40 protein-coding genes (1 of these 40 only partly in view) are annotated in these 48005 nt (G+C 61.7%); 20 read left to right on the top strand and 20 right to left on the bottom strand.

Features of this window, described 5'->3' with window-relative positions; translation table 11 throughout:
* Positions 1–392 precede the first annotated feature (392 nt).
* The 7 genes from QWI20_RS10440 to QWI20_RS10410 all read left to right on the top strand — a co-directional run bounded on the left by QWI20_RS10440 (position 393) and on the right by QWI20_RS10410 (position 7325).
* The gene (locus QWI20_RS10440; RefSeq protein WP_369305402.1) at positions 393–1412 is read left to right on the top strand and encodes a LacI family DNA-binding transcriptional regulator; all 1020 of its coding nucleotides are present in this window, start codon (positions 393–395) and stop codon (positions 1410–1412) included.
* A complete protein-coding gene (locus QWI20_RS10435; RefSeq protein ID WP_369305401.1) occupies positions 1396–2400 on the top strand; it encodes an ABC transporter substrate-binding protein in 1005 nt (334 codons plus the stop codon). Before QWI20_RS10440 ends, QWI20_RS10435 begins: the two co-directional genes overlap by 17 nt.
* A 48-nt stretch (positions 2401–2448) precedes the next feature.
* The gene (locus QWI20_RS10430) at positions 2449–3270 is read left to right on the top strand and encodes an ABC transporter permease (RefSeq protein WP_369305417.1); all 822 of its coding nucleotides are present in this window, start codon (positions 2449–2451) and stop codon (positions 3268–3270) included.
* Entirely contained in the window at positions 3267–4061 is a 795-nt protein-coding gene (locus QWI20_RS10425) for an ABC transporter permease (protein WP_369305400.1), read from the top strand. The genes QWI20_RS10430 and QWI20_RS10425 overlap by 4 nt, the downstream gene beginning before the upstream one ends.
* Entirely contained in the window at positions 4058–5104 is a 1047-nt protein-coding gene (locus tag QWI20_RS10420) for an ABC transporter ATP-binding protein (RefSeq protein WP_369305399.1), read from the top strand. The genes QWI20_RS10425 and QWI20_RS10420 overlap by 4 nt, the downstream gene beginning before the upstream one ends.
* A 7-nt stretch (positions 5105–5111) precedes the next feature.
* Complete coding sequence (locus tag QWI20_RS10415) at positions 5112–5945, top strand: phosphodiesterase (RefSeq protein WP_369305398.1); 834 nt, start codon at positions 5112–5114, stop codon at positions 5943–5945.
* 225 nt (positions 5946–6170) lie between these two features.
* Positions 6171–7325 (top strand): ATP-binding protein, encoded by a 1155-nt coding sequence (locus QWI20_RS10410; RefSeq protein WP_369305397.1) that lies wholly within the window; start codon positions 6171–6173, stop codon positions 7323–7325.
* A 21-nt stretch (positions 7326–7346) separates the two neighbouring features.
* On the opposite strand, the gene QWI20_RS10405 is transcribed toward QWI20_RS10410, so the two are convergent.
* The 3 genes from QWI20_RS10405 to QWI20_RS10395 all read right to left on the bottom strand — a co-directional run bounded on the left by QWI20_RS10405 (position 7347) and on the right by QWI20_RS10395 (position 11584).
* Positions 7347–7586, bottom strand: a complete 240-nt coding sequence (locus QWI20_RS10405; protein WP_065988840.1) for a hypothetical protein — start codon at positions 7584–7586, stop codon at positions 7347–7349.
* A gap of 199 nt (positions 7587–7785) precedes the next feature.
* A complete protein-coding gene (locus QWI20_RS10400; protein ID WP_369305396.1) occupies positions 7786–10704 on the bottom strand; it encodes an EAL domain-containing protein in 2919 nt (972 codons plus the stop codon).
* Positions 10705–10735: 31 nt separating this feature from the next.
* Positions 10736–11584, bottom strand: coding sequence for a phosphate/phosphite/phosphonate ABC transporter substrate-binding protein (locus QWI20_RS10395; RefSeq protein WP_369305395.1), 849 nt, complete (start codon positions 11582–11584; stop codon positions 10736–10738).
* A gap of 694 nt (positions 11585–12278) precedes the next feature.
* On the opposite strand from QWI20_RS10395, the gene QWI20_RS10390 reads away from it, so the two are divergent.
* A complete protein-coding gene (locus QWI20_RS10390; RefSeq protein ID WP_192172554.1) occupies positions 12279–12959 on the top strand; it encodes a GntR family transcriptional regulator in 681 nt (226 codons plus the stop codon).
* Positions 12960–13178: 219 nt separating this feature from the next.
* Here QWI20_RS10390 and QWI20_RS10385 read toward each other — a convergent pair whose 3' ends face one another.
* Positions 13179–13505: an NIPSNAP family protein gene (locus tag QWI20_RS10385; RefSeq protein ID WP_369305394.1), complete on the bottom strand. Its 327-nt coding sequence runs from the start codon at positions 13503–13505 to the stop codon at positions 13179–13181.
* A 193-nt stretch (positions 13506–13698) separates the two neighbouring features.
* Between QWI20_RS10385 and QWI20_RS10380 the strand changes: the two genes are divergently transcribed.
* From QWI20_RS10380 to QWI20_RS10330, 11 genes are all read left to right on the top strand, one after another.
* On the top strand, positions 13699–14580 hold the full coding sequence (locus tag QWI20_RS10380; RefSeq protein WP_369305393.1) for an NAD(P)-dependent oxidoreductase: 882 nt from the start codon (positions 13699–13701) through the stop codon (positions 14578–14580).
* A gap of 14 nt (positions 14581–14594) precedes the next feature.
* On the top strand, positions 14595–16022 hold the full coding sequence (locus QWI20_RS10375; RefSeq protein WP_369305392.1) for an aldehyde dehydrogenase family protein: 1428 nt from the start codon (positions 14595–14597) through the stop codon (positions 16020–16022).
* Between the two features lie 92 nt (positions 16023–16114).
* The gene (locus QWI20_RS10370) at positions 16115–16519 is read left to right on the top strand and encodes a carboxymuconolactone decarboxylase family protein (protein WP_369305391.1); all 405 of its coding nucleotides are present in this window, start codon (positions 16115–16117) and stop codon (positions 16517–16519) included.
* 49 nt (positions 16520–16568) lie between these two features.
* The gene (locus tag QWI20_RS10365; protein ID WP_369305390.1) at positions 16569–17909 is read left to right on the top strand and encodes an MFS transporter; all 1341 of its coding nucleotides are present in this window, start codon (positions 16569–16571) and stop codon (positions 17907–17909) included.
* Between the two features lie 11 nt (positions 17910–17920).
* A complete protein-coding gene (locus QWI20_RS10360; RefSeq protein WP_369305389.1) occupies positions 17921–18859 on the top strand; it encodes an NAD(P)-dependent oxidoreductase in 939 nt (312 codons plus the stop codon).
* On the top strand, positions 18856–19245 hold the full coding sequence (locus QWI20_RS10355; protein ID WP_369305388.1) for a cupin domain-containing protein: 390 nt from the start codon (positions 18856–18858) through the stop codon (positions 19243–19245). Before QWI20_RS10360 ends, QWI20_RS10355 begins: the two co-directional genes overlap by 4 nt.
* A gap of 146 nt (positions 19246–19391) precedes the next feature.
* Positions 19392–20156 carry a carboxymuconolactone decarboxylase family protein gene (locus QWI20_RS10350; RefSeq protein WP_369305387.1) on the top strand — a complete coding sequence of 255 codons (765 nt, stop codon included), beginning with the start codon at positions 19392–19394 and terminating at the stop codon, positions 20154–20156.
* Positions 20157–20236: 80 nt separating this feature from the next.
* Positions 20237–21076, top strand: a complete 840-nt coding sequence (locus QWI20_RS10345; RefSeq protein ID WP_369305386.1) for an N-acyl homoserine lactonase family protein — start codon at positions 20237–20239, stop codon at positions 21074–21076.
* The gene (locus QWI20_RS10340; protein ID WP_369305385.1) at positions 21073–21840 is read left to right on the top strand and encodes an SDR family NAD(P)-dependent oxidoreductase; all 768 of its coding nucleotides are present in this window, start codon (positions 21073–21075) and stop codon (positions 21838–21840) included. The genes QWI20_RS10345 and QWI20_RS10340 overlap by 4 nt, the downstream gene beginning before the upstream one ends.
* Before the next feature lie 61 nt (positions 21841–21901).
* Positions 21902–23242, top strand: a complete 1341-nt coding sequence (locus QWI20_RS10335) for an MmgE/PrpD family protein (RefSeq protein WP_369305384.1) — start codon at positions 21902–21904, stop codon at positions 23240–23242.
* 17 nt (positions 23243–23259) lie between these two features.
* Positions 23260–24141, top strand: coding sequence for an NAD(P)-dependent oxidoreductase (locus QWI20_RS10330; RefSeq protein WP_369305383.1), 882 nt, complete (start codon positions 23260–23262; stop codon positions 24139–24141).
* Positions 24142–24359: 218 nt separating this feature from the next.
* On the opposite strand, the gene QWI20_RS10325 is transcribed toward QWI20_RS10330, so the two are convergent.
* The 16 genes from QWI20_RS10325 to QWI20_RS10250 form a co-directional block, all read right to left on the bottom strand.
* Entirely contained in the window at positions 24360–24530 is a 171-nt protein-coding gene (locus QWI20_RS10325; RefSeq protein WP_369305382.1) for a DUF1289 domain-containing protein, read from the bottom strand.
* A 2-nt stretch (positions 24531–24532) separates the two neighbouring features.
* Positions 24533–24889 carry a hypothetical protein gene (locus tag QWI20_RS10320; RefSeq protein WP_369305381.1) on the bottom strand — a complete coding sequence of 119 codons (357 nt, stop codon included), beginning with the start codon at positions 24887–24889 and terminating at the stop codon, positions 24533–24535.
* A gap of 35 nt (positions 24890–24924) precedes the next feature.
* Positions 24925–25872, bottom strand: a complete 948-nt coding sequence (dmeF, locus tag QWI20_RS10315; protein WP_369305380.1) for a CDF family Co(II)/Ni(II) efflux transporter DmeF — start codon at positions 25870–25872, stop codon at positions 24925–24927.
* Positions 25873–25892: 20 nt separating this feature from the next.
* Positions 25893–26168: a metal/formaldehyde-sensitive transcriptional repressor gene (locus tag QWI20_RS10310; RefSeq protein WP_369305379.1), complete on the bottom strand. Its 276-nt coding sequence runs from the start codon at positions 26166–26168 to the stop codon at positions 25893–25895.
* Between the two features lie 88 nt (positions 26169–26256).
* Complete coding sequence (locus tag QWI20_RS10305) at positions 26257–27018, bottom strand: YoaK family protein (RefSeq protein ID WP_369305378.1); 762 nt, start codon at positions 27016–27018, stop codon at positions 26257–26259.
* A gap of 39 nt (positions 27019–27057) precedes the next feature.
* A complete protein-coding gene (locus QWI20_RS10300; RefSeq protein ID WP_369305377.1) occupies positions 27058–27756 on the bottom strand; it encodes a PRC-barrel domain-containing protein in 699 nt (232 codons plus the stop codon).
* A gap of 169 nt (positions 27757–27925) precedes the next feature.
* A complete protein-coding gene (locus QWI20_RS10295) occupies positions 27926–28648 on the bottom strand; it encodes a Crp/Fnr family transcriptional regulator (protein ID WP_369305376.1) in 723 nt (240 codons plus the stop codon).
* A 65-nt stretch (positions 28649–28713) separates the two neighbouring features.
* Positions 28714–37362 carry a glucoamylase family protein gene (locus tag QWI20_RS10290; protein WP_369305375.1) on the bottom strand — a complete coding sequence of 2883 codons (8649 nt, stop codon included), beginning with the start codon at positions 37360–37362 and terminating at the stop codon, positions 28714–28716.
* A 192-nt stretch (positions 37363–37554) separates the two neighbouring features.
* A complete protein-coding gene (locus QWI20_RS10285) occupies positions 37555–39297 on the bottom strand; it encodes an ABC transporter ATP-binding protein (protein WP_369305374.1) in 1743 nt (580 codons plus the stop codon).
* A complete protein-coding gene (locus QWI20_RS10280) occupies positions 39294–40241 on the bottom strand; it encodes an acetamidase/formamidase family protein (RefSeq protein ID WP_369305373.1) in 948 nt (315 codons plus the stop codon). Before QWI20_RS10280 ends, QWI20_RS10285 begins: the two co-directional genes overlap by 4 nt.
* 78 nt (positions 40242–40319) lie before the next feature.
* The gene (locus tag QWI20_RS10275; protein WP_369305372.1) at positions 40320–41927 is read right to left on the bottom strand and encodes an ABC transporter substrate-binding protein; all 1608 of its coding nucleotides are present in this window, start codon (positions 41925–41927) and stop codon (positions 40320–40322) included.
* Positions 41928–41953: 26 nt separating this feature from the next.
* Positions 41954–42880 carry an ABC transporter permease gene (locus tag QWI20_RS10270; RefSeq protein ID WP_369305371.1) on the bottom strand — a complete coding sequence of 309 codons (927 nt, stop codon included), beginning with the start codon at positions 42878–42880 and terminating at the stop codon, positions 41954–41956.
* Positions 42880–43728: an ABC transporter permease gene (locus QWI20_RS10265; RefSeq protein WP_369305370.1), complete on the bottom strand. Its 849-nt coding sequence runs from the start codon at positions 43726–43728 to the stop codon at positions 42880–42882. Before QWI20_RS10265 ends, QWI20_RS10270 begins: the two co-directional genes overlap by 1 nt.
* Positions 43725–44309 carry an ANTAR domain-containing response regulator gene (locus QWI20_RS10260; RefSeq protein WP_369305369.1) on the bottom strand — a complete coding sequence of 195 codons (585 nt, stop codon included), beginning with the start codon at positions 44307–44309 and terminating at the stop codon, positions 43725–43727. Before QWI20_RS10260 ends, QWI20_RS10265 begins: the two co-directional genes overlap by 4 nt.
* Positions 44306–45466, bottom strand: coding sequence for a transporter substrate-binding protein (locus QWI20_RS10255; RefSeq protein WP_369305368.1), 1161 nt, complete (start codon positions 45464–45466; stop codon positions 44306–44308). Before QWI20_RS10255 ends, QWI20_RS10260 begins: the two co-directional genes overlap by 4 nt.
* Before the next feature lie 477 nt (positions 45467–45943).
* A complete protein-coding gene (locus QWI20_RS10250; RefSeq protein WP_369305367.1) occupies positions 45944–47110 on the bottom strand; it encodes a DUF2314 domain-containing protein in 1167 nt (388 codons plus the stop codon).
* A gap of 98 nt (positions 47111–47208) precedes the next feature.
* Here QWI20_RS10250 and gcvA point away from each other — a divergent pair, with 98 nt between their 5' ends.
* Positions 47209–48005: the 5' portion of a transcriptional regulator GcvA gene (gcvA, locus tag QWI20_RS10245; protein ID WP_369305366.1), read on the top strand. The gene runs 109 nt beyond the window's last position; 797 of the gene's 906 nt are visible here — the first part of the coding sequence; it begins with the start codon at positions 47209–47211; its stop codon lies beyond the right edge, outside the window.

The raw sequence follows: 48005 nt of genomic DNA, 5'->3' as shown, positions 1-48005 counted from the left end.
AGTTACTGGCCTGAGGAGGGCTTTTTTTCTCTTTGCATAAATAAAGAATACCCCGAGTTGATCGGGGCATTTTTTGATTAGCTGCTGGTTATTTCGTTTTCACACGGTCTGCACAATTGGTTCGTCGCCAGTGCCACTGGATGCACCCGGCTTATTAGTGGGACCGGCTTCAGCCGGGAAGAGGCCAGCCCAGACACCGTCAGATTTGGGGTGTCACGCCGGAAGCATTCCCGGCTAAAGCCGGTCCTACAGTGGGTTGAGCCAGTCCGACTTCTGCCTGGCAGTCGGCCCTGCCTCACCCAATGACTCCAATCTGTCACATCCCAGCCCCTGAATTGCCACATTGACGCCGTAAGGTCCTCGCCAATGAGATCGATCTCAAGCGAGTGAACATGAGTGACCTGAAAGAAGTCGCACGGGTGGCAGGGGTTTCCAGAGCGACCGCCGCCCGCTGTTTCGCCTCTCCCGAAGTGGTGCGTCCGACGACCCGTGACCAAGTGTTCGCCGCCGCGCGAGAACTGGGTTTTCGCCCCAATCTGCTGGGGCGCCAGTTGCGCCTGCAAACCACCCAGCTCATTGGTGTGGTCGTACCGAGCCTGCTCAACCCGGTGTTCGCCGAACAGTTTCAAGCCATGGAGCGCGCCGCGCGGTTGCGGGGCTACAACCTGCTGCTGGCGACCACCGATTACAGCGCCGAACGGGAAAGCGCGGTGGTTGAAGAACTGCTGCGCCAACGGGTCGATGGACTTGTCCTCACCGTCACTGACGCCCACAGCAATCGCGTCCTGCAAAGCCTCAGCACCGAAGACACGCCCTTTGTCCTCGCCTATCACCAGCCCAATAGCACCGAATACAGCGCCGTCTCGGTGGACAACCGCGCCGGCATGGCCCTCGCCACGCGCTATCTGCTGGACGCCGGTCACCGACGCATCGGCATGGTCGCCGGGCCGACACTGCAGTCCGACCGGGCGCGCCAGCGGTACGCCGGTTATTGCGACGCAATGGCTGAACACCGCTTGAATGCCATGGCCATCATCGAAATGCCCAGCCACACCGAGGCCGATTTCACCGCGCTCGCGCCGTTGCTTCGAGGCCCTCACGCGCCCACCGCGCTGGTCTGCTCCAACGATTTGCTGGCGATCAGCCTGATCGCCGAACTGCGTCGCCACGGTTGGGCGGTGCCGCAGCAGCTGTCGATCATCGGTTTCGACGGCATCGACATCGGCACCCAGATGCACCCGACCCTCTGCAGCGTGGTTCAGCCGATTGCCGCCTTGGCCACCACCGTCATCGATCAATTGCTGGCGCAAATCGCCGGCGCCGCCCCCACTTCCCACTGCCTGCCGTGCCACATCCGGCCGGGCGAAAGTACTCAGCCCTACGAGGAGACGCTCCATGATCCGCTTCAGTAAAACCCTGGCGGCCCTGCTGCTGTGTGGCGTGGCCAGCCTGACCCACGCCGCCGAAACCGCGATTTGCTACAACTGCCCGCCGGAATGGGCGGACTGGGGCACCCAGCTCAAGGCCATCGCCGACAGCACTGGCGTGCAAGTGCCGCTGGACAACAAAAACTCCGGCCAGTCCCTGGCGCAACTGGTGGCCGAAAAAGCCGCCCCGGTGGCGGACGTGGTGTATTACGGCGTGACCTTCGGCTTGCAGGCGCAAAAGGCTGGCGTGGTCGGCACCTACAAACCCAAAGGCTGGGAGCAAATTCCCGCAGGCCTGAAAGACCCGGAAGGTCACTGGTTCGCGATCCACTCCGGCACCCTCGGCATCATGGTCAACGTCGATGCACTGGGCGGCCTGCCGGTCCCGCAAAGCTGGGCTGATCTGCTCAAGCCGGAATACAAAGGCATGGTCGGTTACCTCGATCCGTCCAGTGCCTTCGTCGGCTACGTCTCCGCCGTGGCGATCAACCAGGCCATGGGCGGCACCCTGGATAACTTCGCGCCGGCCATCGACTACTTCCAGAAACTGGCGAAGAACGCGCCGATCGTGCCCAAGCAGACGGCCTATGCGCGGGTGCTGTCCGGCGAATTGCCGATCCTCGTGGACTACGATTTCAACGCCTACCGCGCCCGCTACAAGGACAAGGCCAACGTCGCCTTCGTCATCCCGAAGGAGGGCAGCATCAGCGTCCCTTACGTGATGAGCGTGGTCGCCAACGCGCCGCATCAAGCCAACGCCGAGAAGGTGCTGGATTTCGTCCTCTCGGAGCAGGGTCAGGCGCTGTGGGCCAAGGCGTATCTGCGCCCGGTTCGCACGATGAAGATGCCGGCGGACGTCGCCGCGCAGTTTTTGCCGGACAGCGATTACGCCCGCGCCGGCGTGGTGGATTACCAGCACATGGCCGACGTGCAGGAAGCCTTCGCCGCGCGTTACCTGAGCGAGGTCAAGTAAGTGAGCAGCACGGTGTTGAAGGCGCAGGATGCCGGCGCGCGCGGATCTCTGATCGGGTGTCTGCGTCCGACGGCCGCTTGGGCGCTGGCGCCCGCGGCGGCAGTGTTGGCGGCGTTCTGGCTATTGCCATTGGCGCATCTGATAGTGCTCGGCGCACAGCAGCGGGACGGTGCCGGCAGCGGTTATTGGCAGGTGCTCAGCAGCCCGCAGTATCTGGGCAGCTTGGCGCAAACCTGTGTGCTCGCCGTGGTGGTGACGCTGGCGGCGCTGCTGGTCGGCGGCATCACCGGGGTGTTTCTCGCCCGTCAGCGCTTTTTCGGACGCACCACTCTGGTGGCGCTGCTGACTTTTCCGCTGGCGTTTCCTGGCGTGGTGGTGGGCTTTCTGGTGATTCTGCTGGCAGGGCGGCAGGGGTTGTTTGCCATGCTCGGCCTGAAACTGGCGGGTGAGCGCTGGGTGTTCGCTTATTCCCTGGCGGGCCTGTTCCTTGGCTATCTGTATTTTTCGATTCCTCGCGTGATCCTCACGATCATGGCCGCCTGCGAAAGCTTGGACCGCAGCCTGGAAGAGGCCGCCCATTCCCTCGGCGCCGGGCACTGGCGGGTGGTGTGTGACGTGATCATTCCAGGGCTGGCGCCGGCGCTGGTGTCCTGCGGCGCGATCTGTTTTGCCACGTCCATGGGCGCGTTCGGCACGGCGTTCACCCTCGGCACCCAGCTGAACGTCACCCCCGTGGCGATCTATAACGTGTTCACCAATTACGCCAACTTTACCGTCGCGGCTGCGCTGTCGGTGGTTTTGGGCGCGCTGACCTGGGCGGTGTTGCTGCTCGCGCGGCGCATGGTCAAGCAATCGAGGACCGTCCTGTGAAGCGTTCTTCGCTGTTCATCGCGCAACTGCTGTTCACGCTGCTGGTCTGCGCCTTCATGCTGGTGCCGGTGCTGATGTCGCTGCTGGCCGGCCTGACGCGCAATTACTTTCAGGGCGTGTCCAGCGGCTTGACCTTCGATTGGATCGCCCAAGTCTGGCAGGCCTACTCGCCAACCGTCTGGTTGTCCCTGCAACTGGCCCTGGCCTGCGCGGTGTACGTCTGCGTGATCGGCGTCCCGGCGGCATACGCGCTGGTGCGGATGAACAACCGCTTCAGTCGCGCCTTCGAGGAATTGATGGTCTTGCCCGTGGCCATGCCGGGCCTCGCCAGCGCCCTGGCCCTGCTGCTGACCTACGGCCAGTTCGGCAGTTTCCGCAGCAGTTGGCTGTTCATCCTCGTCGGCCATGTGCTGTTCACCCTGCCGTTTCTGGTGCGGCCGGTGATGGCGGTGATGCAGCGTCAACAGCTGCCCGTGCTGGAAGAGGCCGCCGCGAGTCTTGGCGCCGGGCCGTTGCGGCGGTTCTTCAGCGTCGTGGTGCCCAACTGCCGGGCGGGGATTCTCGCCGGCGTGCTGATGGTGGTCACGCTGTCCCTGGGCGAATTCAACCTCACCTGGATGCTGCACACGCCCATGACCAAAACCCTGCCGGTGGGTCTGGCGGACAGTTACGCGTCGGCGCGGCTGGAAGTCGCCAGCGCCTACACCCTGATATTTCTGTTGATGATCGTGCCGCTGCTGGTGGCGTTGCAGGCCATCAGCGCACGCCTTTCCCGTGGAGAGCAAAGATGACTGGAACCCCGCTGCGGCTGATCGGTTGCCGCAAGGCTTTCGCCGACGGCACCGTTGCCGTTCACGACCTCAACCTGACCATCGAGGCAGGGGAGACCCTGGCCATCCTCGGCCCGTCCGGCTGCGGCAAGACCACCACGCTGCGGATGATCGCCGGGTTGGAACGGCCGGACGTCGGCCAGGTATTTTTCGGCGATCAGGACGTCACCCGTCTGCCCATCGAGCGCCGCGACGTCGGCATGGTCTTTCAGAATTACGCGCTGTTTCCCAACCTCTCGGTGGAAGGCAACATCGTGTATGGCCTGAAGGTGCGCGGCATGGCCGTCGCCGAGCGCAACAAACGCTGCGCCGAATTGCTGGAACTGGTCGGCCTGCAGGAACACGCCAAGCGCGGCATTCATGAGTTGTCGGGCGGCCAGCGTCAGCGGGTGGCACTGGCCCGCGCCCTGGCGCCACGGCCGAAAGTCCTGCTGCTGGATGAGCCGCTGGCGGCATTGGATGCGCAGCTGCGTGAGCGGTTGCGCAGCGAGCTCGATCAGCTGTTGCGTGGACTGGGCATCACCTCGGTGTTCGTCACCCACGATCAGGGCGAAGCCATGGCCCTGGGCGACCGGATTCTGGTCATGCAGCAAGGGCGCATCGCCCAGCTCGGCACCCCGCGTGAAATCTATCAGCAGCCGGCCAACCCGTTCGTGGCCGGTTTCGTCGGCAATCTCAACGCTTTCTCGGTGGCAGGCCGCACCGTCAACGGACTGAAAGTCAGCGGCGGCGAACTGCCGTGGAGTGGGGCGGGTGAGCCGGCGACGGTGTACTGCCGGCCCGAGCACCTGCGGGTGGTGAACAGCGAAGGGCACCTGCACGGGCGTTTGTTGGGACAGTTTTTTCAGGGCGCCCAGAGCCGGTTGCTGATTGAGGTCGGCGCGGCGCAACCCTTGCTGGTCGACAGCGCCGACAGCGTCATTCATGCCCCGGGTGACCTGATCGCCCTCGCCGTCGAGCCGCAGGCGCTGTTCGCCCTGCACCCGTCATCATTGTGTAAGTGAGTTGAATGTGAACGCCCCGTTTCTCATCGCGCAGATCAGCGATCTGCACCTCAAAGCCGGCAACAAGCTAACCTACGGCGTGGTCGACACCCTCGGCGCATTGCGTCGCGCGGTTGACCATCTGAACGCCAGCACGCCGCGCCCGGACATCGTGGTGATCAGCGGCGATCTGGTGGATTTCGGTCGGCCGGATGAATACGCCGTCCTGCACCCCGAGCTGGCGCGCTTGAGCATGCCGTATTACCTGGTGCCCGGTAATCACGACGTCCGCGAGCACCTGCTGGCCGAATTTGCCGATCACGTTTACCTGCCGCTCTGTCCCAAGTCACCCCTGGATTGGGTTGTCGAGGAGCACCCGGTGCGCCTGATCGGACTGGATTCGACGATTCCCGGCGCCCACGGCGGGCAAGTGCTGGACAGTCAGATGGCCTGGCTCGATGACGTGCTTGGTCGACGTCCCGAGGTGCCCACCCTGTTGATCATGCACCACCCGCCGTTTGTCACCGGTATCGGCCACATGGAGCGCGAAGGGTTCATCAACGGCGCGGCGCTTGAGCAGGTGATCGCCCGTCACCCGCACGTCGAACGTGTTCTGTGCGGCCATCTGCATCGGCCGATGCAACGGCGCTTTGCCGGGAGCATCAGCTGCACCTGCCCGGGCACTTCGCACCAGATCGTGCTCGACCTGCGCGAAGATGCCCCGGCGCATTTCAACCTTGAGCCGGCGGGCTACCTGCTGCATCGCTGGGATGCGGAGCAGGGGCTTGTTACCCACAACGGCGTGTTCGGTGATTACCCGGGGCCGTATCCGTTTTATGACGCGCAGGGGTTGATCGATTAGGACATCCCCATCTTCGAAGATTGTGCTGACGCGTTGGCCCGGCGGCACCCGAATGTTCTGCGGGCGCCAATGGATGTCGCCTGGCTAAAATCACGTTTTTATAATCGTTCTATAGTCGTTCTATAGTCGTTCTATAATCACCTATAAACGTATATTTCACCCATAGCCATAATTGGTCTATAGTCACTCTATAATTGCCTATAGAGCTGTGCTTGAGGACTACAGATGCCCGAAATCTTCTACCACCGCCCCGAGTTGGCCGCCCGGCTCTCGAAGCTGATCATGCAGATATCCGTGGGCAGCTCGGCCAGCTCGGGTGTTTTCCTGGCGGCGCCACGGCGTACGGGTAAATCCACGTTTGCCCGTGAAGACTTGCGTCCTGCGCTGGAGAAAGCGGGGGCGATTGTGCTGTATGCCGACCTCTGGCAAGACCTGACCAAAGACCCCGGCCTTGTCATCGTGGAAGCCATCCGCGAAGCGGTTGGCCGAAACGACGGCTTCATCACACGGCTGGCCAAGGCTTCCGGGATAGACAAGGTTGCTGTTGGCGGCTTGAATTTCAGTCTGGATAAAATCGGCCTCGGCAAGGACATCGACCTCACCACGGCGCTGGTGGCGCTCTCCGACGAATCGCAGAAGCTCATCGTTCTGATGATCGATGAAGCGCAGCACGCGATCACCACCGAGGCGGGAGTGGCGGCGCTGTTCGCGCTCAAGGCGGCAAGGGACGAACTCAACAGCTCCAGGCACCACGGCCTGCGCATCGTTTGCACCGGCTCGAACCGGGACAAGCTGGCCATGCTGCGCAACAGCAAGGACCAGGCGTTCTTTGGGGCGTCGATGGTGCCGTTTCCGACGCTCGATCAGAACTACATCGACTGGCTGTGCGCCAATATCGATCTGCCATCCCCGCTCGATCCGGCAGAGGTGTTCCAGCTGTTCAAAGAAAGCGGCTATCGGCCCGAATTGCTCGGCGCAGCGGCCGATGCCATTCGCTTCGACTTTTTCATCGACCCTGAAAACGTCCGTGAGCGGTTTGCCGAGCTTGTTCGGGCACAGGCGGATGAATTGAATGCGAACCTCAAGAAGGTGATCCACAGCCTCACCCCGATCCAGTCGGCCGTGATTCGCGTCATGGGCAGCATGGGCGACAACTTCGCCCCGTTCGAGGCGCCCACCATGGCGTTGTACGCCACAGCGATGAAGCAGGCGGGCATCCCGGAAAGCGACATCAAGGTTGAGGTCCCGGGCGTGCAACAAGCGCTCATCGCGTTGCAGGAAAAGAACCTGGTCTGGAAGGCTTCGCGGGGTGTGTATGCGGTGGATGAGCACGTGATCGTTGATCTGCTGCGCGCCGACGGGCTGCTTGAAGGCTTGTAGTCTCGCTGCAGCCCGGAATCGTTACCTCTTAAGGGCAATGGCCTCCTGGACAAGGCACTCAAGGGCGAACTGCTCGGTGTAGGTCATCTGAATGGGCGTTGTTTCGCCCTTGACGGTTCTTTCGCCGTCCAGGATGTAGCGGATGCGCTTGTCGGTGACACCGATACGCTTGGCGATCCACGAAGGTGTTTGTCCGATCCGCGAAATCAGCTTGTCGGCGTATTCGGTGGAAGGGTTATAAAGTTCTGCGTTGGGTGTCATGTGACGTCCGGATAGAGGTTAGGCGCTGTGTGTTCAGGCGAATGCTGCACAGTGTGCCCATAACCGGGCTGCGTCGCGACCCCAATGGCGTTCGCCGGAGCTGCAACGGTTCTGAGGGGGAGGCCCTGGGGTGGATTCACCCTCGGTGCAAGCACCGATGCCCGTCCTGACTGGTCGTGCAAATGCTGCAGATACTGATTCAGGCAAAATCAGGTTCAGAAAATCTTATAGCCAACGTGCGTGAAGATTTAATCATGGCGGCACACTCATCACTTGTGACGGGTTTACTGAAAAGATAACCCTGAATTTGATCGCAGCCATGTTTGACAAGCAACTCGAGTTGGTCAGATGTTTCGACGCCTTCCGCAATGACGTTTAGATCCAGTTCGTGCGCCAATACGATGACCGCGCGGGTGATCGCCGCGTCTTCATGATTGCTTGTTATATCTTTTATGAACATTCTATCGATTTTGAGCGTGTCGATAGGGAATCGCTTCAAGTAGGCCAGGCTGGAATAACCCGTTCCGAAATCATCGACCGAAAGACCTATGCCATATGACTTTATCTCTCGCAGTATTTCAACCGCCGACTCGGGTTCAATCATCAGCACGGATTCAGTGAGCTCGAACTCTAAAAGCGCAGGGTGGATACCGTATTCTTCCAGGATATGCCTGACGGTTTTAGCCAGTCCTTTTACCTGAAGCTGCCTGGCTGAAAGGTTGATGGCGATCGGTACCACCCCGAGATTGGCATCTTCCCAATTTTTTAGCGTTTCACAGACCTTCCGGATAACCCATTCGCCCACAGGAATGATCAGACCGGTGTCTTCAAGCATAGGGATAAAATCAGCGGGAGACACCAGGCCGAGCTCTGGATGATTCCACCTCAGTAATGCCTCCAGACCACTGATGCTGCCGTCTGTGAGGTTGACCTTGGGCTGGAAGTGCAGAATGAATTCGTCGCGATCAAGCGCGCCCCGCAATAGCGTTTCAGTTTGCAAACGCTTGACGGCACTTTCATTCATCTCGGCAGCGTAAAACTTAAAGGTATTACGACCGCTCTTTTTTGCATGGTACATGGCGGTATCAGCGTGCTTGAGGATGACGCCAGCGTCATCCCCGTCAAAGGGATAATTAGCAATGCCAACACTCGCTGAAACGAATATATCCTGACCGCGAAGATTAAAGGGTTTTGCCAAAGCGTCGACAATACGGGTCGCGAGCGATTTTATGGAGCTCTCCGAATAAGCAGCCTGTGTGACAACAATCGAAAATTCATCGCCCCCCAGCCGTGCAACCAGACTGTCGTCATCGATATATTCTTCCAGGCGCCGACTCGCCTGGATGAGCAATTCATCCCCTACGGAATGCCCCATGGTGTCGTTCACGGTTTTGAATCTGTCCAGATCGATGAACATGACGCTTATTGCAGAGGGCGCGGATGAAGAGCGGCTGATTTCAGCGTGCAGATAATTATTGAGAAACCAGCGATTAGGCAGATGTGTAAGCGAATCATTTTCGGCCAGATAGGTAAGCCTTTTCTTCGCGTTATCCCGTTCAAGCGCGGCGGCCAACAGGTTTGCCAACGTTTGGAGGTAGCTAACATCTTCACGGGTAAAGGGCTGCCCCGCGGTGGCATAGACCCCAAGCACACCCTTAAAGGCATCCCCGCACGGTATATCGACCTCTACACGGCTTCCAATGCGCTCAGCGTCCACTGTGTCAACCGACAGCAATTTGTACGTCGCATCAGGCGTATCGGAAATAATCTCAAGCCCGCCAGAAAAACCCATACCGCTCAAGAATTCATTCGTATAGCCACTCCGGGTATCAACGCTGGCAAAGCCGGTCCTGGCGTTGAGGATGATGCGGTGACTCACTCGCTCAACGACCAATAAAGCGGCCTTACTCATGTTCAAACCTTGCGCCGCCGTCAGTGCGGCCAGTTCACCCAGGGCGCTGACGCTTTCCTCTGTCAATGCCTGCTGGCCAAACAGGGCGATCAGGTTTTGCCTTCTGGCGTTATCGAGAATCGCATCCTCAAACTCTTTTCGATCCGTAATATCGATGTCGATGCAGATATATTTTTCAACGCCGCCCTTGTCATCGAGAATAGGGATGATGGTGCGTTGGTGCCATTTATCCTTACCGGCAAGACCGGTAAGCCTGACTTCACCGTTCCATACTTCGCATTCAGGTGCCCACTGCCACGGCTGAGTGGTTGAAGACATGCCGTTCCAGACTTGATCGATCGTCAACTCTAAAAGCTCGGCGCGGGAACGCTGTGAGCTTGTCACGAATCGTTCGTTGACATAGGTGATGCGACCGGAGGGCGAACATTCGCAAACGATTGAAACCTCATCCAGGGCGTTTTTATGCTGCACCAGGGTGTTCATCAACGATTCGATGCGCTGACCAAAGTGATTACGCATGTTCGCCGCAGTACGGTTTACCGCCTTGATTGCCTCCTGTATTTCAACGGGAGCATCCGCGACCAACATAGCTTCTGCTGCCACTGCGCCGGAAGCGATTTCCGCCTCATAGGAGTGAAGCTTGTCCAGGTGGGCAAGCGAACGCTTGATCACCCACCCCATCAGCAACAAGCTGGTGAGCAAGAAAAGCACTGCCAGTACCGTAGCTTGCACCACCAGATTACAAAGTTCGGTCGCTATTTTCTCGGCGTTGAATGACAGGCGCATCACGCCATAATCTTTCCCACCGATCGTTATCGGACGGTTGACATCGAACAGTCGTGCAGCGACCTCGGACTCTATCCATGCGGGGGCTCTGCCAACCGGCGCACTGGGCGCCTGCAGGCGAATGACGCCACCCGACAGATCAATAAACATGGCGGATTGAAATGGCGAGCGGGCCAGGGTCTTTTCGAGGGTTCTTTTGATGGTGTCGTAATCGCCGATGACTACGCTTTCCTCCACGGCTTGCGCGGCAACCTCGATCAGCATATTGGCGGTGTCTTGGATTTCCTCGATATGTTGAAGCAGCTGATTTTTATAGAAAAGACCCAGGCCGGCCGTCAGGAAGACCACGATCAGAATAGACAGCATCCCCAGTATTTGTGAGGTCAGTGATTTGGGCAGCAGGCTTTTAAAGAAAGTCATTAATAGCCTCTCCAGCTAAAGGTCAGTTTATTTACTTAAGGTTTGCCGGCAAGCTGCTGTAAAAATCACGATAGGAAGCGTAATCCGCTGCCGTCGCAGGAATAAAGGTAATCGGTGCAGGTGCATGAACTAACTCGGTCGCTTCATGAAGAATCTTGCTGCCGTCTTTATCGTACTGCATGTTGAAAAACGCGTTGGCTACCGCATCAAGTTCTTTTTGTGAAATACGAGGGGAGGCCATGAGGGCTAAATCGTTGAACGAGGACGAACTCCACAATACGCGGAACGACTGACCTTCTCTCTCCGTGTAGCCGCTGGCAAGCTGTGAGTTGACCCCCATCGCTTGAGCCTTGCCGCTGAGCAGCTGGCTGAAGGCGCCGTCCATGTTTCCTGCAAATACCGTAGACGTATGTATCCCTTTTTTTACCAGTTCCGAGCTGGTGACTTTGTAAGCAATAAACGCTTCGGGGCCGGGGTACACGACCTCTTTGCCTTCCAGTTCGGAAAGGCTGTGGATGGGCGAATCGGCGGGGACCACGATTTGTCCTTCGAGGGGAGGGGCGTCGCGGCGACCAAATACCTTCCAGCCCATTTTGTCGCGCTCCGGGCTAAACAAATGGTTGGTAAAAGCGAAATCGACTTCTTGTGCGAGCACATAACTGGTTGTGTCTGAGGATGTTCGCCCTAATTTAAGCGTGAGATTCACACCGCTTTTTTCGGACACATACCGTATGATCGGGTTCCAGAAACTGGCCGAGAGATTAAGGTTGTACTGGTTTACAGGTGAAAAGTTGTAGACTTTAAGATCTTCAGAAGCGGCGATATTTGAAAGGCCAAAAGACAGCGCAATAAGAATGGCTTTGCAGGTTAGGCGTAACATTACTTGTTAGCTCCAGATTTATACGAGTTTCTGACTCAAAGGTGTGAGCGTTAAATTAAACTCAGCAATCCAATAGAATCGGCCGAAGAGGGGAGATCTTAAGCAGCGTTTTCTTAAATAATTAGTTAACTGCATTGGATCCACCGATCCGCATCTCATCCCTGATCCCATTAACGAAGGCCGTTATCCTGTCCTCGTTTTGGAGGGGCGTGCGAAGGTTGGCTCTCAAGGGCTTCAGCGCTGGCTTGGACCCAGTGTTCGGAGGCGTGTTTGACCCTTTCGCTGGGTGAGGGGGGCCGTTGACGCTGACCGTCGGCGGATGCTTGCCAGGTTCTGTCCAGTGCAACTTACGGCGTAGGTAATCCCAGCCGGTGTGCTTCAGCGCGCACATTCATCGGTTTGCCTTTCAGCATTGGCTTATGCCCGAGGAGGGCAATGGCTGGCTCAAGGCTGTCGTCCGAAGGAACCCATCGAACCAAAGCGCGAGCGACCTGAATGCCTGGCCAGGCTGCCGCCCCGGCGCATGCCGAACCACCACCGGATCACCTGCTGATTTAAATTCCCCATAAATTCCTGTAATACAATACGATTGCTTTCGACGGGTCGCATCATGAGGATCGGCCCGCAGGTTCAAAGTGACCCTCGTTCGAGGAGGGTCTCCATCACGGCATTTACGGGTCATCAGGGATACAGCATGAAAGTACTACGTCAGGCATCGTCCTTGCGGCATCAAGTGCAGGATGCACTGCGCAACGAAATCATCTCGGGGCGTTTCAAGCCCGGCGATCGTCTGGTCGAGCAACAGCTGTACACCGCGCTGGACGTCAGCCGCACGTCGTTGCGCGAAGCGTTGCGGCAGCTCGAAGCCGAAGGCCTGGTGGAGCAGGTGCCCCATCGCGGCGCGTATGTCGCTTCGGTGGATGCCAAAGATGCGGTGCAAATCTATGACGTGCGCGGTGCGCTGGAAGTCCTGGCCGTGCGCAACTTCGTTCGTTACGCCACCGACGAAGACGTGGGCGAATTGAGCGAAGTTTTCGACGAGTTCGCCGAACAGTCGCGCACCACCAGCGTCGATGGCACAGCCTTGCTGGACATCAAACGACGCTTCTACCACGTCCTTCTCGACATCGAACAAAGTCGCGTCGTCGGCAGCATGCTCGAACAGCTCAACAACCGCGTCAGCCTTCTGCGCGCCTTGTCATTGGGCCGGGAAGGGCGCATGCCTCACACCCTCGCCGAACTCAAGGAAATCGTCCGCAACATCCAGCTGCGCGATGAAGAAAGTGCCTGCGCTGCGGCATTGCTCCACGTCGAGAACGCTTCGAAAAACGTCCTTGAACTGCTGGCAGCGACAGGGGCGCATGCCGTCGAGTAACGGTTCGCCGCGGTATGTCGACAGCACGCGATGGGGTGATGTCACGAGTCGCGACGACCGCACAGTAGCGTGTCAGGCACCTCATCTGGCAGACCTTCACCATTCGCTGCCGTCTTGCTTCCAGCGCGCCGACAGGTGTCGCGTCAATCCTGACTGGAGTCCACTCTCGCAGCCGCTAACGCAGCACCGCATATTCAAACGGCCTTCAGCGCTCTCCTTTCATCGCAACGCCGAATACCCCGTCGGCGCCATGAACTGCACCTCGATCCGCTCCACGATAATCGCCTGGGCTTCAGTCGCCGCGCGCTTGGCGATCCACTCGGCGTCCGCCTGAAACGCATTCCACTTCGTCTCGCGCTCGGCCAGGCTCTCCCACTCCAACAGATACGTCAGCGACTGATTGGTCGTCCCCGTCAGGTTGGTCCAGAAGCCGACCTGCCTGATCCCGTACTTCTCGAAAAATCCCAGCGTTGTGCTGGTAAACCGGTCATGCAATGCAGGCAGGCGGCCGGGAGCACAGTGATAGATGCGCAATTCAACGATCATTTTTCTTCTCCTGTTAAGGGCTGCTGACAAAGGTTGCAAGCAGGTGCCGCTGGTAAGAAAACGTAAATTATCCTATTGACCGATTGTATGACAGCCCTATAGTTTTGTTTCACCTGCAGATGAACGTCGCGCAGGAGAGGCTGACGCCGCCTCGACGCCATTGACAAGAACATAAAAATCAAAGGGCACGGACATGACGCAAGCGCAACGTATCGGCTTCATTGGATTGGGCATGATGGGCACTCCCATGACGGCCTGCCTGGCCAAAGCCGGCTTTGAACTGTTCCTCGCTGACGCCGACGCCGGCCGTCTGCGTGATGTGCAGGCGAACCTGAACGCCAGCGCGCTCACCGCCGAGAACGCTAAATCCCTCGACATCCTCATCACCATGCTGCCGAACTCGGACATCGTCGAGCATGTGTTGCTGGGCGAAAACGGCTGGGCCGCATCCCTGGCGCCGCAAGCGGTGGTGATTGAAATGAGTTCTTCGGAACCGGCGCGTTCCCGTGAACTGGGGCAGCGTCTCAAGACACTCAACCTGCACTACCTTGACGCGCCCGTTTCGGGTGGAGTGAAGCGCGCCGTGGACGGCAGCCTGGCGATCCTGGTGGGCGGCGATGCCGAGGTCCTGCAGCGTTGCCGTCCGGTGCTCGACGCCATGGGCAAGAACATCCTGCACATCGGCGACGCCGGTTCGGGTCATGCGGCCAAGGCGCTGAACAATTTCGTGTCGGCAGCGGGCTTGATGGCCACGGTCGAGGCGCTGCATGTCGCCAAACGCTTCGGCATTGACCCCGGCGTCATGGTCGATGTGCTCAATGCCTCGAGCGGCGGCAGTAACACCTCGCTGAACAAAGCCAGGCAATTCATGCTCAGCGGCACCTTCGGCTCAGGCTTTTCGATGCAGCTGATGAACAAGGACCTGAAAATCGCCAAGGGGCTTTCGGACGCGCTGGATTACCCGATGCTCTTCGGCCAGAGCGCGATCAAGGTCTGGAACGACGTGGCGCAGGATGCCACGCCTGCCACGGACCACACCGAGATGTACCGCATGCTGGCCAGGGAAGGCGAGTGAAGGAGCCCGATGCCATGTCAAACGCTGACAGGTTTTACATTGACGGGCGCTGGGTCGAACCGGCGTCGCCCTCGTGGTTCGACGTCATTGACCCGGCCACCGAAACCGTGGTCGAGCGTCTGGCGTTGGGTGATGCCACCGACGTTGGCCGGGCCGTGGCTGCCGCTCGCAAAGCGCTGCCGGATTACGCCCGGACGTCCGTCGCCGAGCGCATCGCGCTGCTGCAACGCATCGTTTCGATCTACGAGCGTCGTCAAGAAGAGTTCGCTCAGGCGATGCGCGTCGAGATGGGCGCACCCATCACGTTTTCCCGCAAATTTCAGGTGCCGCGCGGTTGGCTGCACCTCAATCAACTGATCGACGTGCTGCAACGCTTTCAGTTCGAAGAAACTCGGGGTACTACCTTGATCCGGCATGAACCCGTGGGCGTTTGCGGCCTGATCACCCCGTGGAACTGGCCGATCAACCAGATCGTGGTCAAGGTCGGGCCTGCCCTTGCGGCGGGTTGCACCATGGTCCTCAAGCCCAGCGAATATTCACCGCTGAGCAGCCTGCTGTTTGCGCAAGTGCTGGACGAGGCGGGCGTGCCACCCGGTGTGTTCAATCTGGTCAACGGCGACGGGCCGGGAGTGGGCGCAGCATTGTCGGCACACCCGGACATCGACATGCTGTCGTTCACCGGTTCGACCCGCGCGGGCGTGCTGGTGGCCAGATCGGCCGCCGATACAGTCAAGCGCGTGGCACAAGAACTGGGCGGCAAGTCGGCGAACATCCTGCTGGACGACGTTGACCTGCAGGATGCCGTGACCCGTGGTGTCGCCGCCTGTTTCACCAACAGCGGTCAGTCGTGCTCGATCCCGACGCGCATGCTGATCCCGCGCCACCTGATGGACGACGCCATCCAGATTGCCAAGGCTGCTGCCGAAGGCTACAGCGTCGGGCCCACGACGGATGAAAATACCCAGCTGGGCCCGCTGGTCAATCGGGCGCAATGGCGCCGGGTGCAGGGGCTTATTCAAAGCGGTATCGACGAAGGTGCGCAATTGGTGACGGGTGGGGTTGGGCTGCCACCGGGCATCGAGAAGGGCTACTACGCCAGACCGACCGTGTTTGCCAACGTCGCGCCGGACATGACCATTGCTCAGGAAGAAATCTTCGGCCCCGTGCTGTCGATGATTGCCTACGACAGCGAAGCGCAGGCGCTCGCCATCGCCAATGGCACCCACTACGGCCTGGCGGCATACGTGCAATCTGCCGATCAACAGCGTGCGCGTCAGGTTGCCCGCCAATTACAGGCCGGCAGTGTGCATGTGAATTACCCGCCAGCCGATTTCGCCGCGCCGTTCGGGGGCGTGAAGCGCTCCGGTAATGGCCGCGAGTGGGGCGAGTACGGCTTGCGCGAGTACCTGGAAGTCAAGTCTGTGGTGGGCTACGGCAGCTGAGCCGGCCAACCGCTTCACGGCACGGCTGAAAAAAAATTTGCCCGTTTCAAGTGTATGACAATCAGTCGATCGTACGAAAAGGTGAGAAGAACATGAGTGACAACGCGAATAGCAACGAACGCTTCGACCAGGGCTTCAACAATCGCAAGGAAGTGCTCGGCGACCGCCATGTCGAGAAATCCTGGGCGGCGGCCGACGACTTCAACCGGCCCATGCAGAAGATGGTCACGGAGGTCTGCTGGGGCGAGATCTGGGGCGACCCGACCCTCTCGTTCAAGACCCGCAGCATCATCAACATCGCGATGCTGACTGCCATGAGCCAGCACCATGAACTGGGCGTTCACGTACGCGGCGCCTTGCGCAACGGTGTGACCCGGGAAGAAATCCGCGCCGTGCTGATGCAGGCGGCGGTGTACTGCGGCGCGCCACTGGGCCTGGCGGCCTTCCGTGTGGCGTCCGAGGCGATCAAGGCCTACGAGGCCGAAACCGCCAGCTGATCGTTCCACCTCCATGCTTGCGTCCGACAATAACTATAAGGAAAACGTCATGAGCACCTACGCCCCAGCCAGATCGGCGGCTGAAATCGAACAGTCGATCGAGCATAAGAGGAGGAACGCCATCAAGGGCGCGTTTTTCTCCGAGTACATCGACATGTTCGACATCTACTTGCCGGTGGTGGTGTTGTCCCCGGTGTTGTTCTATTTCCAGCCCGCGCAGCTGTCACCTAGCATGGCGGCGATTCTGGCCTCGCTGGTGTTCATCACCACGCTGCTGGGCCGCCCCATCGGCGCCTTGCTGTTCGGCATGATCGCTGACAAGACCGGGCGGCGCATGGCGTCGATCTACTCGGTGTCCGGCTTCGGCGTGGTCACGCTTCTGATCGCGCTGCTGCCCGGTTATGAAAGCATCGGCATCGCGTCGTACTGGCTGCTGGTGCTGCTGCGTTTCGTCGACGGGATTTTTCTCGGCGGCGGTTACACCGGGGCGATGCCGTTGGCGATCGAGTATTCGAAAAAGCACCAACGCGGGTTCGTGGGCGGCTTGATTATCGCCGGCTTCCCGTTGGCCTACGTCACCATCAACCTGGTGGCGATGCTGATGTTCATGCTGTTCCCCCTCGATGGCCCCGGCTCGCCTTACGTGCAATGGGGCTGGCGCATTCCGTTCGTGATCGGTGCCGTGCTGGCGGGCATGTTGGCGCTGTATTACGTCTACGCGGTGTCGGAATCGGAAATCTGGGAAAGCGAAGCGGGCAATAAACCCCGCGAAAAGCTGCCGCTCACTGATCTGCTGCGGGGCAAAAGCGGGCGCAACCTGCTGCAAGTGTTGCTGATGATGACCGGCTTCTGGCTGACCCAGAACATCATCACCATCTTTCTGCCCACCGGCTTGCTGCGCAACACCTTGCACCTCTCGGGCATGGAGGTCACCGGGACGCTGCTGATCGCGTATTCGGTGCTGTTCTTCAGTTATATCGCGTCCGGCATGATCGGGCAGAAGATCGGCCGTCGGCGCTTCTTCATCATTCTCGGGCCGATCATCGCCACGCTGGGCGCCGCGATCATGTACGTCCTGGCCAACGTACAGGGGCTCACGTTGCCGGTGATCATCACGCTGGTCTGCGTGCTCTCGGTGCTGGTGACCGCGCCATGGGGCGTGATCGTGACCTATATCAACGAGCGTTTCGTGACCGACGTGCGCGCCACCGGCTTCGGTGTCGGTTTCAGCCTGTCAGTGATCATCCCGTCGTTCTACGCCTTCTACATGGCCTGGCTGGGCGAATTCATGCCGTTCACCGTAACCCCGGCCGTGCTGCTGGTGATTGGCGGTGTGATCGCGACCATCGGTGCCTACATGGGGCCGGAAACCAAAGACGTGGATTTCTAGAATCTCTGCACGTGAGGAGAGCTGTCGTGAATAGCAAAACCGTGGGTTTCATCGGTCTGGGCAACATGGGCGGGCGCATGACACGCTGCCTGGTGAATGCCGGGCTGAGCGTGCTCGGGTATGACACCGACGGCGAGCGGGTCAAGGCCGCAGGCGCGCAGGTGGCCGGATCGGTCGCCGACGTGGCGGCCGAGGCCGGCGTTGTGCTGCTGTCGCTGCCTGACAGCAAGGTGGTCGAGGCCGTCGTCGAAGGGCCGAAGGGCCTGCTGGAGCATTGTCGCGAGGGGCAGGTGGTCGTTGATTTGAGCACTGCGGCGGCGAGTTCGACGATGCGTTTGCACGGGCTGTTTGCCGAGCGCGGCGTGCAGTACGTCGACGCGGGGATTTCCGGTGGCGCGGCGGCGGCGGAGAAGGGCGCGCTGACCTTGATGGTCGGTGGCGACAGCGCGACCGTGGACACCCTGGCGTGGGTGTTCAAGCCGATCGCCAGCAAGGTGTTCTTGATGGGCGAAAGCGGTGCCGGCCACACCACCAAACTGCTGAACAACTTCCTCAATGCCGTCAGCCTGGCGGCCACGGCGGAGGTGATGGTCGCCGGCAAGAAGGCGGGCCTCGACCTGCATCGTTTGCTCGACGTGTTGAACAGCAGCAGTGGCGTGAATTTCGCCACGCTCAACCGCTTTCCGCACATCGTCGACGGCAATTACCTTGAAGGCGGCCTGACCGGCAAATTGATGACCAAGGACGTGGTGCTGTACCTCGATCGCGTCCGCGAACTGGGGGTCGCCTCGCTCAATGCATCGGGTCCGCTGGCGAGCTTCGGCCTGCAAACGGCGCTCGGCTACGGCGACCTGATCAGCAACCGCGTGGTGGACGCCATCGGCGACCTGTCCGGTGGGGTACGCCTGCACGAATCGGCCATAGAGAACAAGAAAGGAGACAAGGCATGAAAGTTTTTCACGGCGCGGTCGAAGGGGCGATTTCCGAACAGCGGGGCGCGACGTTTACCGGCGTGGTCTGGGCCGACCCGGTCATGCCCACCACGGATGGGGTGACCATCAACAACGTTTCGTTCAACCCCGGCGCGCGCACCTACTGGCATTACCACGAACAGGGGCAGGTGCTGTACGTGACGTCGGGCAGCGGCTGGATCTGTCTGGAAGGCAGCGCGCCACAGCCCATCCGCCAGGGCGACACCGTGTGGATCGGCCCCAATGAGCGGCACTGGCACGGCGCCAATACCACGAACTTCATGGTCCACACCGCCACGTCCATCGGCAAGACCGTGTGGCAGGAATCGGTGGCAGATGTGGATTATCTGCGTGGCGCGGATTGAGCCTGAATGCCGCCATCCCCTGTCGGAGCGAAGGCATGTGCGGTGATGGTTCAGGCGCCACGGCTCTATCGATCATGCCGGCCAATCTTGAATGAATTGGCTCCCGCAGGTCATGCAACGCTCTTCAATGTTCAGCGAGGAACACCATGAGCCTCACCGAAAAACAACAACAGGCCAAAGCCGCGTTTGAACGTCACGGGACCTGGAATGCCGGCTGGGACAGCCTGCTGCGTCTGGACCCCGGTTTTGTCGAAGCCTACGCCGGTTTCGCCTCAGTGCCGTGGCAGAAGAATCACCTGCCGCCCAAGGTCAAGTCGTTCGTCGCCCTCGTCGCCAGTGCCAATGCCACACACCTGTTCCAACCCGGCATTCAGGAACACCTTCATGCGGCCATCCAGCACGGCGCGACCCGCGAGGAACTGACCGAGGTGCTGGAACTGATCAGCACGGTCGGCATTCACGCCTCCAACGTCGGGGTGCCGGTGTTGCTGGAAGTGCTGGAAGAAGAGGGCATGCGCAATGGCCCGGAACCCCTGGATGCGCGCCGCGAAGCCCTCAAGGCGAGCTTCATCGAAAACCGGGGCTATTGGCATCCGTCCTGGGAGGGCCTGCTGGAACTGGACCCGGAGATGTTCGAGACCTACGTCGAATTTTCCTCGGTCCCTTGGCGCACCGGCGTGCTGGAGCCCAAGGTCAAGGAGCTGATGTATTGCGCGTTCGACGCTGCCGCCACGCACCTGTATGTGCCGGGCCTCAAGCTGCACATGCGCAACGCGCTGCGCTACGGCGCGACCAGGGAAGAGATCATGGAAATGCTGGAGATCGTCAGTGTCATCGGCATCCATGGCGCGCAGGTGGCAGCGCCGTTGCTGGAGCAGGCTCTGCAGGCGGCGCGCAATAATCCTCGATAACGCCGCGTCCCGATTCTTCTAACAATAACGAAGCCGCAAGCCATCAGGCCCTGAACACAGACCTTACCTGGAGTTTCCCCATGAACACGCCATCGACCGTCAGACCGGACTGGACCGACCCCGAAGTGATCGTGGTGCGGTACGGCACCCGGCAGACCACCAAAAGCGAGTGCTATTACAACTTCCGCGCTTACCGCGAACCGGACGCGGAGATGACCATGGACTATTTTTTCTGGATCTTCCGCAGCGCCGAGCAGACCATCGTCATCGACACCGGTTTCAGCCCGGAAGCAGCAATCGCCCGTAAACGGCAACCCGTGGTCGCGCCTGCAGATGCATTGGCTCGCCTGGGCATCGACCCCAAAGAAGTCAAATTGCTGGTGCTGACTCACGCCCATTACGACCACGCCGGGAACCTGGGCCTGTACCCCAACGCGAAAATCGTCATGTCGCGCAGAGAGTTCGAATTCTGGGGCACCGACATGGGCAAGCGCCCGCAATACGGCCACCACATCGACCCGCTGGACATCGAACGCATTCAGGCGCTGCACCGCGAAGGCCGCATCACACTGCTCGACACGCCGCAGAACACGCTGATTCCGGGCATTGAGCTGTACGAACTCGGCGGCCATACGCCGGGGCAGATGGCCGTGGTGGTGGAAATGCCTGAAGGCCCGGTGATCCTCGCCTCGGACGCTATTCACTATTACGACGAACTGGAGCAGGACCGGCCGTTCGCGGTGCTCGACAGCCTGGCGGACATGTACCGGGGCTACGAGCGCATTCGCGAATGGTTGCAGCGCCCCGGTGCGCTGATGATTCCTGGCCATGACCCTGACGTGATGAATCGCTTCGCCCCCGTTGACGCGAGCGATCCCTCGTTCGCAGTGCGTATCGACGCCCACGGAGCCGGGGTATGAATGGGCGCACGGCACTGGTGACCGGGTCGTCCGACGGACTCGGGCTGGCGATGGGCAAAGGCCTGGCCGCAGCGGGGTATGACGTGGTCCTGCACGGTCTGGCCGCGCCTGACGCGGTGCGCCAGGCCCGTGAGGATCTGATGCGCGCCCACGATGTGCAGATGCGTTATGTGCAGGCGGACCTGTCCACGCCAGCGGGCGTCGAGGCGTTGATCGCATCGGCGGGGCGGGTTGACGTGCTGGTGAACAATGCAGTGATCCGGCATTTCGCCCCCCTGGATGAGTTTCCCCTCGCGCGTTGGGATCAGGCCCTGGCGGTGAATGTCACGGCGGCGTTTCTGGCGATTCAGCGGGTGTTGCCGGGAATGCGCGAACGGCGGTGGGGGCGGATTTTCAATCTGTCGTCGGCCTACGGATCGCGGGCCATCGCCAACCGCATCGATTACGTGACCACCAAAACCGCGCTGTTGGGCCTGACCCGCGCCGTGGCGGTGGAAACCCAGGGGCAGGGCATTACGTGCAACGCAGTGTGCCCCGGCTCGGTGCTGACACCCAACATCGAAAGCCGACTGACCGCGCTGATGGCCGAAAAGCAGCTCAACCGGCAGGCCGCGACCGTGGAGTTCCTGCAAGGCAAGCAGGCCACCGGGCGCTTCATCGAGGCCAGTCATGTGGCCGATCTGATCGTCTACCTCTGCAGCGAATCGGCCAGCTCGATCACCGGCGCGACGTTGCCGGTGGATGATGGGTGGATGGCGGGGTGAGCCATGCACCAAAGGCGCCCGCAGTGGTGACAGCGTCAGACCTTAAGAAAATGGATACCCCATGACTCAAACCCTAAGCCATCAACTCGCGCAGTTCATCGAACGCGCGACCTGGTCGGACATTCCCGCCCATGTACGACACGAAGCCCATCGCGCGCTGGTCAACTATTTCGCGGTGTCCCTCGCAGGCTGCAGCGACCCGGACGTCGCCAGGGCCGCGACGCTGTTTTCGCGCTTCAACGCAGGTGGCGAAGCTCACGTGATTGGCCGCGCTGAGGTCATGGACATGCTCAGCGCGGCGTCGCTGAACGCCATGAGCGCCAACGTCTTCGACTACGACGACACGCACATTCCGACGATCCTGCACCCCACGGCGCCAGTGGCTGCGGCGCTGTTCGCCCTGGCGGAAACCCGCGTGATCAGCGGCGAGCAACTGCTGCTGGCGTTCGTGCTGGGCGTCGACGTCGAGTGCCGCATCGCCTTGGCCATTTCCCCCGAACACTACCGGCGCGGTTGGCATATCACCGCGACCTGCGGCGTCTTTGGCGCGGCCGCCGCTGTCGGCAAGGTCCTGGGCCTCGATGCCCGGCAACTGGTGTGGGCGTTCGGCAATGCCAGCGCACAGGCCAGCGGGCTGGTGGAAACCCTCGGCAGCGCGGCGAAGAGCATCGGCGTCGGCAATGCCGCGCGCAATGGCTTGCTCTCGGCCTTGCTGGCAAAAGAGGGGTTCGCCGGGCCAGACCAGCCGCTGGAGGGGGAGCGGGGGTTTCTGAACGTCTTCGGCGAGCAGCCACGGCTCGACGAAATCAGCGCAGGGCTGGGCGAGCGCTGGGCCTTGTCGGCCAACACCTACAAGCCTTATCCATGTGGCGTGGTGCTCAACCCGGTGATTCAGGCCTGCCTCGAACTGGGGCGGGACCGCAGCTGGGCGCTCGAGGACATTCAGCGCATCGAACTCACGGGGCATCCTTTATTGCGCCAACGCACGGATCGGCCCGACATACGCCTTGGCCGGGAATCCCAGGTCAGCGCGCAACATGCCGTGGCCGTCAGCCTGGCGACGGGCAGGGCGGGGCTGGCCGAATTCAGCGACGCAGCGGTCAGCGATCAACGGCTGCGCGCGCTGTACGGGCGATTGCAGTTCGTGGATGACGCCGATTATCCGGTGGAGTCGGCACAGGTGCGGATCGTCTTCCACTCAGGCTCGGTCCTCACCCGAAACCTCGACGTTTCCCTCGGCAGCCTCGATGCGCCGCTCAGTGATCATTTTCTCGAAGACAAACTGCGCGTTCTCACAGCCTATGGCCGTTCGGGGTGCGAACCGCAACCGTTGATCGACGCGTTGTGGAAACTCGAACACTCAAACGATGCCGGTGCGCTGATGCGTCTGGCGAGTCTCTAACAGGCAGGAAAACCATCATGAGCAATCAACTACTGGGCTTCATCGGCGTCGGCGTCATGGGGCGGCCGATGGCGCGCCGGCTTCTGGAGCAGGGCCATTCGCTGGTGATCTACGACAAGGATCAAGGCGCGCTGGATGAACTCGGCGCGTTGGGTGCGCGAGTCGCGGGCAGCGTACGAGAAGTAGCCGACAGCGCCGAAATCGTCTTCACCAGCCTGCCGAGCCCGGCCATTCTCAAGGCCGTGGCGCTGGGCGCGGACGGGATCGTCGAGGGCAACACGGTGCGCATTCTGGTGGACCTTTCCACCGTCGGTTCCCGGGCCGAGCAGGAAGTCGCCCAAGGGCTGTCGGCGAAAGGCATCGACACCGTTGACGCGCCTGTCAGCGGCGGCGCAGCGGGCGCGAAAAAGGGCACGTTGGCGCTGATGGTCGCGGGCAAACCGGCGGCAGTCGAGCGAGTGCGTGCGTTGTTCGACGTGTTCGGCAAGGTGTTCATCGTCGGCGAACAGCCGGGCCAGGGGCAGTTGCTCAAGCTGCTCAACAACATGCTCTCGACCACCGCGTTCGCCATCACCAGCGAAGCCTTCGTCGCAGGCGTGAAAGGCGGGCTGGACCCCGCAGTCATGATGGCGGTGATCAACGCGGGCAGCGGCAAGAACGGCGCGACGATGGACAAATTTCCCAAACACGTCCTGCCCGGCACGTTCGACTTTGGATTCCCGATTTCAAGCGTGTGCAAGGACATCGGATTGGCCGTCGAGGAATGCCAGGCGCTGGGCGTGCCGATGTGGCTGGGCACCGCGGCGCGTCAACTGTGGAACGTGGCCGCACAACAGGACGGCGGCGGACGTGACCTCACCGAGCTGGTGCGCACCGTGGAGGGCTGGTCGAATCGCTGAGACCTCAGCAACCGGTTTGGAGCGCCTCGGTCTGGGCCCATCAGGGTCATCGATCCCAGGCATCGCCCGTGGCGGAGAAGGGCGCTGACCTGATTCTGCAGGACGCCTGATTTCGTTGCCTTACTCCAGGGTAAAACCTCTTGATGGCCCGTTCATGGCCCAGCTACTTGCACGCTGGAGCCACGGCGGCCATTCAGGAGGAACAACCCTCCCCATGCCTATTTCAACGCTTTCAAGCGCACGCTCGCCCTTTGCACGGCCGCCATTTTCTCAGGGCGCTTCATGCGTTTCCACTTTCTGATGTCTTCCTTGGTCCGGCCACAACTCACACACAGATCACCCCTGAGCTGGCACACAGCGATGCACGGATTTTCGATTTCCTTCGCCATCGTCAGTGACCCTTGGCCAGTCGCTGCTGCCAGTTGCCACGGTGAGTGCGCTGGCATTCTTCCTCAGAATCAAAGCGGACGTTGCGATCTGACAGCTTCAGATCGATGCCGGCTTCATTCAACGCAACGGCCGTCAGCTCAAAGACGCGAGCCTTCGCTTCAGCCTGGGCGAACTGTCTGTCCGCCAGCGTTTCGAACACCCAGATCACCGTCAGGGTTTCAGCCAACGCCTCCAGGTCAGCAAGGTGGGTCAGCCAGGTGAAGCCTTTGATTTCACCTTTTGCGGTTTCGCACGCGTCGGTCAGCGTGGCGATTAACCGGCGTTCGATTCGCGCCCGTTCACGTTTGCCGAGTGGCATCGCAATTTCCTTTTGGTTAGGGCAGGGGTGCTCAGTCAGGCCGGTCGAAATTCGACCGTCAGATGCCTGACCTCATGGACCGGCTGGAGACGTTCACGAATGGTGTCGGCGTTCGCAGTGGCTGCGCCAAGGACGCTGACGATGGCCGCATGGGCTTGGGGGCCAACCCGCCAGACGTGCAGGTCGGTGATGGTGGCATCCCCCGGTTCTTCAACCAACTGGCGGATCTCCTCGGCCACGTGTGCGTCAGTCTGATCGAGCAATACGCCTGCGGTGACGCTCATCAAGGTCCATGCCCACCGCGCGATAACGATGGCGCCGACGATGCCCATCGCCGGGTCCAGCCACACCCAGCCCAGGTAGCGACCGGCGAGCAGTGCAGCGATGGCCAGCACCGACGTCAGCGCGTCTGCGATGACGTGGACATAGGCTGATTTCAGATTGTTGTCGTTGCCATGATGGGCATGGTTATGGCCGTGATCATCATGATGGTGTTCATGGTCGTGTTCATGGTCATGCCCATGACTGTGCCCGTGGCCCAGCAACAGTGCGCTGACGATATTGACGATCAAGCCGGCAATCGCGATGAGCGTAGCGGTGCCGAACTGAACGGCCGTTGGCTGCAAGAGGCGCATGACGGACTCAACGCCGATTCCCAGGGAAACCATACCGAGGATCAGCGCCGACGCGAACCCGCCCAGATCTCCTACCTTTCCTGTGCCGAAACTGTAACGCTGGCTGGAAGCGTTGCGTTTGGCGTATCCATAGGCGGCCGCGGCGATGCCCAATGCACCGGCATGAGTGGCCATGTGAAAACCATCGGCCAGTAACGCCATCGAGCCGGTGACATACCCGGCGGTGATTTCACCCACCATCATCACAACGGTTAGCGCCACGACCCACAGTGTGCGCCTGGCATTCTCATCGTGGGCTGAGCCCAGGAACACGTGGTCGTGCCCGTAGTTGACGTTCGTGCTTTGCATAAGCGAGTGCCGGGATGTGTTCATTTGGAATAACGACGAATGGCTTCAAGAAGCTCTTCGACACCTTTGTTGCGCTCAGCGTCGCTGAGATCAGGATTCGCCACATGCGCGCGGGCGTGGTCTTCAATGATCTCCTCCATCAAGCCGTTGATGGCCCCGCGAGTGGCGGCAACAAGGTGCAGGGTCCTGGCGCAGTCGAGATCAGACTCCAATGCCCGTTCGACGGCCTGGAGTTGTCCGGCGATGCGCTTAACACGCTTGATAAGATCGTTTTTGTTTGCTGCGATATGACCCATCGGATGCACCCCTGCCTAGACGGAATGCAGCATAGGGGTACCCCCTATACCTATGCAAGGGTTGCCCTACGAACGGCTCAACGACGGATCACCCACGCACTGCACGGCGAATATACCGCCGCACATCGTCCAGCGCGGGCACAACAGCCAGCACGCCAAGCACCAGCGAGAGCGGCACAGTGGCGATGTACCCGACGTGTTTGAACCCGTACGCACCCACGACCCCACCGGCGAAGAAGCTCAACGCCAGTACGGTCAATATTTTCAGGCGCGCACGATTGGCCAGCACTCGCGGTTGCCCGGGCGGGGTGGCGCCATTCCAGTAAAAGAATTTGCCAAGCTCAATGCCGATGTCCGTGACGATGCCGGTGATGTGCGTGGTTCTGATTTCGGCTTTTGAGACTTTGGTGATGAGGGCGTTCTGCAGGCCCATGATGAAGCACAGCAGCATCACGGTCAGCGACACGATCCGGCCGTCCAGCGCCGACAGCGTGGCGCCCAGAAAGCCGAAGCAAATCAGCAAGAAAGCTTCTAGCAGAAGCGGTAGCGCAAACGCGCTGTGCAGGCGTTTGCGACGGGAATAGTTGACCATGATGGCTGAACAGGCCGCGCCTGCCATGAAGGACAGCAGGGCGCTGCCGCCGCGCACCACCAGTTCGTACGCACCCAGCACCGCATTGTCGGCCATTGACGAGACGATGCCGGTCATGTGCGACGTGTATTGCTGCACCGCCAGAAAGCCCCCGGCGTTGATGGCGCCGGCCACAAACGCCAGGGCGAAACCAAGGTGCCGGTTAGCGGCGGCGGTGCGTCTTCTGCCGGTCAGGCTGCGGATGTATCTGATCGCCATCAATGGGTCCCGTGCCTGCTGGTTTATCTGACGCCGTGTTCATCCGACCTGCGCAATCACCGCCTCGACCCGCCAGTACACAACGCGCCCATAATGCCCGTAAAGTGCCTCTTCGCGCTCGCGATACAACTGTTGCGTAGACTCGTAATGGGGGGATTCCCTGACGGCGGCTTGTTCGAGGTCCACCGCGACAATCCTGTCCTCCCACGACACGTCAACGATCCACTCTGGCGCGATCAGCACCTTGTGCCCATGCCACCAGTTGCTGGTGTTGACGACAAAGTACTGAATTGCCCAGGTGTCTTCGTCGATCAGCACATCTTCGACGTGGCCGATTCCACCGTCTGTGGCGTTAATGTGAAAACCGAGCAGAGCACGGCCGCTGCGCAAGCTCTGATCGTCAGTGTCTTGCTGGGTCGGTGGCCCGATCGCCCAACTTTCGGCCGCCGGTTGATTCAGCGCCGTGGCAACAGCGCGCCGCTCGGGTTCGGAGTCGATAATATTCCTCACTTCCTGCTTGTCGACATGGATGGGCAGTCGGCGTGAGGCCCAGTCTGGCAGTTCGGTGGAAAAGGGTGAGATCAGCACCTGACCGCCGAACAGCCAGGATCCGGTTTCCACGACCAGGTACCTGATCACCCAGGCTTCGTTGTCGAAGTAGAAGTCGTTGACGTCGCCGATATTGCCGTCGATCGCGGCGAGGGTGAAACCTTCAAGGTCTCGCATGCTACGTAACATAGGGGTGTCCTTTTTGTACCGGTCGAGTGCTCGGCACAGGAGAAGGGTGCAAGCCAGCCAGTCGAAATGGCCACGCACACTCTGCGCGGTACTTCGGGTCGCGTCTGTTCGTCATCGCACGTTGCGGCTCAGGCCGCTGCGCAGCATTCAGAGGCGTGTCGATGAATGCTCATTCATGGCGGCGGGTGTAGCTCAGCAAGCGGTCGGACTCGGCCTTCACCACTGAATAGCATTCGCAGCTCAACTGTTCCAGTCGCGAGCGGTCAAGGACCTTGATCTGGCCCCGGCTGTATTCGATGACGCCCTGGCGCTGCAGCTTGCCCGCCGCCTCGGTCACGCCTTCTCTGCGAACACCCAGCATGTTGGCCATGAGTTCCTGGGTCATGGTCAGCTGATTGCCTGCCAGCCGATCCAGCGACAACAGCAACCAGCGGCACAACTGCTGATCGATCGAATGGTGACGGTTGCACAAGCCGGTCTGTGACATTTGCGCAATCAAGGCCTGGGTGTAGCGCAGCATGAGCAGCAACAGGTCGCCGTGACGATCAAACTCTTCCTTGAGTTTATGGCCGGCCAGGCGGAAGGCACCCCCGGCGCTCTGCACGACCGCGCGGCTGGACGTGCTCTCGCCGCCCATGAACACCGCGATCCCGACAAGCCCCTCGTTGCCGACCACGGCGATCTCTGCCGAGGCGCCGCTTTCAGTGACCTGCAGCAGGGACACGATCGAGTCGGTGGGAAAGTACACATGGCGCAAGGTGTCCCCGGGCTCATACAGCACCTCGCCCAATACCAGATCCACCCATTCCATGTGCGGCGCCAGCCGACTGAGTTCTTCATCGGCCAGCGCAGCCAGCAAGTGATTATCGATCGGCTGCGGCGCGCTACACATGACGGGAACTCCGGAAGAGGGGACGACGAACAGAGAGTACTCCAGCGCAGCGCCGACACTGGCGGTCAATCATCGGCCGCTTTCGCGTATTCCACTGCCGCTGACGCTGCTGGCCGCGAGCCGCCGCACTCAATGCGCACCCGGCGCTCCACGCCATCATTCACCAGCGTCAGCGTGTCTCCCTCGACCGGCTCGCCATCCAGAGTCATTGAGCTGCCCTGCGCCTCGCCGCGGACCACCTCGAAGTGATACTGCGTCTCAGCGAATCGGTAACTCAGGGTAAACCCGGGCCAGTCCGCCGGCATCAGAGGGTTCAGCTGCAGCAGATTGCCGGTGCGTTGAAGACCCAGCAGCGACTCGACGCCCAACCGGTACATCCAGCCAGCGGAGCCGGTGTACCACGTCCAGCCGCCCCGTCCTGCATGGGGCGCAATGCCGTAGACATCGGCTGCCATCACATAGGGCTCGACTTTGTAGGTGTCGATCCTGGCGCTGTTGAGGGGGTCGGCCGGATTGATCATGTGCAACAGCTCCCAGGCCTTGGTCGTGTCGCCCAGCTGCGCAAAGGCCATCGCCGCCCAGACAGCCGCGTGGGTGTACTGCCCACCGTTCTCGCGCACGCCCGGCACATAACCCTTGATGTAGCCCGGGTCTTGCAGGCCTTTGTCGAACGGGGGATCAAGCAGCAGGACCGCGCGGATGTCCGGTTTGACCAGGTACTGATCCACCGCCTGCATGGCCTGATGCTGTCGGGCGGGTGATCCGGCACCGGACAACACCGACCAGCTCTGGGCGATGGAATCCAGCCGACACTCGTCGTTGACGGATGAGCCCAGCGGCTGCCCGTCGTCAAACCAGCCGCGGCGATACCACGCGCCATCCCAGGCAGAGGCTTCCAGGTGGTCACGCAGCTGTTTCGCCTGTTTGCCGCAGCGCGCCGAGAATTCACTGTCGCCGTGGCGCTCGGCCACCCGTGCGAAGCGTTCAAGCACCTGACAACCGAAAAAGCCCAGCCAGACGCTTTCACCCCGGCCGAGGTAACCCACGCGATTCATGCCGTCGTTCCAGTCGCCACTGCCCATCAACGGCAGGCCGTGTTCGCCACGGCTCAGGCTGTGCTCGATGGCGCGAACACAGTGCCGATACAGCGGCTCCTGCAAGGGCGACGCACCGGGCAGGTCGTAATAGGATTCTTCACCCGGACCCAGCGCGCGCCCATCAAGGTAGCCGGCGAGTTCGTCCAGCACCGACAGATCATCGGTGACCTCGACGTAGCGGCTGGTGGCGGCCACCAGCCACAGGAAATCGTCGGAACAGGCCGTGCGTACCCCTCGATTGAGGGGAGGGTGCCACCAGTGCTGAACATCGCCCTCGGCGTATTGATGATTCGCGCACAGCAACAGATGCGCCCGCGCCGCCGCCGGGTCGGCATGAATCATCGCCATGCTGTCTTGCAACTGATCGCGAAAGCCGATGGCGCCACCCGACTGGTAATAGCCGCTGCGGGCAAGAAACCGGCAGGCGATCACTTGATACATCAACCAGCCGTTGAGCATCACATCCAGCGCCGGCACGGGCGTCTTCACCTGAACCACGGAAAGCACCGAGTGCCAGTGGTCCTTCACCTTCTGCAACTCGGCCGCCGCCAACTGCACGCCTTTGTAGCGTTGCGCCAACGCGGTGGCGGCCTGGGGATTTTTCTCCGCACCCAGACGCAAGATCACTTCCGTGCCCTGGCCGTGTGCGAGCGCCACGGTCACCTGTATCGCCGCGCAGGGGTCCAGACCGCCACCGGTTTTTCCGGACAGCCCCTTATGCCGCATCGCGGCGGGAGACTGCAGACTGCCGCAACGTCCGATGAACTCGGTGCGGTCCGCCGTCACACTGTGATCGACGGTGTCGGTATCGAAAAACGCCACACGCTCGCTGAACTCCACCGACCAGGCGTTGCGCGCAAACAGTGCGCCGCTGGCAGGATCCGAATGGGTGACCACGTGCATGGCTGATTTGCTGCGCAGATCGCCCAGCACCCACTCCACATAGCCCGTCACCGTCAGAGTGCGGTCACGCCCCGACACATTGCGCAGCACCAGCCTGGAGAACTTGATCGGTGCGTCCAGCGCCACGTAAACCCAGAGCTCGCTGTGGATGCCGTCTTCCTCATGCTCGAACACCGTGTAACCAAAGCCGTGGCGCGTTCGGTAAGCGCCACTACCCGAGGCGGGGCTGGGGGTGGCGGACCAGAAGTGGCCGGTGTCTTCATCCCGCAGGTAAATGACCTCGCCGACGGGGTCGCTCACCGGGTCGTTGTGCCAGGGCGTCAGGCGGTATTCGTGGGCATTTTCGGCCCAGGTGTAGGCGCTGCCGGACTCCGAGACCACCGTGCCCATCTGGGCATTGGCAATCACGTTGACCCAAGGCGCTGGCGTGGGATGGGAGGCCGGTGCGTTGATGATGTACTCACGCCCATCCTCGCTGAATGCGCCGTAAGCATTGCTCAATGGCAGCGACACGGGCAACGGCGCAAGGGCCGGCTGCGATGGCGCTGCTACATGAACGCGGTTGGCCACAAAAGGGGCATGCACCCGGACCACGCGGCGGCGGTGAACCTGTTCGGCAAGCGTCCCCAGTCCTTCGGAAAACACCAGACGCGCGGCCGACAGGATCAGCGTGCGGTCCTCGTTCGACATCTGCTGCGCCATACGCACGAATATGCCGCCCGGCCGATCCACCAGCGTGGCTTCGCTGCCGGAAGTGACCAGTCCCATGATCGCGTCCTGCAGCTGCTGGCGATAACCCACCTGGTCTTCGTTCCAGATCAGCAGGTCCGTCAGCAGACCTTTCTGGCGCCAGTAGGCGTGGGCCTGAATCATCTTCTGGACCAGTTCGATATTCTCGAGGCTTCTGACCTGCAACAGCACGATGGGAAGGTCGCCAGAAATCGACTGCCCCCACAGGCCTTGCTGGTTGCGCAGGTTGGCCGCCAGCACGGTGCTGTCGGCGCGCAAGCCTGCGTTGGCGTAAATCAGTGACGAGGCCATCTGTTCAAACAAACGCGCATCGGCGGGGGAAACGTTGAGCTGACGCAGCAGCACCTGACTGTGGGTCCATGACAGATCGAAAACCCGATCCGCCAGATGCCGATCCCGGTATTTGTTGATCAGCGAGAGGCAGTCTTCGCGGCTGTCCGCAACGCCCGTGACCAAGTCGATGGTGCCTTGCTGCCCGGGCTGCAGGGTGATCCGGCAACGGATGGCGACAATCGGGTCCAGGACCGGGCCGGCGCTGCCCGACAGTTGCTCGCAGTCCGGGTCCAGCGCTGCCGGCGACTGGGTGCTGCGGCCTCGACCAATGAAGCGGGCGCGGTCGGTCTCGTAGGAAATGGCCTGAATATCCACGCCGTGAGCCGCCAGCAGGTGGCACATCCACGGCGTGTGCTCATCGCTGGCGCGGGGCCGACGACTGCAAACGATGGCTTGCAGCGGCGGCAGCAGCTCGGTCTGCACGAATAACTTGCTGAACGCCGGGTGCATGGCATCCGTTTCCGGCGAAGCCAGCACCACTTCGGCGTAGGTGGTGATCTCCAGCGTCCTGGCAGACTCCCCTCGGTTGGTGACGTGCAGGCGCCGCAGTTCGATGTTGTCTTCCGGGGAAACGACGATTTCCATGTGGGTGTCGAAGCCCAGTTCCCGGGTGCGAAACTCGGCACGGGCATCGCTGAAAATAGCCTCGTGGCTCTCGGCCCGGTGCAAGGTCGGTTGAAAGGCGCTGGACCAGACGGCGCCCGTTGCCACATCCCGCAAGTAGCAGAACGTGCCCCAGTTGTCCCGGGTGGTGTCTTCGTGCCAGCGGCTGGCGGCCATGGTGTCGAGGCGGCTGTAGCCGCCGCCGGCGCTGCTGAGCATGACGTGGTACTTGCCGTTGGACAGTAATTGGACCGCCGGGCGCTTGAGCCCCGGGTTGGCAAACACCCTGAGGTTATTCTCCTGGCCGGCGCCTGTATCCCCTGCGGCAGGCTGCTGGGCGGTTTGCAGGTAAGGCGCTGCCACTTTGGGCACCCGCTCTTGCAACAGCAGCAGGGCCGACTGCAGGGCAGGGTCGGATTCAAACCGCCGTTGCATGGGCTGATTGAGTAACACACTGGCCAAGGCCAGCAGGCTCATGCCCTGGTGGTGGGCCATGAAGGACTGCACCCAGGCATAACGCTGGCCCCTTGGCAGACGCGCTTCGGTGTAATCAATCGCTTCGTAGAACCCGTAGCGCCCGCAGGCGCCTTTGCGGGCAAGACGCTGCAGGTTTTTGCAGGCCGCCTCGGCGTCCACCATCAAGGCCAGCACGCTGGCGTATGGCGCAACAACCACTTCATCGCCCAGGCCGCGCTTGAGGCCCAGGGCCTGAACGCCGAACGCCCGGTACTGATAATTGAAATGCGCATCCAGCGTGTAGTAACCCGATTCCGACACCCCCCACGGAATGCCCAGGCGTTTCCCGTGTTCGATCTGCACGGCCACCGCCGCACGGCAGGTCTGGTCAAGCAGACTGCCGTCGTAATTGGGCATGACCAGCATGGGCATCAGGTATTCGAACATCGAGCCGGACCAGGACATCAAGGTCGGTACGCCGGCGGAGTCACCGAGCAATCGCCCGAGGGTGAACCATGCCCGCTGCGGAATCTGACCCTGAGCGATCACCACGAAGTTGGTCAGGCGCACTTCCGACGCCAGCAGGTCGTAATAGCCGGTGTCCAGGCGACGCTCGTCGGCGTTGTAGCCGATCACGAACAAGTCGCGCTTGCTGTCATAAAGCAGGGAAAAGTCCATCTGCGCCAGATCGCCCGTCAGCAGGATCAGGCGATCGATCCGGGCGATAGCGTCAAGGGCGGCCTGGCGGACCGCGTCAATGCGCGGCTGATCCTCCGCAGCCCAGTCAGCTTCATCCAGTGTGGACAGCTCCCGCAGCGTGCGGCGACGGGGGTGTCGACTGATCGAAGGCGTGGGCAGTCGATAACGTTCGAGGGCCGCGATCCAGTCATCACACTGGGCGAGCAACGCGGTTTGCCAATATGCGCGGTCTTCGGTGCCGCCCGCCGGCATGGCCGCCACCCGAGCACGGACGGTCTGCAACGCCGTCAACAGCGCACCGGTTTCATCGGTTCCGGCGGGCTCTTCGAGTAGGGAATAGAGCGCGGTCAAGGCGTCCGCGGCGTCCGTCGTTTCAAGCAGCGTGTCCAGCGTGATGCGCAGCCCCTTGAGCATGGCAGCATCGAACACCGCAGCGTCGGGCAGTTGGATCAGACCGGCACGCAGGGTCAGCAGGTGCCCGGCCAGGTTGCCGCTGTCAACGGTGGAGATGTATTGAGGGCGCAGGGGCTTGAGGGTCTGCGTGTCATACCAGTTGTAGAAATGTCGTTGGTAACGCTCCAGGCTGTCCATGGTGTCCAGCGAGGCGGACACGCGTTGCAGCAGTCGGTCGGTGCTGAGATAGCCGAAGTCGTGGGCCGCCAGATGCGCAAGCAAGGCCATGCCCATGTTGGTCGGGGAGGTCCGGTGGGCGATCACCGATTTTGGCTCTTCCTGAATATTGTCAGGGGGCAGCCAGTTATCCTGGGGCCCGACGAGTTCGTCGAAGAACGCCCACGTCCGCCGCGAGAGCACCTGAAGGAAACGCAATGCTTCCACCGAGGGCTCGAACACGGCATTTTCCGGCATCGCGCTCAGGCGCCAGGCGATCCAGGGTCCGGCAGCCCAGGCGAGCAGGAACGGCATGGCGATCGCCAGCGCGGGCGGGTCAGTCAGCAAGCCGGCGAATCCGCAGAGGGCGAGCAGAGGGCCGATCCACATCTCGCGGTAGAGCGCCGGCAGCGGGTTTTTCGTGTTGCGCTCGACTTCGCGGGAGGGTTGCCATTGCAGCAAAAGGCGGCGGCTGAACAGGATGCGCCAGAGCGAGCGTGCAATGGCGCCCACACTGTAATACATCTCGAACGGCAACCATGCGACGGTGGCAGCGATCTGGGCGAGGTCTTGCCCCAGACTCCGGCACAGCGCGGCCAGGTATTGCCGATAAGGCACGTTCAACGGCGGTTGCAACCCATCGGTCAGGGTCCTGAGCAACGGTTGCATGACCAACAAACCGACCACCGCCAAGGTCCAGGCCAGCGGTTCGCTGCTGGCAAACCAGCCCCAGGCCAGCATCAGCAGTACAGCCGCCGGCTCAAGGCTACGGCGCAGGTTGTCGATAATCTTCCAGCGCGCCATGACATCGAGACGGTTGCGTGCCCATTCGCCGCGGGTGTTCAGGGTCCAGGGCAGGATCCAGGGGATCAGCTGCCAGTCGCCGCGAATCCAGCGATGACGGCGTTTGACGTCCACGCTGTAGCGAGACGGATATTGCTCATACAACTGCACGTCGCTGAGCAGGCCCGACCGGGCGTAGCAGCCCTCGATCAAATCGTGACTGAGGACCTGGTTGTCCGGGAGACAGCCCTCCAGCGCACAGGTGAACGCGTCGACATCGTAGATGCCCTTGCCAATGAAAGAGCCCTGTTTGAACAGATCCTGATAAATGTCCGAGACCGCCCGGGTGTAGGGGTCAACGCCGCCGCCACTGCCGAACAGGCGCGAATAGATCGAGCGGGGAGTGCTGGTCAGGCTGATGCCGACCTGGGGTTGCAACAGCGCGTACCCGGAAATGACACGCTCACGGCGTGCATCGAACACCGGGCGGTTCAGCGGATGCATCATGGCGGCCACGCACTGGCGGGCCACCTCGCCCGGCAGCAGGGTGTCGGTGTCAAGGGTCAGCACATAACGCATCGTACCAAGGGCCGAGATGTCGCCCACGATGGTGGTGAAACGGTCTTCGCCCGCGCCACGCAGCCACGCGTTGAGGTCGGTCAGCTTGCCGCGTTTGCGCTCGTGACCCATCCAGGCGCGTTCACTTGCGCTCCAGCGGCGAGGGCGGTGAAACAGGAAAAACCGCGCTGGCAATTCGTCCGCATACTTGCCGTTGAGCCGATTGATCGCCTCTGCGGCATAGGCGAGCAGGTCTGCATCCGGCGCCTGCACTTCAGTCGGTGAATCGAGGAAATCGGTCAGCAGCGCGAAGAAAAGATTGCTGTCGCGATTGGCCAGGAACCTGACTTCCAGGCCTTCGACCAATTCGTCGACGTCCGGGCGCGAACCGATCAGCGTCGGAACCGCGACCAGCGTGCGCGCCTCATCGGGAATCCCGTCGGTGTAATCCATCTTCGGCAGCATGGCGGGCAGCAGGCTGAACGTGACCAGCCAGTTGATCAGGCTGAAGGCTAGGCGACTGGTCATGACCAGGCAAGGCACTGCCAGTGCGATAAGCGCGAGATCAGGCAGTCCGTCCCGGTGTGCCGAGGACAGCAGCGGCAGCGCAAAAATAATCGTCAGGGCACCGGCGGGGGCCAGGTAAAACGTCAGCGGTGAGCTTTGCAGCAGGCGTTTCCAGCGTTCGTGAAAGGGCACACGGGCGCCGAGGTTTTCTTCAAGAACGCCGATTCCGGGCCCCACCAGAAAAAAACCGATATGGCAGGCGAGATCGTCTCCGGCTGAAGCGTCCCGGTGTTCCCGGGACAGCGCCACAACGGTCTGCGCGACGGACATCTCAGTGCGTCCACTGCGCCTGGCCAGCCGTTCGATGACATGGCGATAGCTGTCGCGGGTGGCGAAGTCCATGCGCGGATAGACCTCGGCCGGGTCCTGTTGGAGGGTCTGATCCACATGGCTCATGGCTTCGACAAACTCACGCCAAGGGGTCGCTGACAGCAGGCGCAGGCTGGCGATGCTGTTGCTGATGGACATCTGATCCGCAGACTGCTGCTGCGCATCGAATTGCACCTGCCGCTCGATACTCGAACCGGTCTCGGCGAGCAACTGCTCGATCCAGTTGAGCGGCAGCGCCAGGGCAGCGCTTTGACCCTGCAGCCGGCGGGCGAACTCGGCCACGAATGCAGCGGTCATGGGCGGGGAAGAGTGGGCCATGTCGGCGACGCTCAGCACCACGCTTTTTACGTCGTGCTCGGACACCTCGATGAGCCGCTCGGCCCAGTCATCGGCCAGGTTACGATCATCCCAGTTGGCCATGACCCGTGAGGCCACCCGCCGCAGGTTCTCGATCAAGGCCAGGCGCAGCATGATCGGAATGGCCCACAACTCGCCCAGCGTCAGCGGCATGACCGTCTGATAAGAGACAACGAAGCGCTTGAGGCTCGGTTCATCAAAGCGGCCATCACCGTGGGAAATCGTCTCCAGGGCAATGTCATAAACCCTCGGCAGGCCGCTGGAAGGCCCATTGCTCAGGCGCGGCAACTCACGGCTGTAACCCTTGGGCAGGTGGGACCGGGCGGTGCGGATGTGATCTTCGATGAGGAAAAAATTATCGAGCAGCCACTCGGCGGCAGGGGTAATACGGCGCTCGGACGCCTGGGCTTGAGTCAACGCACTGCAGCTTTCCTTGAGCAATGCCTCGTTGTCATCCAGCCTGCCCAGCAGAAAGTCCCGCGTGGTGACTGCGCCGAGCTGATGCTGGGTGGCCAGGGCAATGCCGTGGCTGGCCATCTGGTCGGCGTTGAAGAGTTCGGCGCGCAAAAGCCGTTCGTAGGCGAACGCAAGCTTCGGATGGGCCCCGGCGCGACCCGCCAGCCTGACCCGGGAGATCGCCTGTTTGGTGCGTGTCCATGTGCTCGTCATTAGTTTCCCTTAAATGACTTGCACTCCGGCGAACGCAGCGTGTTGGGCAGTGTGCACAGCGGAGCGCCGGCACCGATGTGCCCTGGTGAACAATGCGTTCAGACCACGACAGTGTGAGTACGCTTTCCCAAGGCTGTCTGTTCGCTGGCGCACATAGTGAGGCTGGCAGATTCGTCATGTGCGCGGGATCGTTCACTCCACCGCGACCCAGTGATCTGCCGCCACCGCCGAAAACCGCTGCACCGGCGCGACAAAATCCTTTGCCTTGATCGGGTCAGGCTGTTCCAGCTCCTTGAGCAAGCTCTTGAAATCCCGCCGCCGGCCCACTTCCGGCACCGGCACTGCCGCCAGCAAACGTCGGGTGTAGGGGTGTTGCGGATTGTGCAGCACCTGATCACGGGCGCCGATTTCGACGATGCGCCCGCCATACATCACTGCCACGCGGTGGCAGATGCGTTCCACCACGGCCATGTCGTGGGAGATGAACAGGTAGCTCAGGCCATGCTCGGCGCGCAGGCGTTCCAGCAGCTCCAGCACCTGAGCCTGCACCGAGACGTCCAGCGCCGACACCGATTCGTCCGCAATGATCACTTTGGGGTTCAGTGCCAACGCCCGGGCGATGCAGATCCGCTGGCGTTGCCCACCGGAAAATTGATGGGGATAGCGTTCGAGGGTGTCCCGTGGCAGGTCGACCTGCTGCAGCAGCTGCGCCACACGCTCGCGCCGTTGGGGTTCGGGCATCTTGTCGTGAATCAGCAGCGGCTCGCCGACCAGATCGAACACGGTCTTGCGCGGATTGAGCGCCGCATACGGGTCCTGGAACACCATCTGCACGTCGCGGCGCACCCGCTGCAACGCGTCACCCTGCAAACCGTTGAGTTCCTGCCCGAGCAATTTGACGCTGCCCTGATAGCTGAGCATGTTCATCAAGGCTTTGCCGGTGGTGGATTTGCCGCAGCCGCTTTCGCCGACCAGCCCCAGGGTTTCGCCCTGACGCAGCTCGAAACTCACGCCCTCGACCGCATGCACCGTGCGCGGCGTTTCGAACCAGCCGTGGCGTAAAGGGAAGCGCACGCTGAGGTCCTTGACGGCGAGCACTACCGGCTGTTCGGTCAATGCCTCAGGCGGCGGCGCACTGCCCAGCACCGGCACCGCGGCCAATAGTTTGCGCGTATAAGGCGCCTGCGCGTCGGTGAACACCTGATGCAAGGAACCGTGCTCTTCCATGCGGCCCTGATTCATCACCACCACTTCATCGGCCATTTCGGCGACCACGCCCATGTCGTGGGTGATGAGTAGCAGGCTGGTCGCGAACTGCTGCTGCAACTCGCGCATCAACTCAAGGATCTGCGCCTGAATGGTCACGTCCAGCGCGGTGGTCGGCTCGTCGGCGATGAGGATTTCCGGCTGACAGAGCATCGCCATGGCGATCATCACCCGCTGGCGCATGCCGCCGGATAACTCATGGGGGTACTGGGTCAGGCGTTTGTCGACCTGGGGCATGCGCACGGCGTCGAGCATGGCCCGGCAGCGCTGGTGAATCTCGCCGCGACTCAACGCTTCATGCCGGCGCAGGGTTTCCGCCAGTTGCTGGCCGACGGTCAGCAGCGGGTTCAGCGAGGTCATCGGCTCCTGAAAAATCATGCCGATGCGTTTGCCACGCAGGCGTTGCAGGTCCCGTTCTGGCAGGCTCAGCAGGTCGCGGTTGTCAAACAGGATCGCGCCACCGGGAACACTGGCCGCCTTGGGCAGCAGGCCCATGATTGCCAGGGACGACAGCGATTTGCCGCTGCCGGATTCGCCGGCGATGCACAAGGTGCGGCGCGGGTACAGGGCGAAGCTCAGCTCCTCGACCACCCGACGCCGTGACGCGCCGCCACCGACGTCGATGCTCAGCCGTTCCACCGACAGACTGGGCTGATCGTCTGGCTTCACTGGAACACCACTTTCGGAAAGTAGAACGACACCACCCAGTTCGGCAGGTCGACGATCTCGCTGATGCGCAGATCGCCGCACACCGAGCACAGCATGTAGGCCTGTTCCGCCGGCATGCGGTGCTCGCGGCACAGCCAGTCGATGGTGTTGGCCACGGCCTGGCGGGCGGCCTGCATCAAGTCCGGGCCGATGCCGGTGAAGGCTTCGTAGCCGGCGCTGTCCAGGTGCCCGGTGACCGGGCCGGGTGTGCTGAAACGCGGGGTGGCCAGGGGCGTTTGCTTGATCAGGTCGAGCTTGACTACCACGTCCATGGCGCTTTCGATAGCGGTGCCGCAGACCTCGCCATCGCCTTGGGCCGCGTGGGTGTCGCCGATGGAAAACAGCGCGCCAGCGACTTCCACCGGCAGGTACAAGATGCTGCCGGCCGCCAGGTCGCGGATGTCCAGATTGCCGCCGACCCGACGCGGCGGCACGATGGAATGCAGCCCGGCTTCGGCCGGCGCTACGCCCACAGTTCCGGCGAACGGCTTGAGCGGCACCCTGGCGAAATCACCGAAGGCGGCAGGGGCGAGGGTCTGCGTGTCGTAATGCCAAAGCGCTAACGCAGGCGCCTGAAACTGGTCGGCGAGCAGGCCGAAGCCGGGGATGTTGGCGGTCCAGCCGAAGCCCCCGGGCTTGAAGCTGTCCAGGGTGATTTTCAGGATGTCGCCGGGCTCGGCACCCTCGACGTAGATCGGCCCGGTGACCGGATTGATCTGATCGAAGGGCATCACGATGACATCGGCGACCTGGGACTGCGCAGTGAAATAGCCGTTGGACGAATCCCGGCAGTTCATCTGCAGGGTGGTGCCGGGCGCCACGCGCTCGACCGGGGTAAAGCTGTGGTCCCAGCCGAAGTGGCTGTTGACGCTGTGAATGGTCTTGACCAGGCAGCTCTGGCACATGGGTGCGGTCCTCGTTGCTAAGGGGCAGGGCGTAATGGCCTGTGACCCGGCGTCTACCGGGAGCAGGCCAGCGCGACATCACTTCACCCAGATGTAGTCATAGTTGACCGGCACGTGGACCGGGTCGACGTACAGCGCGTCGTCGCCGCCCATGCGCTTGGAGCGTACGGTGAAGCGTTGCTCGTTGAAGATCGGCACCCACGGCGCATCGGCCATGGCGTCGGTGAAGATCTTCTTCCAGGCCTCGGTGCGTTCGGCCTGTTGTTCCGGGCGGGCCATGGCGTCGGCTTTGGCGGCGCGTTCATCCAGCGCCTTGTTGCAATACAACGACCAGTTCCAGCCGCCTTCCACCGCGCCGGTGCAACCGAGAATCGGGCCGTAGAAGTTCGACGGATCCGGAAAGTCAGCGATCCAGGCCATGCCGCCGGACCACACCATCGGCGCCTGATCTTTGGAGCTGCCAGCCGCAATCACGTTGGCCTGGGCCAGGGACTTGATCTGCACGCGGATGCCGACCTTGGCCAGGTCCTGCTGGATCGACTGGGCGATGCGCGGCTGCGGGTCGGTGTTCATCACGTACAGCTCGGTGTCGAAGCCCTTGGCGAGACCGGCGTCGGCCAGCAGTTTTTTCGCGCCTTCGACGTCGTAGGGCAAGCCCTTGTACTGGGTGTCATAACCGGGCATCGCCGGCGGCAGCGGCTGGTTCGCCGGGACCGCGCGCCCGTTGATGATGCGCACGATGCGTTCCTTGCTGATGGCCATATTGATGGCCTGGCGCACCTTGAGATTGTCGAACGGCGGCAGGGTGGTTTTCAGCGTCACGTAGCCGGTCTGCAGCTGATTGCCGGTGACCAGCAGTTGCTTGGAGGCCGGGTCGTTCTTGAACTGCAGGAACTGCGCGGGCGGCACGCCGTCGCCGGCAATGTCCACTTCGCCCTTGTTCAGGCGCAGCAGCGCAACGGTCGGGTCCTGGCCGATTTCGAAGGTGATCTTGTCGACGTAGGGCAGGCCCTTCTGGAAGTAATTCGGGTTTTTCACCAGTTCGAGCTTCTGCCCCAGTTTCCACTCGGCCAGGCTGAACGCGCCGCTGCCCACCGGGTGCTTGCCGAAATCGGCGCCCCATTGCTCTACCGCTTCCTTGGGCACAACCGAGGCGAAGTTGATGGCCATGATGTGCAGGAAGGTCGCGTTCGGTGCGCTGAGTGTGATGGTCAGGTGTTGATCATCGACCACCTTGATGCCGCTGAGCGTCGTGCTTTTGCCGCCGGTCACGTCTTCATAACCGACGATGGAGCTGAAGAAACCGGCGCCCGGGCTCTGGGTTTTCGGGTTGACGGTGCGCTCCAGGGAATACTTGACGTCATTGGCAACCAGCTCACGGCCGTTCTGGAATTTCACGCCCTTGACCAAGGTGAAACTGTAGACCAGGCCGTCGGGGGAAATGCTGTAGTCCTCGGCCAGACTTTTCACCAGATCAGTGGTGCCCGGCTTGTAGTCCATCAGGCGGCCGAACAGGCTTTTGATCATCGACCAGTTCTGCCAGTCGTAGCCAATCGCCGGGTCCAGCGTCGCGACATCGTTCTGGTAGGTCACCACCACATCGCCACCGCTTTTCGGCGTGTCGGCCCACAGTGGCGTGGTAAACAGCGTGGCCGCCACGGCCAGGGTCAGCGCGTTGATCTTCATTGTTGTGCCCCGTTGTGTTGATGAATTCAGTGCTGCTTGATGTCGATGCGCGGGTCCACCAGCGGGATCACCAGATCCGCCAGCAGGTTACCGAGGACGATGGCCACCGCCGACAGCGTGGTGACGCCGACGATGACCGGAATGTCGACTTGCTGAATGGATTGCCAGGCGAGCTGACCGATGCCCGGCCAGCCGAACACCGACTCGACCACCACCAGCCCGCCCATGAACACGCCGATGTCGATGCCGATCATCGGGATCACCGGGACGATCGCGTTGAGCAGCACGTGCACGAACACGATCCGCGCACGACTCAGGCCCTTGGCCCGTGCGGTGCGGATGAAATCCTGGTGCAGCACTTCGATCATCGAAGAGCGGACCATGCGCGAATACCAGCCACTGCCGAGCAGGCCGAGGGTCAGGGCCGGCAGCATCAAATGGCTGGCGCCGCCATAGCCGCCCAGGGGGAACCAGCCCAGTTGCACGGCGAAGAAGTACAGAAACAGCATGGCGGCGATGAACTGCGGCGCCGACACACCGACGAAGGAAAACGCCATGAGCAGCTTGTCGGCGAAGCTGTCGCGCTTGAGCGCCGCGAGCATGCCCAGGCTGATGCCGATCAACAGCTCGAAACCGATACCTGCCGCCATGAGTTCCAGCGAAGGCCGCAGTCGCGCGCCGATCAGTTCACTCACGGCGGTGCGCTGGATGTAGGAGCGGCCAAGGTCGCCGTGGAGCAGGTTGCCCAGGTAACTCAGGTATTGCTGATAGAAGGGCAGGTCCAGGCCCAGTTGCGCGCGAATCGCCGCGACCACTTCAGGGGTGGCGCTGCGCCCGGCAATTTGCCGCGCAGGGTCGGCGGGCAGCAGGAACAGCAACAGGTAGGTGATGAAGGTCACGCCGAGCAGAATCAGCAGCGCATAACCGACCCGACGGCAAATGAACGGCAGCATCAGCGACGCCACTTGAGTGTGGGGTCGAGTTCGTCGCGCAGCGCGTCGCCGACCAGGTTGAACGCCAGGGACAGGAGGATGATCGCCGCGCCCGGAATGAACACCAGCCAGGGCGCGGAGGTGAAGTACGTCTGGCTCTCGAAAATGATGTTGCCCCAACTCGGCGTCGGCGGTTGTACGCCCACACCCAGGTACGACAAGGTAGCTTCCAGCAAAACGGTGGTGGAAATGCCCAGCGTCGCCCACACCAGAATGGTCGGCAGCAGATGGGGCAACAGATGGGAGAACAGGATGCGCAGGGAACTGGCGCCGAGGGTGCGCTCCACAGCGACGAAATCACGCGCACTCAGCGCCACGGTTTCGGCATAGATCACCCGGGCGATCTGCACCCAGTTGACCATCGCGATGACCATGGCAACGATCCACACGCTGGGCTGGAAAATCGCCGACAGGGCAATCGCCAGCAGCAGGGCGGGGAAGGCCATCATCAGGTCGGTCAGGCGCATCAACACGCTGCCGAGCCAGCCGCGGACAAAACCGGCGGTCAGGCCCACCAGCGTACCGATCAGCACCGCCAGCCCGTTGGCCAGCACGCCAATGAACAGCGAGGTGCGTGCGCCGAATATCAACCGCGACAGCAGGTCACGGCCGAGCAGGTCGGTGCCCATCCAGTACGGCATCGCCGGAGCCATGGGCGCGCCTTCCATCGTCAGCCCCTCGACGAATTGCTCATCCGGATCGAAGGGGCTTAGCCACGGGGCCAGCGCCGCGAGCAGCACCACGGTGAGGATAAACAACAGGGAAACCGCCACGGCCGGCCGACGCAACAGGGCTTTAAGGGTGTTCATGCACGGTCCTCGTCCCGCGCCGCAAGCAAGTCAACACACAGCGCTTCGATTGGCCGGTTGAGCTGCATCGACAGACTGCGCAAGCGCTCGTATGCCGTCGCCTCGTTGATGCGCTGGGTCACCATCAAGCGCGCCAGGGCCTGGGCCATGAGTGGACGCGATGCCAGCCGCTGTTGCAGCTCGTTGAGCTGTTCGGCATCGGCGCGCTGCCGCTCGCGCAATCCCACCGCCATCATCAGCGTGGTGTACACCGAGCCCTGGCTGATGGGTTTGTTGAGCAATGCCGTCGCGCCAAGCTGCAGCGCACGCTGGATCTGCGACAGGGTCTCGTGGGCGGTCAGCGCGACGATGGGGATGCTGGCCGCATTCAGCGCCTGCACCGTCAAGGGACTGGCGAAATGTTCGATTTCAAGGATCGCCGCGAAACAGCCTTGGGTGTCACACGGTCCATCGTGATCCAGCGCTTGCGAGTGGATACCCAGGCGTTGAAGGCTCTTGCCCAGGTTGGCCTGACTGCGTTCATCGCAGTCGATCAGCAGCAAGTGACCCTGGTCGAAAGCAGGAAAGGCGCGTGTGTTCATTTGACGATCCTCAAGCGCGGTGCCGGGGTGGCGTGTCGGTCGACCCCATCGGCGTGTACATCCGTAACAGTGAGATAGGGATCGGCGGCGATCGGGTGAGGCGCCGACTGCACCACTTCAAAGCAACCCCCGCGCAGTTCGGCAATATGACTGGCAAGGGCGCTGTGATGGTTGCGCGCCGACAGACTGACCGTGCCGAGCACGCTGGCGACCGGGTGCCTGTAGAGGTGCTCGCAAATCGCTTTGGGCGACGCATCCTCGCTGGCGTGCAAAGCGTCGGCGAACACCCTCAACGCCGTGTAAGCGCTGGTGTAGTAATGGGAACAGGTGCGCGGGCCATGGCGCTGCTGGCCTTCGCAGAACGCCGGGTCAAGCGTTTCAAAAAACGGCCCGCAAGACAGCAGCCGCAGCGCCTGCATCGGGCCCACCCCATCGAGCTCCGCTTCGGTCAGGTTGCAGCTGAGCACCGGCAGGCGCAGGCCTTGGCGCTCGCAGGCCCGATCCAGTTGCTGCAGAAACCCGTAAGACGATTCCCCCACCAGGTTGTTGAGCACGAAGGCCGGTGGGTCCTGAATGAGCCCTTCGATCAGCGCGTCGAAGCCGGTCGCGCCCAGGTGCCAGTACTTTTCCCCGAGCACGTCGGCGCCGTTGGCTTCCAGCACTTCCCGGGCGATGCGATTGCTTTCCCAGCCCCAGACGTAGTTGGAACCGAGCAGAAACGCCCGCCGACCGAACTGGCTCAAGGCGTAGCGCAACAGCGGCAACAGCGTCTGGTTCGGGCATCCGCCGAGGTACAAGACGTTTTCGCTGCTTTCGTAGCCTTCGTACGGGCTCGAATACCAGAGCAGGGCGCCGTGCTGGTCCAGGTCCGGGATGATCTCCTTGCGGCTGGCCGACAGCGTGGTGCCGAAGATGTGCCGGACGCCCGCACCCAGCAATTGGGCAACGCCGCTGCTGTAGCCGGCTGGATCGCCTTGCGGGTCCACGCAGATGGCCTCCAGTTGCACGCGGCGCCGGGCGTCGGCGTTGACTTCAGCCAGCGCGTCCTGCAACCCGAGCAGGGCGCTGCGGCCCATGCGCCGGTAAGTGCCCTCGGTCGAGAGCAGGAAGCCGACGTGAACGGTGGGGCGCAGGTCGGGAGTCAAAAAGTTCGGCATGAACAGCATCCATAAAAAAAGCCCGATCAACCCGGTAGGGGTCGATCAGGCTTCGATACCTGGCGCATTCGAGGCGCGTATGTGGACGAGACTTAAGGACCAGGGTCCGGCTTGCCGTTTGTTTTAAGCATGAAATAAGCGTGCCAAGTGAAAACCTCCAGCGTGGCGAGCTTCAACGCCGACTGCCTCGCCAGGAATGCTCCGCGGTGGGGCGCTCGTCTATCGCGAGGCGCCGAAGCGGAGCAGAGGGGGATTACAACATGCTGGCCGGTGCTGCTGGTACCGCACCAGGGTTGCGTGGTGTTCACACGTAATTTAACTGATTGTGCGCGGTGCTCTGGTAGGACCGGCTTCAGCCGGGAAGAGGCCAGTTTGAACGCCATCAATCTTGCGGTGTGACACCTGGCGCGTTCCGGGCTGAAGCCGGTCCTGCATCCGGGTCCGCGCTCGATCTCATCGACGGCGCGCACTGCATCACTACCGATGACTGATGAGGTAGCTGCCTAAATAATCATGCAGCACAAGGCCAAGCACCCATAAGCCGAGAATAGCGACCAGATCCAGCACGCGGCTGTTTCCCGCTTTTGGGGTGCGCAGGCGCAATCGGTAGTACCAGGGGCCCATGCCCGCCAAGCCGAAACCGAGTATCAGCAACGCAGCCGCGTAGTTGATCGGGCCCGGGATCTGGTTGCCAAGACCGGCCGCCGCTGTGCGTATGGGGTCGATCACCAGGTAGTAAAGCCATGCAAGTGACACCGCAATCAGCGCCAGGCCGATTGGCCAGACAGGAAAACCTCCGGACTCGACCGGACCCTGGTAGTCGGTGTCCTTTCCCTCGAGCAGATCCACGATCCGGGGCCATCCCGCGGCGCGTGCCAGTGCCAGCGAGGTCTGGCCGTTGCCGTTGGGTGTGAGCGGATCTGCACCGTGGCGCAGCAGCGCACGAACCACTGTGTCATTGCCCGCCAGCACTTCACGGTGAAGGAGCAGCCATCCGCCGGCGTCCGGTTCCCGGATCACTTCCGGATGCTGGCGCAACCCTTCTTCGACCTTGTCGCGCATGTTCAGCGCCATCGGGTGCTCGCTACGTTCCAGGGCGGCCAAGGTCTGTCGATCCTGCGCACGGTCCAGATTCCGGGACAGCAGTCGCGGCGCCTGGCCGTCTTCAGCAGGCACCACTTCAACGCTGCCAGCTTTTCCAAAATCCAGGCCCCAGGCACGGTCATGGGCGTCGCGCTCCTCGGTGGACATCCCGCTGCGCAGCGCGTCGACGGTGAAGCCGCCGTAGACATGCCCGCCGCAGACGTACATCCAGTCGTTGAGGGCCGCCAACGGCAGCGTCACCGGGTCGGACGCCTTCAGTGAGGTGAACCAGCGAGGTTCATTCATCAGCACGCCGGTGATGGACTCCCCGTCGAACTCGATGTCGGTGACCCACATGTTTTCGACGGCAGGGATGTCGGGGTCGTCGGCGTCCAGCACGAAAGACATTTTGACCGCCGCCATGTCGAGGCTTTTGACGATTCTGCGTGCCTCCCAAGACAGCTCGCGCCAGAAGAACTTGAAGGTGGCCTGGGCGCTGGCGACCGCCGCCTTGAGGTCGTCGCTCTCGCCTTTCACGCTGTAAATGATTTGTCCGGTCATAAGTGAGTCGTTCCCTCTGTCTATTTGAATAATGTTCTATCATGAGCTGTCATTCATGGTGTGACCGGCTTCGTTCACGCCCCTTGAGGCCTGATGAGATGAGAGACCTGCCACCCACCGCCACCTTGCGCGCCTTCGAAGTCGCCACCCGTCACGGGACGTTTACCTCCGCGTCCGAGGAACTGCACGTTACCCAAAGTGCGGTCAGTCACCAATTAAAACATCTTGAAGACATCTGGGGCGTGCAGCTGTTTCAGCGCGGCAAGACGTTGAGCCTGACGCCGGCGGGTGCCGCCCTGGCGCCGATCGTGCGGACGTTTTTCATGAACCTGGAGGCCACGCTTGCGGACCTGCGTGAAGAGAACGGCCGCGTCAGGCTCAAGGTCAGTACGACCTATTCCTACGCGCTGAAATGGCTGTTGCCGCGCTTGCCCACTCTGTCCCAGTTGCACCCGGAAATCCTCGTCACGCTGGACAGCACAGACACCGCCATCAAGTTTGCCAGCGGCGATCCCGACGTCGCGATCCGTCTGGGGGGCGGCAACTACCCCGCGCTGCACTCGGAATTTTTGTTCAGGGAACACATTTTTCCCGTGGCGAGCCCTGACTTGCTCAAGCGCTTCGGCATGCCCCGAGAGCCGGCCGAGTTGTTGCGTTACCCGCTGTTGGCCCGGGACGGTTCAGACCTGGTGCCAAAATGGGAAGTCTGGTTCCAGAACATCGGCCTGGGTGTGACCTCGCTGAAGGAAAGCGTGCGTTTTCCCGACACCAACATGACCGTGGAAGCGGCATTGCTGGGGCAGGGCATCGCCCTCGTTCGCAGTGGGCATGTGGAAAAAGAGGTGCGCGACGGCAGTTTGATCAGGTTGTTCGACGTGCCGTTTCCCTCGCCGGT

Origin of the sequence: Pseudomonas sp. W2-17 (genome assembly GCF_041060445.1) — a bacterium.
In the GTDB taxonomy this organism is placed as follows: domain Bacteria; phylum Pseudomonadota; class Gammaproteobacteria; order Pseudomonadales; family Pseudomonadaceae; genus Aquipseudomonas.
The sequence above is the reverse complement of the archived record's forward strand: the minus strand, read 5'-3'. Positions and strand labels throughout refer to the sequence as shown.

Excerpts from the sequence above, each read along its gene's own strand:
- QWI20_RS10295 (WP_369305376.1), bottom strand. The coding sequence starts at position 28,648 with ATGTGTAGCGCGCCGCAGCCGATCGATAATCACTTGCTGGCTGCGCTG.
- QWI20_RS10260 (WP_369305369.1), bottom strand. The coding sequence starts at position 44,309 with ATGAACACACGCGCCTTTCCTGCTTTCGACCAGGGTCACTTGCTGCTG.
- QWI20_RS10335 (WP_369305384.1), top strand. The coding sequence starts at position 21,902 with ATGACTCAAACCCTAAGCCATCAACTCGCGCAGTTCATCGAACGCGCG.
- QWI20_RS10365 (WP_369305390.1), top strand. The coding sequence starts at position 16,569 with ATGAGCACCTACGCCCCAGCCAGATCGGCGGCTGAAATCGAACAGTCG.
- QWI20_RS10410 (WP_369305397.1), top strand. The coding sequence starts at position 6,171 with ATGCCCGAAATCTTCTACCACCGCCCCGAGTTGGCCGCCCGGCTCTCG.
- QWI20_RS10420 (WP_369305399.1), top strand. The coding sequence starts at position 4,058 with ATGACTGGAACCCCGCTGCGGCTGATCGGTTGCCGCAAGGCTTTCGCC.
- QWI20_RS10325 (WP_369305382.1), bottom strand. The coding sequence starts at position 24,530 with ATGGCGAAGGAAATCGAAAATCCGTGCATCGCTGTGTGCCAGCTCAGG.
- QWI20_RS10440 (WP_369305402.1), top strand. The coding sequence starts at position 393 with ATGAGTGACCTGAAAGAAGTCGCACGGGTGGCAGGGGTTTCCAGAGCG.
- QWI20_RS10395 (WP_369305395.1), bottom strand. The coding sequence starts at position 11,584 with ATGTTACGCCTAACCTGCAAAGCCATTCTTATTGCGCTGTCTTTTGGC.
- QWI20_RS10290 (WP_369305375.1), bottom strand. The coding sequence starts at position 37,362 with ATGACGAGCACATGGACACGCACCAAACAGGCGATCTCCCGGGTCAGG.
- QWI20_RS10255 (WP_369305368.1), bottom strand. The coding sequence starts at position 45,466 with ATGCCGAACTTTTTGACTCCCGACCTGCGCCCCACCGTTCACGTCGGC.
- QWI20_RS10350 (WP_369305387.1), top strand. The coding sequence starts at position 19,392 with ATGAGCCTCACCGAAAAACAACAACAGGCCAAAGCCGCGTTTGAACGT.
- QWI20_RS10370 (WP_369305391.1), top strand. The coding sequence starts at position 16,115 with ATGAGTGACAACGCGAATAGCAACGAACGCTTCGACCAGGGCTTCAAC.
- QWI20_RS10380 (WP_369305393.1), top strand. The coding sequence starts at position 13,699 with ATGACGCAAGCGCAACGTATCGGCTTCATTGGATTGGGCATGATGGGC.
- QWI20_RS10400 (WP_369305396.1), bottom strand. The coding sequence starts at position 10,704 with ATGACTTTCTTTAAAAGCCTGCTGCCCAAATCACTGACCTCACAAATA.
- QWI20_RS10340 (WP_369305385.1), top strand. The coding sequence starts at position 21,073 with ATGAATGGGCGCACGGCACTGGTGACCGGGTCGTCCGACGGACTCGGG.
- QWI20_RS10345 (WP_369305386.1), top strand. The coding sequence starts at position 20,237 with ATGAACACGCCATCGACCGTCAGACCGGACTGGACCGACCCCGAAGTG.
- QWI20_RS10280 (WP_369305373.1), bottom strand. The coding sequence starts at position 40,241 with ATGTGCCAGAGCTGCCTGGTCAAGACCATTCACAGCGTCAACAGCCAC.
- dmeF (WP_369305380.1), bottom strand. The coding sequence starts at position 25,872 with ATGCAAAGCACGAACGTCAACTACGGGCACGACCACGTGTTCCTGGGC.
- QWI20_RS10385 (WP_369305394.1), bottom strand. The coding sequence starts at position 13,505 with ATGATCGTTGAATTGCGCATCTATCACTGTGCTCCCGGCCGCCTGCCT.
- QWI20_RS10275 (WP_369305372.1), bottom strand. The coding sequence starts at position 41,927 with ATGAAGATCAACGCGCTGACCCTGGCCGTGGCGGCCACGCTGTTTACC.
- QWI20_RS10355 (WP_369305388.1), top strand. The coding sequence starts at position 18,856 with ATGAAAGTTTTTCACGGCGCGGTCGAAGGGGCGATTTCCGAACAGCGG.
- QWI20_RS10330 (WP_369305383.1), top strand. The coding sequence starts at position 23,260 with ATGAGCAATCAACTACTGGGCTTCATCGGCGTCGGCGTCATGGGGCGG.
- QWI20_RS10320 (WP_369305381.1), bottom strand. The coding sequence starts at position 24,889 with ATGCCACTCGGCAAACGTGAACGGGCGCGAATCGAACGCCGGTTAATC.
- QWI20_RS10300 (WP_369305377.1), bottom strand. The coding sequence starts at position 27,756 with ATGTTACGTAGCATGCGAGACCTTGAAGGTTTCACCCTCGCCGCGATC.
- QWI20_RS10265 (WP_369305370.1), bottom strand. The coding sequence starts at position 43,728 with ATGAACACCCTTAAAGCCCTGTTGCGTCGGCCGGCCGTGGCGGTTTCC.
- QWI20_RS10250 (WP_369305367.1), bottom strand. The coding sequence starts at position 47,110 with ATGACCGGACAAATCATTTACAGCGTGAAAGGCGAGAGCGACGACCTC.
- QWI20_RS10405 (WP_065988840.1), bottom strand. The coding sequence starts at position 7,586 with ATGACACCCAACGCAGAACTTTATAACCCTTCCACCGAATACGCCGAC.
- QWI20_RS10305 (WP_369305378.1), bottom strand. The coding sequence starts at position 27,018 with ATGGCGATCAGATACATCCGCAGCCTGACCGGCAGAAGACGCACCGCC.
- QWI20_RS10270 (WP_369305371.1), bottom strand. The coding sequence starts at position 42,880 with ATGCTGCCGTTCATTTGCCGTCGGGTCGGTTATGCGCTGCTGATTCTG.
- QWI20_RS10435 (WP_369305401.1), top strand. The coding sequence starts at position 1,396 with ATGATCCGCTTCAGTAAAACCCTGGCGGCCCTGCTGCTGTGTGGCGTG.
- QWI20_RS10310 (WP_369305379.1), bottom strand. The coding sequence starts at position 26,168 with ATGGGTCATATCGCAGCAAACAAAAACGATCTTATCAAGCGTGTTAAG.
- QWI20_RS10375 (WP_369305392.1), top strand. The coding sequence starts at position 14,595 with ATGTCAAACGCTGACAGGTTTTACATTGACGGGCGCTGGGTCGAACCG.
- QWI20_RS10390 (WP_192172554.1), top strand. The coding sequence starts at position 12,279 with ATGAAAGTACTACGTCAGGCATCGTCCTTGCGGCATCAAGTGCAGGAT.